This is a genomic window from Streptomyces sp. 3330 (assembly GCF_031456635.1).
Classification (GTDB): Bacteria; Actinomycetota; Actinomycetes; order Streptomycetales; family Streptomycetaceae; genus Streptomyces.
In genome coordinates this window covers 1-54995 of record NZ_JAVDVA010000040.1, presented here as the reverse complement: position 1 = coordinate 54995, position 54995 = coordinate 1, and the positions used below count along the sequence as shown (strand labels likewise).

Annotated in this window: 49 protein-coding genes and 2 pseudogenes; 28 read left to right on the top strand and 23 right to left on the bottom strand. The window is 70.0% G+C overall.

All coding sequences use genetic code 11. The features are described from left to right. Positions 1 to 486 precede the first annotated feature (486 nt). Both J2X68_RS37560 and J2X68_RS37555 read left to right on the top strand, forming a co-directional pair. Entirely contained in the window at positions 487 to 933 is a 447-nt protein-coding gene (locus tag J2X68_RS37560; protein ID WP_310437105.1) for a hypothetical protein, read from the top strand. Positions 934 to 1810: 877 nt separating this feature from the next. Then, positions 1811 to 2275 carry a hypothetical protein gene (locus J2X68_RS37555; RefSeq protein ID WP_310437104.1) on the top strand — a complete coding sequence of 155 codons (465 nt, stop codon included), beginning with the start codon at positions 1811 to 1813 and terminating at the stop codon, positions 2273 to 2275. A 236-nt stretch (positions 2276 to 2511) separates the two neighbouring features. Here the strand turns inward: J2X68_RS37555 and J2X68_RS37550 are convergent, their stop codons facing one another. Beyond that, positions 2512 to 3102, bottom strand: coding sequence for a hypothetical protein (locus tag J2X68_RS37550; protein WP_310437103.1), 591 nt, complete (start codon positions 3100 to 3102; stop codon positions 2512 to 2514). 302 nt (positions 3103 to 3404) lie between these two features. Between J2X68_RS37550 and J2X68_RS37545 the strand changes: the two genes are divergently transcribed. From J2X68_RS37545 to J2X68_RS37535, 3 genes are all read left to right on the top strand, one after another. After that, positions 3405 to 4325 carry a replication-relaxation family protein gene (locus J2X68_RS37545; protein WP_310437102.1) on the top strand — a complete coding sequence of 307 codons (921 nt, stop codon included), beginning with the start codon at positions 3405 to 3407 and terminating at the stop codon, positions 4323 to 4325. 500 nt (positions 4326 to 4825) lie between these two features. Then, positions 4826 to 5446 carry a hypothetical protein gene (locus tag J2X68_RS37540; RefSeq protein ID WP_310437101.1) on the top strand — a complete coding sequence of 207 codons (621 nt, stop codon included), beginning with the start codon at positions 4826 to 4828 and terminating at the stop codon, positions 5444 to 5446. Continuing rightward, a complete protein-coding gene (locus J2X68_RS37535) occupies positions 5440 to 6318 on the top strand; it encodes an ATP/GTP-binding protein (protein WP_310437100.1) in 879 nt (292 codons plus the stop codon). The genes J2X68_RS37540 and J2X68_RS37535 overlap by 7 nt, the downstream gene beginning before the upstream one ends. A 408-nt stretch (positions 6319 to 6726) precedes the next feature. Here the strand turns inward: J2X68_RS37535 and J2X68_RS37530 are convergent, their stop codons facing one another. The 6 genes from J2X68_RS37530 to J2X68_RS37510 all read right to left on the bottom strand — a co-directional run bounded on the left by J2X68_RS37530 (position 6727) and on the right by J2X68_RS37510 (position 9892). Next, the gene (locus J2X68_RS37530; protein ID WP_310437099.1) at positions 6727 to 7197 is read right to left on the bottom strand and encodes a hypothetical protein; all 471 of its coding nucleotides are present in this window, start codon (positions 7195 to 7197) and stop codon (positions 6727 to 6729) included. A 286-nt stretch (positions 7198 to 7483) separates the two neighbouring features. Continuing rightward, positions 7484 to 7837: a hypothetical protein gene (locus tag J2X68_RS40400; protein ID WP_399041775.1), complete on the bottom strand. Its 354-nt coding sequence runs from the start codon at positions 7835 to 7837 to the stop codon at positions 7484 to 7486. A 100-nt stretch (positions 7838 to 7937) separates the two neighbouring features. Next, complete coding sequence (locus J2X68_RS37525; RefSeq protein WP_310437098.1) at positions 7938 to 8117, bottom strand: DUF397 domain-containing protein; 180 nt, start codon at positions 8115 to 8117, stop codon at positions 7938 to 7940. A gap of 10 nt (positions 8118 to 8127) precedes the next feature. Then, entirely contained in the window at positions 8128 to 8982 is an 855-nt protein-coding gene (locus J2X68_RS37520; protein ID WP_310437097.1) for a helix-turn-helix transcriptional regulator, read from the bottom strand. Between the two features lie 6 nt (positions 8983 to 8988). After that, positions 8989 to 9513, bottom strand: coding sequence for a DUF6879 family protein (locus J2X68_RS37515; RefSeq protein ID WP_310437096.1), 525 nt, complete (start codon positions 9511 to 9513; stop codon positions 8989 to 8991). After that, positions 9491 to 9892, bottom strand: a complete 402-nt coding sequence (locus tag J2X68_RS37510) for a hypothetical protein (protein WP_310437095.1) — start codon at positions 9890 to 9892, stop codon at positions 9491 to 9493. The genes J2X68_RS37515 and J2X68_RS37510 overlap by 23 nt, the downstream gene beginning before the upstream one ends. A 406-nt stretch (positions 9893 to 10298) precedes the next feature. Between J2X68_RS37510 and J2X68_RS37505 the strand changes: the two genes are divergently transcribed. The 6 genes from J2X68_RS37505 (at position 10299) to murF (ending at position 15579) form a co-directional block, all read left to right on the top strand. Beyond that, positions 10299 to 10766: a hypothetical protein gene (locus J2X68_RS37505; RefSeq protein WP_310437094.1), complete on the top strand. Its 468-nt coding sequence runs from the start codon at positions 10299 to 10301 to the stop codon at positions 10764 to 10766. Positions 10767 to 10807: 41 nt separating this feature from the next. Then, a complete protein-coding gene (locus J2X68_RS37500) occupies positions 10808 to 11353 on the top strand; it encodes a hypothetical protein (RefSeq protein WP_310437093.1) in 546 nt (181 codons plus the stop codon). Between the two features lie 132 nt (positions 11354 to 11485). Next, positions 11486 to 12472 carry a D-alanine--D-alanine ligase gene (locus J2X68_RS37495; RefSeq protein WP_310437092.1) on the top strand — a complete coding sequence of 329 codons (987 nt, stop codon included), beginning with the start codon at positions 11486 to 11488 and terminating at the stop codon, positions 12470 to 12472. Continuing rightward, entirely contained in the window at positions 12469 to 13497 is a 1029-nt protein-coding gene (locus tag J2X68_RS37490) for a threonine/serine dehydratase (protein ID WP_310437091.1), read from the top strand. Before J2X68_RS37495 ends, J2X68_RS37490 begins: the two co-directional genes overlap by 4 nt. Continuing rightward, positions 13475 to 14146 (top strand): peptidase, encoded by a 672-nt coding sequence (locus J2X68_RS37485; RefSeq protein WP_310437090.1) that lies wholly within the window; start codon positions 13475 to 13477, stop codon positions 14144 to 14146. The genes J2X68_RS37490 and J2X68_RS37485 overlap by 23 nt, the downstream gene beginning before the upstream one ends. Positions 14147 to 14181: 35 nt before the next feature. Next, positions 14182 to 15579, top strand: coding sequence for a UDP-N-acetylmuramoyl-tripeptide--D-alanyl-D-alanine ligase (gene murF / locus J2X68_RS37480; protein WP_310437089.1), 1398 nt, complete (start codon positions 14182 to 14184; stop codon positions 15577 to 15579). Here murF and murC read toward each other — a convergent pair. After that, a complete protein-coding gene (gene murC, locus J2X68_RS37475; protein WP_310437088.1) occupies positions 15576 to 17045 on the bottom strand; it encodes a Mur ligase domain-containing protein in 1470 nt (489 codons plus the stop codon). The genes murF and murC overlap by 4 nt on opposite strands. Before the next feature lie 182 nt (positions 17046 to 17227). Between murC and J2X68_RS37470 the strand changes: the two genes are divergently transcribed. Continuing rightward, positions 17228 to 17623 carry a hypothetical protein gene (locus tag J2X68_RS37470; RefSeq protein ID WP_310437087.1) on the top strand — a complete coding sequence of 132 codons (396 nt, stop codon included), beginning with the start codon at positions 17228 to 17230 and terminating at the stop codon, positions 17621 to 17623. Positions 17624 to 17744: 121 nt separating this feature from the next. Here J2X68_RS37470 and J2X68_RS37465 read toward each other — a convergent pair whose 3' ends face one another. Next, positions 17745 to 19073: a hypothetical protein gene (locus J2X68_RS37465; protein ID WP_310437086.1), complete on the bottom strand. Its 1329-nt coding sequence runs from the start codon at positions 19071 to 19073 to the stop codon at positions 17745 to 17747. A 1035-nt stretch (positions 19074 to 20108) separates the two neighbouring features. Beyond that, on the bottom strand, positions 20109 to 20282 hold the full coding sequence (locus J2X68_RS37460; RefSeq protein WP_310437085.1) for a hypothetical protein: 174 nt from the start codon (positions 20280 to 20282) through the stop codon (positions 20109 to 20111). 573 nt (positions 20283 to 20855) lie between these two features. Between J2X68_RS37460 and J2X68_RS37455 the strand changes: the two genes are divergently transcribed. From J2X68_RS37455 to J2X68_RS37430, 5 genes are all read left to right on the top strand, one after another. Continuing rightward, positions 20856 to 23006, top strand: a complete 2151-nt coding sequence (locus J2X68_RS37455) for a PQQ-binding-like beta-propeller repeat protein (RefSeq protein ID WP_310437084.1) — start codon at positions 20856 to 20858, stop codon at positions 23004 to 23006. Between the two features lie 63 nt (positions 23007 to 23069). After that, complete coding sequence (locus tag J2X68_RS37450; protein WP_310437083.1) at positions 23070 to 23348, top strand: hypothetical protein; 279 nt, start codon at positions 23070 to 23072, stop codon at positions 23346 to 23348. Between the two features lie 885 nt (positions 23349 to 24233). Further along, entirely contained in the window at positions 24234 to 26627 is a 2394-nt protein-coding gene (locus tag J2X68_RS37440) for a Helicase associated domain protein (RefSeq protein WP_310437082.1), read from the top strand. A gap of 605 nt (positions 26628 to 27232) precedes the next feature. Beyond that, positions 27233 to 27829 (top strand): SRPBCC family protein, encoded by a 597-nt coding sequence (locus tag J2X68_RS37435; RefSeq protein ID WP_310437081.1) that lies wholly within the window; start codon positions 27233 to 27235, stop codon positions 27827 to 27829. A gap of 37 nt (positions 27830 to 27866) precedes the next feature. Further along, positions 27867 to 30185: an FdhF/YdeP family oxidoreductase gene (locus tag J2X68_RS37430; RefSeq protein ID WP_310437080.1), complete on the top strand. Its 2319-nt coding sequence runs from the start codon at positions 27867 to 27869 to the stop codon at positions 30183 to 30185. 55 nt (positions 30186 to 30240) lie between these two features. Here the strand turns inward: J2X68_RS37430 and J2X68_RS37425 are convergent, their stop codons facing one another. Together J2X68_RS37425 and J2X68_RS37420 are read right to left on the bottom strand one after the other, a co-directional pair. Beyond that, positions 30241 to 30651 carry a hypothetical protein gene (locus tag J2X68_RS37425; protein WP_310437079.1) on the bottom strand — a complete coding sequence of 137 codons (411 nt, stop codon included), beginning with the start codon at positions 30649 to 30651 and terminating at the stop codon, positions 30241 to 30243. A gap of 191 nt (positions 30652 to 30842) precedes the next feature. After that, the gene (locus J2X68_RS37420; protein ID WP_310437078.1) at positions 30843 to 31910 is read right to left on the bottom strand and encodes a S8 family peptidase; all 1068 of its coding nucleotides are present in this window, start codon (positions 31908 to 31910) and stop codon (positions 30843 to 30845) included. A gap of 505 nt (positions 31911 to 32415) precedes the next feature. On the opposite strand from J2X68_RS37420, the gene tap reads away from it, so the two are divergent. Then, complete coding sequence (tap, locus tag J2X68_RS37415) at positions 32416 to 34536, top strand: telomere-associated protein Tap (RefSeq protein WP_310437077.1); 2121 nt, start codon at positions 32416 to 32418, stop codon at positions 34534 to 34536. Between the two features lie 5 nt (positions 34537 to 34541). Then, entirely contained in the window at positions 34542 to 35099 is a 558-nt protein-coding gene (gene tpg / locus J2X68_RS37410; protein WP_310437076.1) for a telomere-protecting terminal protein Tpg, read from the top strand. Positions 35100 to 35156: 57 nt separating this feature from the next. On the opposite strand, the gene J2X68_RS37405 is transcribed toward tpg, so the two are convergent. Further along, a complete protein-coding gene (locus J2X68_RS37405; protein ID WP_310437075.1) occupies positions 35157 to 35360 on the bottom strand; it encodes a hypothetical protein in 204 nt (67 codons plus the stop codon). A 105-nt stretch (positions 35361 to 35465) separates the two neighbouring features. On the opposite strand from J2X68_RS37405, the gene J2X68_RS37400 reads away from it, so the two are divergent. From J2X68_RS37400 to J2X68_RS37390, 3 genes are all read left to right on the top strand, one after another. Further along, positions 35466 to 36005 (top strand): hypothetical protein, encoded by a 540-nt coding sequence (locus J2X68_RS37400; RefSeq protein ID WP_310437074.1) that lies wholly within the window; start codon positions 35466 to 35468, stop codon positions 36003 to 36005. Positions 36006 to 36027: 22 nt separating this feature from the next. Next, positions 36028 to 36324 (top strand): hypothetical protein, encoded by a 297-nt coding sequence (locus tag J2X68_RS37395; RefSeq protein ID WP_310437073.1) that lies wholly within the window; start codon positions 36028 to 36030, stop codon positions 36322 to 36324. A gap of 197 nt (positions 36325 to 36521) precedes the next feature. After that, entirely contained in the window at positions 36522 to 36887 is a 366-nt protein-coding gene (locus tag J2X68_RS37390) for a hypothetical protein (protein ID WP_310437072.1), read from the top strand. Positions 36888 to 37456: 569 nt separating this feature from the next. Here the strand turns inward: J2X68_RS37390 and J2X68_RS37385 are convergent. From J2X68_RS37385 to J2X68_RS37360, 6 genes are all read right to left on the bottom strand, one after another. Beyond that, the gene (locus J2X68_RS37385; RefSeq protein WP_310437071.1) at positions 37457 to 38602 is read right to left on the bottom strand and encodes a serine hydrolase domain-containing protein; all 1146 of its coding nucleotides are present in this window, start codon (positions 38600 to 38602) and stop codon (positions 37457 to 37459) included. A gap of 46 nt (positions 38603 to 38648) precedes the next feature. Further along, entirely contained in the window at positions 38649 to 39122 is a 474-nt protein-coding gene (locus J2X68_RS37380) for a DNA starvation/stationary phase protection protein (RefSeq protein WP_310437070.1), read from the bottom strand. 34 nt (positions 39123 to 39156) lie between these two features. Continuing rightward, complete coding sequence (locus J2X68_RS37375) at positions 39157 to 39990, bottom strand: alpha/beta hydrolase (RefSeq protein ID WP_310437069.1); 834 nt, start codon at positions 39988 to 39990, stop codon at positions 39157 to 39159. Positions 39991 to 40119: 129 nt separating this feature from the next. Next, complete coding sequence (locus J2X68_RS37370) at positions 40120 to 42870, bottom strand: AAA family ATPase (protein WP_310437068.1); 2751 nt, start codon at positions 42868 to 42870, stop codon at positions 40120 to 40122. A 215-nt stretch (positions 42871 to 43085) separates the two neighbouring features. Next, positions 43086 to 44021 (bottom strand): Hsp70 family protein, encoded by a 936-nt coding sequence (locus J2X68_RS37365; protein ID WP_310437067.1) that lies wholly within the window; start codon positions 44019 to 44021, stop codon positions 43086 to 43088. A 188-nt stretch (positions 44022 to 44209) separates the two neighbouring features. Beyond that, a complete protein-coding gene (locus tag J2X68_RS37360) occupies positions 44210 to 45460 on the bottom strand; it encodes an FAD-dependent monooxygenase (RefSeq protein WP_310437066.1) in 1251 nt (416 codons plus the stop codon). Positions 45461 to 45532: 72 nt separating this feature from the next. Here J2X68_RS37360 and J2X68_RS37355 point away from each other — a divergent pair, with 72 nt between their 5' ends. Genes J2X68_RS37355 through J2X68_RS37345 form a run of 3 tightly spaced genes read left to right on the top strand, consistent with a single transcriptional unit; the run spans position 45533 to position 46771 of the window. Continuing rightward, entirely contained in the window at positions 45533 to 46123 is a 591-nt protein-coding gene (locus J2X68_RS37355; protein WP_310437065.1) for a TetR/AcrR family transcriptional regulator C-terminal domain-containing protein, read from the top strand. A 32-nt stretch (positions 46124 to 46155) separates the two neighbouring features. After that, the gene (locus J2X68_RS37350) at positions 46156 to 46611 is read left to right on the top strand and encodes an aldo/keto reductase (RefSeq protein WP_310437064.1); all 456 of its coding nucleotides are present in this window, start codon (positions 46156 to 46158) and stop codon (positions 46609 to 46611) included. Continuing rightward, positions 46604 to 46771 carry a hypothetical protein gene (locus tag J2X68_RS37345; protein WP_310437063.1) on the top strand — a complete coding sequence of 56 codons (168 nt, stop codon included), beginning with the start codon at positions 46604 to 46606 and terminating at the stop codon, positions 46769 to 46771. The genes J2X68_RS37350 and J2X68_RS37345 overlap by 8 nt, the downstream gene beginning before the upstream one ends. A 176-nt stretch (positions 46772 to 46947) precedes the next feature. On the opposite strand, the gene J2X68_RS37340 is transcribed toward J2X68_RS37345, so the two are convergent. After that, positions 46948 to 48147, bottom strand: a complete 1200-nt coding sequence (locus tag J2X68_RS37340) for a serine hydrolase domain-containing protein (RefSeq protein ID WP_310437062.1) — start codon at positions 48145 to 48147, stop codon at positions 46948 to 46950. A 117-nt stretch (positions 48148 to 48264) separates the two neighbouring features. Between J2X68_RS37340 and J2X68_RS37335 the strand changes: the two genes are divergently transcribed. Continuing rightward, positions 48265 to 48921, top strand: coding sequence for a response regulator transcription factor (locus tag J2X68_RS37335; protein ID WP_310437061.1), 657 nt, complete (start codon positions 48265 to 48267; stop codon positions 48919 to 48921). Between the two features lie 4 nt (positions 48922 to 48925). Further along, positions 48926 to 50170 carry a HAMP domain-containing sensor histidine kinase gene (locus tag J2X68_RS37330; protein WP_310437060.1) on the top strand — a complete coding sequence of 415 codons (1245 nt, stop codon included), beginning with the start codon at positions 48926 to 48928 and terminating at the stop codon, positions 50168 to 50170. 170 nt (positions 50171 to 50340) lie between these two features. Here J2X68_RS37330 and J2X68_RS37325 read toward each other — a convergent pair whose 3' ends face one another. The 3 genes and pseudogenes from J2X68_RS37325 to J2X68_RS37315 form a co-directional block, all read right to left on the bottom strand. Beyond that, complete coding sequence (locus J2X68_RS37325; protein ID WP_310437059.1) at positions 50341 to 51732, bottom strand: HupE/UreJ family protein; 1392 nt, start codon at positions 51730 to 51732, stop codon at positions 50341 to 50343. Then, the gene (locus J2X68_RS37320) at positions 51729 to 52967 is read right to left on the bottom strand and encodes a DUF3500 domain-containing protein (protein ID WP_310437058.1); all 1239 of its coding nucleotides are present in this window, start codon (positions 52965 to 52967) and stop codon (positions 51729 to 51731) included. Before J2X68_RS37320 ends, J2X68_RS37325 begins: the two co-directional genes overlap by 4 nt. A gap of 825 nt (positions 52968 to 53792) precedes the next feature. Beyond that, positions 53793 to 54177, bottom strand: a pseudogene (locus J2X68_RS37315) (transposase); the annotation flags it as partial. A gap of 287 nt (positions 54178 to 54464) precedes the next feature. Between J2X68_RS37315 and J2X68_RS37310 the strand changes: the two are divergent. Beyond that, a pseudogene (locus tag J2X68_RS37310) lies at positions 54465 to 54995 on the top strand (GNAT family N-acetyltransferase); the annotation flags it as partial.

Here is a 54995-nt window from a genome sequence, read left to right as displayed (position 1 = left end):
GTGGCTTCGCGGGCTGCGGTTGGCGACCTGGCCCGCGTCCCTGCCCCGGGACGGTCTCACCCAGGCTGTCCGGGGGTGCGCGGGGGGGGGGTGCCGGGATCCAACGGCCCGGTGCCCCCGCCGAAGGCGCGCAGCGCCGTGCCCCGCCGGGGTTCCCGCTTGCGGGAACCCCGCTCTTGAAAGCCCCGGCTTGCCGGGGCTTTTCTCTTGCCCGGCGCGCAGCGCCGGGCCACCCGCTCCGCGGGGGAATGAAAGAGGAAGGGGCGTTTGCTGCGCCCCGGGGTTTTTGGTTGGCGGGGAATTCTGTTTCCGGTAGGTCGGCAAACCTGGTCCGGGAATTCCCCGCCGGTGTGCTTCTCTCAGCGAAGCTCTTCTATCCTAGGGGATGTTGTCTTGTGCCGGATGGGTGCGCCTGGTGCGCGGGGGTGGGAGGGGGCGGTCGTGTCGGAGAGGGTGCCGTCGCGTCGGGTGCATGAGGGTCGGTGGGTGGTCAGCCGGGTGTGGATCGGGGAGTTGACGGGGGCGTCTCCTGCGACGCTGGCCCGGTGGTACGCGCAGCGGCACACGCAGCCGGTGGAGCGCCGGCATCCGGAGATCGTGGTCACGGTCGGCACGACGCATTACTTCGATCAGCAGGCGGTGGAATCGTTCTGGGCTGCCTGGCAGCAGGACGTCGGCACGGGCCGGCTGGGTGCGGCCGGACGCAAGCCCGGTGACGGGCAGGGCAGTTACAGCGCTGATCGGAGTGCGCGGGATCAGGCGGTGGGCGTGGCGCTGGCCGCGCTGCGTGAGGAAGGCGGTCCCCGTCGGGGGCTGGCTGCGCGTCTGGCGCGGGAGCACGGGGGCGTGGCGCGCAGCTGGCAGCGGGCCGTGGCCGAAGCCCGCGCGCTGTATGAAGCGGAGACCTCAGGCGCGGTTGGAGAGGGCTTGTAGGCCCTGCTGCGCCCTCTCCGGCCTGTCCGTCCGGTGCCCGGGACTCTCCGGGCCGTGCTCGGAGGCGCGGAGGCCCCGCCGACGCGCAACTAGCCTCCGGCCGCCCCGATCCCCCGGCCGCGCGCCCACCCACCCGTCCCTTCCCGCTTCCTTCTTTTGTGTTCCTGGACCGGGTGTGGGGTGTGCTGAGGGGGATGTCAGAGTCCCGACCACGCGGAAAATGTTGTGGTGACCTGCGGTGATCAGGCGGGAGGTCGCAGGACGCGTACCGCTGTGGGTGGGGTTGTCGGCGGGGTTATCGGCCCGGTCGGGGGCGGTGTTGTCGCACCGTGGCTGATGGGCTTGCAGGGTTTCGGTAAGCGGTCATCTGGCCGGCGGTCGGCGGTCGTTGCGGGCTGTGCCTCCTGGAGCGTGCGACGCGCCTCGCTGCCGGTGCAGTATGCATGCCGTCTCATGAGACTGGTTCCAGGGAGCCGTTACTGGCGTAATGACGGCCCTCTTCGGGACGGACGATGAAGATCCCGGATCCAGGAGGTTCCTCCACGGATGCACGGCGCATGCGAGCCGCCCACTCAGGCGAGGGCCACCGAGTGTAGCTGTCCCAATGGATCCCTATAAGGGGGACTTCACCAGGCCGCAAAGTGGTGAGATCGGCGCCAACGAAGCTATTCGCTGCCTCGATCAGGGTGCCATGGGCTTCGCTGAGGTCGCGGATGACATCTAGGACGTCGTCGAGGGGGCAGGCGTCGGGGCCATCGATGAAAAGGGCGTGGTCGAAGGCGCGAGTGAGGTCGAGGGCGTGGGCGAGGCCGAAAGCGTGGGTGCCATCGAGGGCTCGGGCGTTGGCGATGGCGCGGGATAGGTCGCGGGCGATGGGGTGGGCGCTGGGGAGGTTGAGTACGAGTTCGCGGGCACGGTGGTGGGCGCGGGGGAGGTCGAATGCGAGGACGCGGGCTCGGTCGCCGGTGCGAGCGAGCTCAAGGTCGCGGGAGAGATCGAGGATGAGGTCGTAGGAGAGATCGAGGGCGAGGTCGCGGGAGAGATCGAGGGTGTGGGCGAGATTGAGGTCGCGGGCGAGGCTGGGATTGAGGGTGTGAGCGAGGGTGGTATCGAGGGTGTAAACAACGCGGGCGAGATCGAGGGTGCGGGTAAGGTCGCGAGTGAAGACGAGGGCGCGGTCGAGGTCGAAGCCGACGTCGAAGCCGGGGTCGATGACGAGTGCGTGGATGAGAGTGCTGGCTACATGGCGGGCGCGCTCCAGGGCGAGGGCCGTGGCGGACTGTTGAAGGGTGCCCGCGACCATCAGGAGATCGCCGCGATGCTGGAGCCGATGCCGTGGTGAAGCGGACTTCCAGCGAGCCGCGATGTCAGCCAGATGCGGTCTCGCCAGGGCAGTGGCGGCAGCGCCAGCCGATGGAGCATCAGGAAGGCTGGGAACTACTGGCATGGAAGCGGGAAGGGGCGCAGCGGGGTTGTGCGTTCCCCGCTGACCGGGCCTCTTGGGTGGAGGCCGGAAGCCGGGCGAACGGCGGGAGAACACGGCCAGGACGCGGCCAGTGAAGGACTCCGCAGCAATCGTCACGCTGTACCTCCTCCGCCTGCCAGATCCTGCTGCGCAGCGGCACCCATGTCCGGCTGGGGATTGCCTGCTGAAGGACTGCCCGCATAGGTTCCCGGTGGAGCACCATTCGACTGCGCGAGGCTGGCCGGTTGCCCGTTTTGAAGGCCGGGCGGTTGTCCGTTTTGCTGGAGGGCCTGTGCCTGTTGCTGCGCTTCGTCGACCAGGCCGCCGAAAGCAGCCCTGCCCGCGCTCTTGACCATCAGCGGCACCAGCGTGGTGCCTTGCTGGACAGCCGACAGCGCGCCCAGGCCGATGAGGAATGCCACCAGTGGATTGGTGCTCTGCGGATAGGTAGCCGCTACGACACCGGTCAGGGCGCCGCCCACGAGCAGGCGTAACGTCCCGGCGACGCAATAGGCCCGCCAGCCGGGTGCCGGGAGGTTTTCCTCGCCGGGCCGCAGGTCAGCTCTGCGGTGGGGCGGATCGATGGTGTCCGACTGGACATTCCAGGGCATCCGGCGGTGCCATTTGATGGCCTTGATGATGTCCACGGCCTCCATACAGGCGCCCCCGGCCGCTCCCACTGCTGCCGCCATCAACCAGTCCATGGTCCGAGGCTAGAGGCAACCGGACAGGGGGGAGGGAGTTGTACGTAAACCGGCGAACCCGCCCACAGGTCTGGTCGCGTCGGTGACTTGAGACTCCAGCGACAGGGGCACGAGTCCCGTGGCCTGGTGCGGTTGTCGGTGGGGATAGCGGGCCGGTCGGGGGCGGTGTTGTCGCACCGTGACTGTGGTCGGGCCTGGGTGGTCGGTGGTGTGGTCGGGGCCGGCTGGTGCCCTCAGTCGTACGCGCGGTGCCGCATCAGGGCGGCACCGTACCGTGTGCGTGGGGGTTGGCGACGATGGCGATGACGAGGACGCCGGCGTATGTGGATGCCGGGGCCGGGGACCGGCTGGCGTTGGCGGTGCTGGTGCAGTACCGGATGGCGACGACCGAGCAGATGCATCTGATCACCGCTCCGCAGGTGCGGATCGAGCAGACCAGACGGCGGCTGGCCAAGCTCCGTACCGAGGGCCTGGTCGACCGCATCACCTTGCCGCAGGCGGGGCGGACCCGGGTGTGGTTCCCGAGCCAGTACGGGGTACAGGTCGCGTCGGAGTGGCCAGAGCTGCGGGGTCGGCGCCCGCCACGGCTGGTGTCGGACCCGACCGCAGTGCGGTTGCGGGTCGGGCACACGGTGACGGTGACGGAGACGGGGCTGCAGTTCCTGCTGGACGCGCGCCGCCGGGGGGAAGTGTGCCGGCCGCTGGACTTCCTCCCGGAAGTCCACCACCCCATCGGAGGCGGCGAGGCGGTCATCCCGGACGCACTGCTGTACTACCAACGCGGGAGCCGAGACGGGGGCGGGGGCGGGGGATCGATGCTGCGGGCGTTCCTCGAGGTCGACCGGGCGACCATGGGCCCCGAACGCCTCGCATCGAAGCTCCGCGGCTACGCCCGTCTCCACCGGTACGCCCCCGTGCCGGTCGGCAGGCGCCGCACGGTGGAGACGGTCCAGGAGCTTGCGGAGGAGTGGCGGCGGCACTACCCGCTCTTCCCGCGGCTGCTGTTCGTCCTGGACGGCATCGGCACTGCCGGCATCGACAACCGGGTGCGCGCGCTGCACGCGGCCGACGTCGACACCGCGGTCGCCTCGTTTCTGCGCGAGGTGACCGTGCTCGCCGCGCCGATGACCGACCTCCTCCACCACGGCCCCGCCGCGGCTGTCTGGCGCCCCGTGCGGGACCCGGAACGCCGGGTCGGCTGGATGGATCCCCAGGCGCCGTAGCTGTTGCGCAGCAGGCGACTGCGCGGCGCTTCGTGGTCTGCGCAATCGCTCCCGAGGCCTACGCAATGCCCCCGACCACAGGCCCAACCACGAGGGTCCGGGACCCCGACCACAAGCCCGACCACCGCAGGTCAGCGCATTGCGCAGACACTGCGCAGACCTCGGCCCCAGGTGCCCTGCCACCCCCTCGCCGACTGTGCAGGAGAGCCGGCTGAGCACGGCCGCCGCCCACCGCCCCGGTCCTGCGCAATCAGCGACCAGGCTTGTTGCGCAGCCACCCGGCTGCAAACGCGCTGCCGGCTGCGCAGGCAGTCGCTCGGCTGCGCAGGACGGAGACGGCTGCGCACCGCCCACCACCCAGGTGCCCTGTCCTGCGCCCGGCCGGGCGGTACGGATGGGCATGGAATGAACTCCCGGAGCTGCTTGGGAAGTTGGCGGGCATATGCGTAGCCTTGCGGTTGCACACGTGCACCACACCCGTGTCCTGACGGAGAGGGAACGTGACCAGACAATCCACCACCGGACCGTTAGCCACCGGAGCGCTTCGCATCCGCACCCGCATCGCCGCCCTGACGGCCGTCCTCTGCGCGAGTGCGGCCCTGGCCGGGTGCAGCAGCGGAGACGACACCACCGCCGCGGAGTCCACCGCCCCCACACTCACGGCGTCAGCCGCGCCCCTGTCGTCCCCGCCGGCGGACCCGGAAGCCGCGGTGAAGAAGACCGCGCTCGAGGTCTACCAGGGCTACTGGCAGGAGATGCAGGCCTACTACGCCGACCGCGACGGCACCACCACGGGCCTGAAACAGTACGCCGCCTCCGAAGCCCTGGAAGTCGCGGAGAACGACGCACAGCGGGCACACGCCCGGAACCGGATTTACACCGGCAAGGTCACTGTCTCGCAGTCCGCGGTCACCGGCACCGATCTGGACCGCCAGGTGCCCAACGTGACGCTGTCCAGCTGCCTGGACGTCTCCCAGTGGCTGCCCGTCGTCGCCGACACCCGCAAGCCCGTCGACCTCCCCACCGGCCGGCTCACGAAATACCTGATCGCCACCACACTCGAGAAGTGGCCCGAAGGCTGGCGCGTCGTACGGGACGAACCGCAGGGCAAGAAATGCTGACCCTCCCGCGCCGCACCGCGGCCGGCACCTGCGTCCTCGCCATTCTCGCCGTCCTGGGCACGGCGCCCACCGCCCTCGCAGACGGGCCCGGCGGCGGCGTGAACTGCGGCCACTTCATCTGCCAGGTCGAAGCCGACGACCCCGGCCAGACCGGCACCGGCGGCAACACCGGAAGCGAACCCCAACCCGGCGGCAACGGCAGCGGCAGTCCCTGGACATGCGTGTACGAGTTGCTGTCGCCCCAGCCCGCGCCAGGCTCCCTGGACTGGGAAGGACACACACCCGGCGACGGCGCCGTCTACAAGCAGACCTGCCACTACCTCGACAGCCTCAACACGATCGTCCGCAACCAGTGGCTCGCCGACCCGCCGCCCGCGGCGGCCGCCGTCGACCCGGCCGTCCTCGCCCAGCGGGCCGTGGACTCCATGAAACTCGCCGGACCCGACATCGCCAGCCCGCGAGCAGCCGGGCGGTACCTGATGGGAATGCCGATGTGGATGTGGGTCCACCAGAGCCCGACCAAGTACGGGCCGAATACCGCGAGCGCATCGGCAGGCGGCGTGACGGTCACCGCGACCGCGAAGGTCTCCAAGATCGTGTGGACGATGGGCGACGGTGCCATCGTGACGTGCGCTGGGCCGGGCACGCCGTACACGGCGGCCGCAGGAAAATCGGATTCCCCCACCTGCGGGCACACCTACAGCCGGACGTCCGCCGACCAGGCAAGGGGCCGCTACCGGGTCACCGCGACCTCCGCCTGGACCATCGACTGGCAAGTCACCACGGGTGGCGGTGGACAGGCCGGCCAGCTCACCGAAACCCGACAGACCCAGATCCTGGTCCCCCTCGCGGAACTCCAAGTTCTTAACTGACTCCCGGGGGTGAAGTCCCAGTCTTCGGTGCTCGTCGTCAGGCTGCACGCTGGATCCGTCAGAGGGAATCGAGTTCGACGAAACTCCGCAGCACAGCCTCGTTTCCCCCCTGCGCGGTGTCCTAGGTTCGAGGCCGGTGAGTGCCGTCATCGCCCTCACCGGCCTCCACTTGGTCCGGGAAGGGTGACGGCTCCACGGACCGCTCGCGTCCCGGAGCTGATGCCCGAGAACCAAGCACATCCCACAACGGGGTTCCGGCTCATTCGGGCCGGCACGACAGGACTGCGCCGCTGACGCGGCCCCCACAACCCCGCCGTACTCACACCAGACCACCCCGTCCTCGCTGAAGGTGAAGACAGGCCGTTGTCCTGGAAGGACAGGCCTTCCAGGACAACGGCGCATGGGGGGTCAGCCGAAGTTGTAGACGGTGACGGTCACGGATCCGCCTTCGGCGCTGATGGTGTACGCGCCGGGGCCGGTGTAGGGCACGCAGCCGTCGGCGAGGATGTCGTCGTCGTTGATACCGGTGTCATCCTCTCCCACGAAGGCGCACACCTCAGTGACGGGGTGGGGGACGTAGCGGTGCTCTGCGCCGCCGAACAGCGGATAGCGCGGCAGGGTGGGGGTGTTGATGTCGCGGTCCGGGTGCTCCCACAAGGCGGTCTGCTGGCCCCACGGCGCCCTCACGACGACTTCACCGTAGGGCTCGGGCAGGTCGTTGTCGTCGCTCTCCCGCGGGTTGGAGAACTCGATCGAGTACGTGATGGGCCCTACATCCGCCCGGGCCTGAGCCTGGGCCGCGCCGACACTCGCTCCGCCGGCCAGCAGCAGGACCGTTGAGGCAACGACCGCCAGGCGCCCCGCACATTTGGGAAGCATCCCAATCCCCTCTCACTTTAAGTAGCCGAATGACTACGACGAGTACGCTAAGGGTTGGGTCAGGCCACATTGCCAGACCAACTGGGCAAACCCCCCGGAGGGATGGGACAGCAGCCAACCCCGATGGCCGTTCACGCGGGCGCACACGCGCGTGAACCCCCACCCCGCCCCACTCCACGCACTCCAAGATTCACAAACAGCCACGACACCAAGGTCCGACGGCTGTCAGTCGCGCGCGCCCGGGCATCGGCACAGCGGGTACCGCGGCACCCGCGCGCCGGTCCCCTCAACCGGTCAGGCGGCAGCTCTGCCAGCTGCGCCCGTCACGGACCAACGCCCCGCGCTCCTCCAGGTTCGCCAGGTGATAGACCACCGACGCCGGGCTGCGCAGCCCGAGCTCCCGCGCCAGCTCCCGCACCGACAGTCCTCGCCGCGGTCCCGGATGGACTGGCGGATCACGCGGAGGATCTCCTCTTCCCGCACGGTCAGATGCTGCGGCCGCCGGTTCACCACTGCCGCTCCAGCACGCGGCCCCGACTCCGCAGCTCCACGCGCACCGCCGCCACCGCCACCGCCCGCTGCGACCAGAACGGATGCCACCACAACCTGGCCGACGGCACGTAAACCGCCGGCGCAGCATGGTCATGTGCGCGGGACGGGGCGCGGCAAGAGCGTCGTAGACGCGGTACCGGGCTGCTTGCAGCCGTACCAGGCCTTTCCCACCTGCGTAGGGGTCGCTTTCATTGGCCCTTGGCATGCTCTACAAAGGCGCGCCAGGCGACAGGTGTGAGGGAGAGGATCGCGCGGTTGCGATCTTTGGTGTCTCGGACCATGACCGCGTGCGGACCGTTGTCCGCGACTTCTACACAAGAGTCCTGCGTGGTGTAGGTGCTGGTGCGCCAGTTGGGCCGTTCGGACAAGTGTGCTCTCCTACTGGGGTGGAATGCGGTCGAAGTGCTGGATTGCGGTGAAAATGAGGTCCCGGACGGCCGTGCCGTAGACGGCCGCCTGCTGCAGCAGGTTGAAGGCCTTGGCGTAGAGCTCGATTTCGCGGGGCTGGGAAACTGACAGTTCTGCGGAGTAGGTCTCTACTAGGGCAAGTTTGTCGTCGAACAGAGAGAAGGAGTTCCCGGGCCAGATTGAGGCAGGGGCGGAGCGAGGCACGATGCCGAGGCTGAGTCGGGGCAGGCGCATGACGGCCAGGAGGCGGTCGAGTTGTCCTTTCATTACGTCGGGGCCGCCGAAGTTGGTGTAGAGGGCTTGTTCGCCGAGCAGGACGTTGAAGATGCGGTCGCCTTGGTAGAGGTAGTGCTGACGTTCCAGGCGTTTGGCGACGGCCGCTTCGCTATCGTCCGGGATCTCGTAGTAGTTGACGACCTGTTCGAAGACTTTGGCGGCGTATTCGGTGGTCTGAAGGGTTCCCCAGACGACGGTGGGGTGCCAGATACGGAAGATCTTGGTTCGGGCGTAGACGGGGATGGCTTGGTGCTGTCGCTTTTCTGCACCGGTGTGGAGTTGGCGCCGCCATTCGAGCCAGAGTTCGTCGACGTGGCGGACGATAGCGATCAGGTCGCCGATCTGCTCCGCCTGGCCGGTGATCTGGCACCAGGTACGGATGTCGTCCTCGCTGGGCCTCTGCTTGCCGTGCTCAATGCGGGAGACCTTGGACTCGTGCCATGCGGTGGCATGAGCGAAGGCCCGGCCGCTGGTATATCCGGCGTCCTTGCGGAAGCCGCGCAGCCGGGCGCCGAGCGCTTGCAGTGTCTCTTGTGCCTGGGTGGTCATGGTGTTTCAGGGCGCGTATTCCGTGTGGGGGACGGCCAACGTCCACAGCCGGTCGCGTAGGCGGGCGCACTGGGTGACGGTATCGGTGTCCTCGATGATCTGTGATCCGAGGACGCGGCCTGCCTGGTCGAAGTGGCCGACTGCGAGGATGCGATCGTCGAACAGCCACCAGTCTTGGCCGTCGAAGGGGAACACGGCATCGGCCGGCAGGAGACGGCGGGGCAGCCAGCGGATGTCTTCGCCAGCTCCTTCGTTGGCTGCGGTGACGGTGTGCTCCCACTGGATGTAGGGCGTCAGGGGTTCAGAGACGACCCGCACCCGGCGTACCGTCATGCCGCGCGCGGTGCTCTGGCGCACAAGGCTGAGCCATGGGGCGAGGTAGGAGTGCTCGGTTTCCTCGCCTGCCAGCCATCTCTGGAAGGGGTCGTCCTCGTCGGGTACGGAGTAGTCGTCTCTCAGTTCCAGGTGGAAGGCGTCGTGGTGGAAGCGCTCGAAGAGCCGGTTGCGCTCAGCGCTCGAGATCAGCTCCACGCGGTCCCTCCAGCAGGGCGGCGAGGTCGGCTTTCGCCACCTCAACGCACGTCTCGTAGTGCGGTATCGACATCTCGGACAAGGCCTGCGCGTCGGTCACAGCTTTGCCCTGGACGACGCAGGTTCCCTGTTCGGTCAGGATCATGACCGGGTCTTGCACCCGGTCGACGCCGGCAGCCGGCAGCCCGTCCTTGCGCAGGTGCTCGAACAGCTCGGTAGGCACCTCCACCGCCGTCTCCCCCTCGCCGATGTCGAGTTGCATCAGCAGCTCGTTCGCGAACAGCTGCCAGCCCTGAACGATGTAGCTCTCCCGGTCGGTGGCATACAGCGTCGGGCAGTCCCCGCCGGTGGAGTTGGTTCCCAGCAACCGTAACTTCATTGCCTGTCTCCTGTCGTAGGTCTTGCTTGAGTTTGCGTGACAGATCGATGGTCTGGGGGTCATATGGGCTCGTCAAGTCTTGTGCTGCAAACTCGCGCAAGCTGCTTGGGAGTTGCGGGGCAGCCGCCTTACCTTCGTTGCCAGACCGCCGATGCGGTCGCCCCCCTTGAACGCGTTGAGTGAGGCGGTCTGCAGGAGAACCCGGCTCTGCGTCCCCATCGGGGCCGGACCGCCCCACTCCGGAGGGACAACCATGACCAGCACCCCTTTACCGCAAAGCGATATGCCAGCTGATCGGCATGCCAGCCGATGCAATGCGGCAGCTGCAGGGGCAGCCCCGTCGGCGCCTGCGCCGACTCTTCCAGCCCGCGAGCATCTCCCGGAAAGCCACCCAGTTATCGCCACCGTGACCTTGCTGCCTTTGGCACCTGAGGAGGAACCACCCTTCACGTTTAGCGTGCGATTGCAGGCGGACGAGATGGCTGGCCCCAACGCCCGGCTGCGTGCCCGAACGCAGCTCACCATCGCTCACTGGGCGGGGAACGTTGATGCGGCGTCCCGCGTCTGCGACAAGCTCGTGGACAACGCCTTCCGGCATGGGAAGGCCTTCAAGGACGGCCGCGTTCCGGTTCGACTGACCGTCTATCCGGAGACGGCTGAACTTCTCGTCGAGGTGAACGACGCCAACCCCGAGTTCCCGGGATTCACCGAGGTCACGGCGATGGAGCTCAATGGGAGGCCCCCCTCGGGACTGTGGTGGGTGAGCCATTACTGCGGCCGCCTGTCCTGGGACGTCCTCAAGGATGACGACGGCCAGGTCGTGGGAAAGACCGTGCAGGCCGTCCTCCCGCCGAGCTGGGAAGCGTCCGCGTGAGTACCGTCCCGCCCCCTCGCCGCCCCCTAGATCCGAACCGGGTGCTCCCTCCGACTCAGCCCGCCAAGTTCTCCCAGTCCGGCTACAAGGTGCCGGAGGGAAGTGTCCAGAGCAACATGGGCGACCTGGCGGGCCGGATCAGGAACCTGATGGCCTTGCAGCAGGGGCAGGCCACTCGGATTCCGCTCGGCGGCGCCCTGTTCGACATCGTCGTCACGGCGAACGGGATCGACGCCTACACGGCAGTGACGCGCATGGACGAGGTGCAGAGAGAACAGGGTGGCCCTGTCATCGCCTGCAGCCCCGTCATCGAAGCCCGCGACCAGGGGTGCCTGTTCTGGCTCGTCCCGCCCGGCACCAGCCAGACGGGGGAACCACACCTGTACGGCGTGTGCCTGGGCAGGCCTCATCAGATGCCGCTGCCGGCGATGGCCTGCACGCAGCCGCCTGAGCCGTACTGGCTGCGCCCGCTGCGCGGCGACCGGCTGGTGCCCCCGGGGCCGCTGCGGGACCTGCTGGCCCGGCACCGGCCCGGCCTGGTGCCCCACGAAGCGCTTCCGGACCTGCTTTCAGCAGCGTCCTTCTGACACCCGCGCGCGACGGTTGTTCGTCCATGCCCACCGTCGCGCGCGGGGTTCCACCCCTCTGCCGCCGAGTCCGATGCCGGGCTCCCCGCTCGGCGGCAGAGGGCCTGACCCAGAGTCCAGATGGAGACCTCCATGCGCATCGTTCCCCTCGACCCCGCCGAAAGAAGCGCACCCGTGGCGGTAGTCACCGGCGGGTGGTCCCGTGAGCGGGATCGTTCCTGGTTATCGGGCAGGACCGTGGCCAAGGCACTGGATGACATGGGGGTCAAGGCCCACGTCGTGGACCTCGCCGGCTCACGCGACACGCTCCTCGAAGGGCTCGCCAAAGCCTCCAAGGCGTTCCTCGCTATCGCTGGCCGGGGCGCGGAGGACGGCCGCCTTCAGGGGGCGTTGGAGACTCTCGGTGTCCCCTACACAGGATCGGGGGTGCTCGCGTCTGCCGTCGGGATGCACAAGCTCCACGCGAAGACGCTGGTCGCTGCCACCGGGGTTCGCGTCCCCGACGCAGTCAAGCTGGAGCCGGATGTCACCGTGGAAACCCTGGAAGAAGAGGCCACCCGCATCAAGGCGGCTCTCGGAATCCCGGTGATGGTGAAACCTGTCAGCGAGGGCGGGTCCATCGGACTGCATGTCGCATCGACCGACGACTTCGCTGTGTCGTCCGCCATCTCGTGCGCCAAGGACGGAGAGTGGATGGCCGAGGCCTTCCACACGGGACGCTCCGTGAGCGCCAGCGTCCTGGAGGACGCTCAGGGCAACGTGCACGTCCTGCCGCCGCTGGAAGCCCAGACACCCAACGGCGTCTACTCCTACGCCGCCAAGCGCGGCACCGCCGACTGCGACTACCACTGTCCGGCCCGGGTCGGCGCCGCAACCATGGAAGACCTCGAGCGTCAGGCGGTGGCCGCGCACCGGGCGTTGTACTGCCACTCGTACTCGCGGCACGACTTCGTCGTCGGCGAAGACGGCCGCGCCTGGTGGCTGGAGGTCAACACGCTGCCCGGCTTGTCGAAGACCGGGAACCTGGCCCGCATGGCACGCGCCGACGGCATCTCCTACGAACTGCTGCTGACCCACATCCTGCGCGGAGCGGACGTCGACCGCCGCGCACGCCCGTGAAGACCCGAGAGGTACCTGACGTGTCACTGACAGTTCAGCACGTTCTGCACGCCGCGGAAGCCCTGCGCGGTGTCGCCGTACGCACCCCGATACTCACGTCGGCCGCCCTCAACGAGGAACTCGGCCGCGAGGTCTGGGTGAAGGCAGAGAGCCAGCAGCTCACGGGCAGCTTCAAGCTACGTGGCGCGTACAACGCCTTAGCAGCGCTCAGCCCCGCAGACCGGAAGCGCGGAGTCATCTGCGCTTCCTCCGGGAACCACGCCCTCGCCCTCACCGTGGCCGCGCGCCGGTTCGATGTGCCGGCTGCTGTGGTCGTCCCCGAAGACCTGCCCGCGGTGAAGCGGCGGGCGATCTTAAGCCATGGCGCGCGCATCGTGCCCTACGCGCGGCTCACCGGCCGGCGTGACGCCTTGGTCCACCAGCTCGCCCACCAGCACGGCCTGACGATCATCCCGTCCGCAAATGACGAACGGGTCATCGCCGGAGCGGGCACCGTCGCCTGGGAGATGCTTCAGGAAGTCTGCGGCCTGGCCACGCTGCTGGCATCGGTAGGCGGCGGTGGACTCGCAGCCGGTACTGCTCTCGCAGCCAGCGGACATGATCCGGCGCTTCGCGTGTTCGGGGTCGAGCCGGCAGCCGCCGACGACACACACCGCTCCCTGCGTGTGGGGCGCCGCATCTCGATCCCGCCGCCGTTCACAGTCGCTGACGGCCTCGGGCACTCGGAGCCCGCCCGGATCCCCTTCGAGATCAACCAGCGGCTCCTGGCTGGTGTCCTCACCGTTTCCGAACCGGCGATATCCGAGGCGATGGCGTACCTCTTCCGCCACTTCGGCCTGGTCGTCGAGCCCTCCGGGGCCGTCGCCTTCGCCGGGCTGATCCAGGCTCTCGACGATCTGCCGGACGGCCCGGTCGGCGTGATCGTTTCCGGCGGGAACGTCGACTGGAACACCTATAAGGCCCTGCTGGACATCGCGATGGCACGAATGGAGGCCTCTCACCATGCCGCCGCCGTGCTGCACTGACCCGTTCGCGTCTGGAGTCGTCCACGACCCGGTAGGGCTGGTCACCCAGTACGCCACGTGGGACCTGATCGGCCCCATCGCCTATGAGGGGTACGACCCGGTCAACGATCCTGGATGGGAGAAGACGGGAGCTCCGTCGCCTGCGTTCTACGCACGATGGTGCAGGCACCTGTGCGGCATCGCCTGCCTGCGCATGGTGCTGCTGCACCGCGACGGCCGTGCCCCGGACATGTTCACGCTCCTGACCGGCGCCCGCAACGCCGGCGCTTACGTCCGCGAGGCCGACGGCACCGTCAAGGGCCTGATCTACGCCCCGTTCGTCGAGTACACGGCGCACACGCACCGCCTTCCCGCAGCGGTGCACGGCGACCTCGACCTGGACGGCCTGGTCGCGCTCCTGGACGCCGGCCACATGGTGATGGCCTCCGTCTCCAAGGAGATCCGCCGCCCCGAGCACAAGCCGGAGCGGCGCGGCGCGGCGGGCACCTGGTACTGGCCATCGGCCGCCGGGGCGGGCAGATCTTCTTCCGTAAGCCCTCCATGCCCCTGGACCGCTTCGGCGCCTTCTTCGGCGGCCGGGGCCTCTCGCTGGATACACGCCGCACCGTACGGCGCACGCCTGACCAGAGCGCCGGGCGCCGCCCGGTAGCGTCTCGACCGACCACCTGAGCAGGGAGAACCACGTTGCATGCCATGTCCTTGACCGCGATCGCCGACATCGTCGGCGGCCGTCTCGCCGACGTCCTCGACCCCGACGCACTGGTCACCCAGCCTGCCGTCTTCGACTCCCGCGAGGCCGTCGAGGGATCGCTGTTCATCGCCCTTAAGGGCCAGCACACCGACGGTCACACCTACGCCCGGGCGGCCGTCGACAAGGGTGCTGCGGCAGCCCTGGTCACCCGGCCGGTCGGCGTCCCCGCGATCGTGGTCGACGACGTCCTCGCCGCATTCGGGCAGCTCGGTCACACGCTTTTGCACGGCGTGTTCGGCGGGGCGCAGGTCGTGGCCGTCACCGGCTCGGCCGGCAAGACGAGCACGAAGGACTTCATCGCCCAGGTGCTGCCCGGCCCGGTGGTGGCCACGCCGCAGTCCTTCAACAACGAGATCGGTCTCCCGCTGACCATCACCCTGGCCAGCGACACGACTCGCTTCCTGGTCCTGGAGATGGGCGCCCGCCACATCGGCGACATCCGGGCCCTCACCCGGATCGCCCAGCCGGACATCAGCGTCGTCACCAACGTGGGTACCGCGCACGTCGGCGAGTTCGGCAGCCGCGAGAACATCGCCACGGCCAAGGGCGAGATCGTCGAAGCCCTTCCCCAGGGCGGGCTCGCCGTCCTCAATGCCGACGACGACTTCGTGCAGGAGATGCAGAACCGCACCCAGGGCCGCGTCGTCACCTACGGTCTCAGCGAGGCCGCCCTCATCCGCGCCGTCGACGTCAAGGTCGACGACCGGGGCCGCGCCTCCTACGTCCTGGTCACCCCCGAGGGCTACGCCGACGTCCGGCTTCAGTTCGTCGGCGACGTGCAGGTCCACAACAGCCTGGCCGCGGCCGCCGTCGGTCGTGAAGCGGGCCTCAGCGTCGAGGAGATCGCCGCCCGCCTGTCCGAGGCCATGCCCCGCTCCAGGTGGCGGATGGAGACCCACGTCCGCGCGGACGGCGTCACGATCGTCAACGACGCCTACAACGCCAACCCCCACTCGATGCGCCACTCCCTTGACGCCCTGGCGTCCATGACTGGGGGCCGCGACCAGCGTTCCGTTGCCGTTGTCGGCCGCATGAACGAACTCGGCGAGTCCTCACGCACCGCGCACGAGGAGATCGGCCAGTACGCCGCCGGACTCGGCTTGGACCAGATCATCCTGGTGGGAGAGGAAGAAGCCGGATGGATGCAGCAGGGCGTGAGCAAGGCCGGCGGGAAGGCGGTCCACCTGCCCGACCAGGACACCGCACTGGACCTGCTCCACACGATCCTGCGGCCCGGCGACGTCGTCCTGGTCAAGGGCAGCCGAGGGGTCCAGTTGCAAGAGCTCGCCGACCGGCTCCTGCAACTGGACCCCGGCTCCGCGGACGCTTAGGCGGCTGCCGAGTCCAGCTCCCCGAGCGTGGCCCGCAGGACGTGGCCCGACGCAACGATGTCGCCCGGCCCCATCAGCACGACCACGTCACCGGGGCGCGCCAACTGGGCCGCCCGCTCCGCGGCCTCGGCCCGGTCCAGCACCACGTGCCGGGAACTGCCGCCAGCCTCGACGGTCCGGGCGGACAGCACTTCCAGCAGCACCCGGCTGACGCCATCGGTGCTGTCCGTCAGCACCACCTCGTCGCAGCCGGCCAGCGCCCTCGCGAAGTCGATGTCGAACCAGTTGAGCCGCGACTTGCAGGACGGCTGGAACACCGTGATCACCCGGCCGCCCTGACCGACGAGGGAGCGCGCGGCTGCGAGGTCCGCGCTCACCTCGTCGGGGTGGTGGGCGTAGGAATCGTAGGCCAGCACCCCGGCCATCTCGCCGACCATCTCTGCGGCCGGGGTCATGCGGCGCTGCACACCGTCGAAGTACAGCAGCTGCTGCACGCCCTGAGCACAGTCCTGGCCCAGGGTGTCCAGCGTGGCGATGACGGCAGCGGCGTTGTGGAGCTGGTGGGTGCCCGCAACCAGCAGCGCGAGGTCGAACTCCCGGCCGCCCGGCCCGCGCAGCACCGCCGTGCTGCGCCCACCTTCGCTGGCCATGTCGACCAGCTGCCAGTCAGCGGACGCCGACCTGCCGAAGGTGACCACCCGCGGACCGTCGCCGGCCAACGCCAGCCGAGCGGCGAGCTCGCGGGCGCCGGACGAGTCGGCGTCCAGCACCAGCGTGCCGGCCTCGTGCAACCCGGACCGCAGGCACTCCTCGTAGGCGTTGACGTGGTCGTCTTCCTCGGAGTAGTTCTCGGGGTGGTCGAATCCGATGTTCGTGATCACCGCCACCCGCATGGACATACCGATGTGGGTGTGGTCCGACTCGTCGACCTCGGCCACGAAGACACCGTTCGCTTCGCCGGCGTGCCCACCGCTGCACGGGGCTCTGAGATCGGCGCCGATGACGTACGACGGGCTCTGGCCCATGCGGGCGAGCGCCAACGCCAGCATGCCCGACGTACTCGACTTGCCGTGCGTGCCCATCACCGCCACCGGTGCGCTGTGGGTCGCCATCAGCGAGTCCAGTGCCGTCGACCGGTGCATCACAGGGATGCCGAGTCGCCGCGCACGGAGGATCTCCGGGTTGTCCTCACCGACGGCATGGGTGAACACGACCGCGGTCGCATCCGCAGGCACATGCTCGGCGGCATGCCCGGTGTACACACACGCATCCAGGCGAGCCAGTTCCTTCAGCCCTGCCGACGTCCGGTTGTCGCTGCCGGACACAGCAAATCCCCGCTCGGCACACACGCGGGCCACCGGCAGCATCCCGTTGCCGCCGACGCCGATGAAGTGCACACGGCTCAGGTCGACCAGCCTGTTGGCCGGGCTGTCCTCAGCAATGCGCGGGACTGCGGTTTCCACCATGAAACTGCCTCCTCAAAAGCGGCCCCAGCCGCCTCAACTGGCAACGATCGCGGCCCCGTTGGGCGCCGCATCGCAACCGTCCCGCGCAGCCCCGCACACCGTCTACGACCTGCGGTGTTGCGGAAGCTTCCGCAACACGAACACACGCGACACCCCAACCCCGCGGACCCGGACGGCACCCCATGAGGGCCCCGAACTACCCGCTCGCGTGCGCACTCGCCGAAGCCGGCTGGAACAACAGCGAAACGGCCCGGCAAATCAACACCCTGGCCAAGCAACGCGGCCATTGCGGCGTCGCCATTGACCGCTCCCGGGTCAGCCGCTGGATCCGCCACGGCGAGAAACCACGCGCACCCGTTCCCGAACTCCTCACCGACCTCCTGAAAAGACAACTACACCGGCCGATCACACCGGACCACCTCGGCATCGGCCCATCCCGGAACGTACTCATCGTCTTGGAACCCCACGAGCATCACGCCCTGGCAGCGAACGCCGCAGCCGCGAACATGCCCGTCGAGCACTACGCACAAGCACTCCTGCGGCTCGCCCTCACGAACACCACGACGCCCCGTTCCTGAGTTCTTAGGGTGCCTGGCCGACTCCCGGGAGGCGGCGTCCCAGTCTTGTGAGTTTGACCAGTGCTCGGCTCCTGTCACCCGATCTCGGCCAGCGGCCAGCGCTCGGTGAGGGACGGTGGGATCAGCAGTTGCGGAATGGTTCCCAGGGGTCGGGTAGGGGAGCGCTGGGGTCCTCGCCTTCGGTGGACAGGCCGACGTAGGCGCGCTGGGAGGGGCGGGTGCCGGGGAGGCCATACTGGATGAACTGCTCGTGGAGGGCTGAGCCGAACGGCACGGGCTGGAAGTCTTCGGCGGTCAGCAGCTCGGCCAGGACCTTCAGCAGCTTCTGGCGTCCAGGGGAGAGCTCGGTGAACACCGGTGTGGTGTGCGTGGGTTCGAACAGGGCTTCCAGCAGGTTCTCGGCGAGGACTGCCAACGGGCGGGGCACGACTCCGGTCTTCTCGATACGGGGCAGGGCGCGGACGATCTCCAGGAGGACCCCGTCCGGGTCCTCGGTGGCGCCCATCAGGTGCAGCAGGCTTCGGACGGTGTAGCTGTGCAGGTCGCCAGCATGGTGGGCGGTGGCGGACTCGGGAGCCGGCCCGGCGCCGAAGGCGGCCAGCTCGGTGGCGATGCGCTCCGCCGGCGGCAGGCCGGGCGCGGCAGCCGGGTGCGCGACCAGCAAGCGGGTCAGGGCGGTGGCGGCGGCCCAGCGCGGCAAGGGGTGTTCGTGGTCGAGGTGGTGCCGGAGTCGGCGGTCCGGGTCGTGGTCGGCGAGCAGCCCGATGGCGACGAGGACCGTGGCGACGCAGACCGGGTCCCGCTCGCCGTCGAGGCGGGCCAGCAACGGGAGCAGGGTGGCGTCGGCCTCCTCGGGGAACCAGCCCAGGAGGTACGCGGTCTTGGTGCGGGTCTCCGGGTCCCGGTCGCAGAGCAGTTCGAGCAGGACGGGAAGCTGGGCGCGGACCGCGTCATAGGAGCGCAGTGCGCCCTCGCGGGCATCGACGGGGTGCCCGGCCGCACAGTACGCCCGTGCCTCGCGCAAGTTCTTCAGCCGCTCCTCGTCGGTCTCGGCGGCGATCTGCTCGTCGTACCAGCGCAGATTTTCTTCGGGGCTGATGGCTGCGGCGCGCCACGCGGCGGTGTCGATGCCGAGCGGGAGGTTGTACTCGTCATGCCAATCTATGGCCAGACGGGTCAGCAGCAGCAGCGCGTCGGCCCGGGCGCCGGCCGGGCCTGCGACAGCGATTCGGGCGAGGAACGGCACAGCGTACGGAGAGGCCGAGTACCGCGTCCCCTGGTGGAAGATGTTGCTGAACAGGCTGCGGAAGGCGCTCTCCCGGGCCTCCTCGTCCGGCCCGCACACCGTCCGGAGCTGGCCGGGCACGTCCTCGGCGCTGCCGTAGGCGTGCCCCAGGGCTGCCCAGTCGATGTCGTCCAGCCCTGCCAAGAGATCGTCGGATCGTTTCATGATCCGTATGCTCGCAGGGACCGCTGACACCGCCTCGCCGTACACCTCACCCCCGCCAGGGGAGCTCACCCCTGGAACGGCTGGATGTTCTCCGAAAAGCTGGAGCAGCCAGGAGACGCTGAGCGTCACGCTCGTGGAGCCCGGGCCGGTGGTGGAAGTCAGCGCTGACGTCGCCAGAGACGGGTCCGGCCGCTTCCGCCACCCCGTGCGGCTGCAGCGCGTACGCGACGACGCGACACCCGGCCACAACTGATGGAACGGCTGAACCATGGCGGTGTCATACACGGCGCGCGCAAGCCAACCGGCGATGCACAGGACGCTGACTGTCACGGAGACGGGGCTGCAGTTCCTGCTGGACGCGTGCCGTCGCGGGGAGCTGTGCCGGCCGCTGGACTTCCTCCCGGAAGTCCACCACCCCATCGGAGGCGGCGAGGCGGTCATCCCCGACGCGCTGCTGTACTACCAGCGCGGGGGTAGGGGCGGTGGGGGTTCGATACTGCGGGCGTTCCTCGAGGTCGACCGGGCGACCATGGACCCGAGCGCCTCGCATCAAAACTCCGCGCCTACGCCCGCCTCCACCAGTACTCCCCCACGCCGGTCGGCCGGCGCCGCATGGTGGAGGCGGTCCAGGAGGAATGGGGGCGGCACTATCCGCTTTTCCCGCGGCTGCTGTTCGTCCTGGACGGCATCGGCCCCGCCGGCATCGACAACCGCCTCCGCGCCCTGCACGCAGCCGACGTCGACCCTGCGGTCCCCTGCTCCTGCGCCAGGTCAGCGTGCTCACCACACCCATGACCGACCTGCTCCAGCACGGACCCGCCGCGGCCGTCTGCCACCCCGTACAAGACCTCGAACGCCGGGTCGGCTGGATGGAATAGCTGGTGCCGTAGACGGTGCGCAGCAGGCGATTGCGCAGCGCTTGGTGGTCTGCGCAATTGCTCCCGACCACATGCCCGACCACGGGAGGCCGGGACTCCTACCACAGGCCCGACCCGCGCAGGCCACAGCATTGCGCACACCCATGGAGACAAGGCCTCAGCGCGCGACAACCGGGGTGATCAGCGCGGCCAGGGCCGTCACTCCCGCGAGCCCGACAAGGAGCGGCTGCACCCAGGCCGGGTGTCGATGGGCGAGATAGATAAGGGCGCCCACGACGAGGAGGGCGACAAGGACGAGCAGCAGGACGACGAGCAGCGCCAGCGTGGACATGGAAGTAGATCCCCCTGTGTTGGTCGGTGAGAGCAAAAAATGCCTGGCAGGCCCCAGGTGCTACGCGCTGACGGGCCGCCGGTGGGCGAACGGCGACCGGGTGGCCGCGGGCGGCGGATAGCGCAGTCTGCCGTTCGAAGGTCTTCAGGTGACGGTGGGGTATCTGAGGGAGCGGTGGTGACCCAAAGCCGGACTGTTGATCCCGGTCAGGTTGATCGATAGCGGGCGGCAAGTGGTCGGGATCAGGCGGTTGTGTTGCGATGCGTGCATGGGGGACTGCCTCGGTGCGTGGCGTGTGAGGGTGGAGTACCAGCCTGGGGGCAAGGATCGTTGTCCACGACGGGGTTGGGGCGCCTGGGCAGGTGGGCGGGCGTTTAGGAGGTGGACGCGCCTGGACGAGGAACGGGAGGGCGTGGGGGATGCCCGACGGTCAGCAGCCGAAGCCGCGGGTCGGGCGGCGAGAGGGGCCGCTCGCCGGAGTCAGTCCGCAGGGAGATGCCCTGGCGGCCTGGCTGCGACAGATCACCGCGGGCAGGACCCTGCGCCGTCGCCTCTGGCGGGGCGGGTCTGTCGGTGCGGGAGCTGCAGATCCGCCTGGACGATGCACGGCGCGGCCACATCGAGGTCCAGCAAGCGCTGCTGGACAACCAGAACACCATCCGCGTACTCGAAGCCACGATCACCTCGCTCGAGGAGCGCTGCGCACGGCTGGAGGCGGAGCGGGACCAGGCGCTGGGGCAGGCCCGGTCGGTCGTGGCGGTGCAGCGGGACCTGGAGGCGTTCACCGGGACGCTCGCGCAAGCCGAGAAGCGGCTGGAACTGGCGTTCCACGACCGTGTGTCCGCCGAGGTACTCCTCGCTGACGTCCGCCGCCAGGCCCAGAGCTACCGGCGCGCTCTTCACGCCCTTGACCAGAAGGCCCCGTCCGTCGCCGACCAGCACGACACCGCTGGCGATAACGCGTCGGGCGACGATCCGCGCACCATCGCGGATCATCAGCAGCCTCAGCAGTGGGAGTACGAAGCGCTCCTGGAAGCGGTCGACAACTGGCGGACGGCACGCCACAAGCAGCTCGTGGGCGTACGCCGACGTCTGGGGATTCAAGCCCCGAAGGCTCCGGACGACGCGTCCGCGACCGTGATCGAAGGCCCGGTCCGGGTTGTCCAAGTCCCGGGTCTGGACAACCCGGACAATGCCCCGACCAGCTATAAGTCCAAGCTGGAGGCGCCGGAAGACGACACTCATGCGCATGGGCGGGCAGCTGCCGAATCCGCGACGGCAACCGCCGTGCTCCCCTCTCAGGTGTCGGCTTCCCCGAAGAGGTGGCTGCCCGGGGCACGAGCGCGACGCACCCCCGGCAGGCCGGCCGGCGCTCCTGGGGCATTGCCGGGCAGCAGGGATGACGCCGCAGCGCACGACGTGGAGCGCGGGCGTATGCCTTGGACGCAGCGGGGTGTCCGTGCTCCGCGAAACCGCCGGCTGCGCGCCGCGGCCACTGTCCTGCTGCTCGCCCTGACCGCCACGACCGCAGCACCCCCGCCTCGCACACCGCCTGCCTCACACAGCCGGCATGCGGCAAGACATGCCGTCACAGCTGCCGAGCAGGTCCCGCCCGTCCGGTGGACAGCAACCTTCCCCTACGGCAACCACCTTGACGCGGTCACCCGTGACTCCTGGTTCCTCCAGGACTCCGACACGATCCGGGCGGTGGACATCGCCACCGGCACCACGCGATGGCGGGAACCGTCCCCGGTCGTCGACATGGCAACGCCGGGGCCAATGGCCGCAGACGATCACGCCATCTACGCCGCTCGAGACGCCGTCGTCCAGGCCCGCGACAGCAGCACCGGATCCTTCCGATGGGAACGGAACCTGTCGAACCTGCGGCCCACAAGCGCCGACCCCGACCTTTTCAATGTAGTCAGCGCCACGCTGAGCAGGACATCCGATGTCCTGTACGTCGTCATCTGGGCGGGGTCGACGGAGCGGGTGACAGCCGCGCTCAGCACGCGTACCGGCGCCGTGCTCTGGCACACCGAAAGTGAATTCCTCACGGAAATCGGTGCCACCTGCCTGACCATCAGCGACAAGGAAACGCAAGGCATCGAATGCCGCAGCGGTGTCCCGCGGTGGAAGGTAGACCTGAAGTTCGAAACAGCAGTGACAACCGGCATCGCAACCATTGCAGTCTGGGACAGCGAGTACCGCATCCGCAGCTTCAACGCCGTCACCGGCCGCCAGTTGTGGCAGACCGCCAACAAGTACCCGATGTGGGCACCGACCATGCAGGCAGCGAACGGGTTGATCTACTTCACCGACCACTTCGGACCTCTCTACGCACTGGACACCGCCACCGGCACCGCCCGCTGGTCGGCACCCGCAGAATTCACCCGGAAGACACCCGCCATCGACCGCGATCACGTCTACGTGACGGGCAGCGACGGGCACCTTTACGCCTTCAACGCCACAACCGGCGTCCGCGTCTGGGCCGCGTCCACAGGCGGCGACATCACCGCGGATCCCCTAGTCGTGGGAAACACCGTCTACGTCGGCGAACAGGACGGATGGCTCCAAGCCATCAACCGCACCAACGGCACCCACCGATGGAGCACACCCACCAGCAGCGCAGCCATCACCTACCTCCATGCCACCCCCGACCACATCACCACCCTCACCGATCCCAATGGTCGAGACCAAGCTGACCCCATCGCTCAACAGCGCTGACACCGCCCACCAGCCCACCGCCCTCGCCCCGCCCTCACCTGCTGGACAACCAGACGGCTTTCGATGCTGCCGTTCCTCGAGGTCGACCGATCGACCATGGGCCCCGAATGCCTCGCATCGAAACTCCGCGCCTACGCCCGCCTCCACCAGTACGCCTCCACGCCGGTCGGCCGATGCCGCACGATGGAGCCGGTCCAGGGAAACGAGGAGGGATGGCGGCCGCACTGTCCGCTCTTCCCGCGGCTGCTGTTCATCCTGGACGCCACCGGCATCGCCGGCATCGCCGTGCCCTGCAGGCAGCTGACGTCGACCCCGCGATCGCCCGCTTCCTGCGCGAGGTGACCTGCTCGCCGCACCCGACCTCCTCCACCACGGCCCCGCCGAGGCCGTGTGGCGCCCCGTACGAGACCCCGAACGCCGGGTCGGCTGGATGGAGCAGTTGGAGTTGCAGACAGTGCGCAGCAGGCAACTGCGCGGGTCGTTCGTGGGCTGCGCAACGCCTCGTGGGTCTGCGCATTTGTTCCCGAGGTCTGCGCAATGCCCCCGACCATGGTGGGCCGGAACCCCGACCACAAGCCCGACCACCGCAGGTCATCGCATTGCGCAGACATTGCGCAGACACCCGGACCCGGGCGCCCCGGCCACCGCCCTGCCGACTGCGCAAGAGAGCCGGCTGAGCATGGTCGGCGCCCACCGCCCTGGTCCTGCGCAATCGGCGACGGGGCCGCTTGCGCAGTCCCCCGGGCTGCCATCGCGCTGTCGACTGTGCAGGTGGTCAGTTCGGCGGCATAGCGGTGATCTTGCTGCTCGGTACCGCCTTTTCTCATTGGTTCTGACTGCCCGCCCGATTAGGCAGGCCTCGGCCCCCGGTGGTGCGGTCTCCTCGACCTCGCGCGTCCGCGCTCCACCCGAGCTGAAGGCATTCCACGCCTTCCTCGACCCCGGCGCCACCCTCGTCGTCCCCTCGCTCGACCGCGGCCTCCAGGACCTCATCAACAGGGTCGCCGAGCTCCGCACACGCGGGATCGGTTTCACTTCACGGCACGAGCACCCGGACAACACCGAGCAGCTGACGTGCCCGGCCTGCCCGCCGGCTTCGCCCTGTGCGAGAGGATCGACCGCAACCGCAAGCCGGTGCGGCTGGACGGGGTCCGGGACCAGGAGGGTCACGTAGGCACGGCACCGGAGCGGCTGAACGACGTACGACACGCGAGATGAGGACGAGCGGTGACCGGGATCAAGCTGCGCGACCACCAGGTCGAGGCCGTGGCCGCCATCGTGCGGGGCCTGGACATCCCGCCCGGAGGGATCCCGGCGAACGGCCTGCGCGGGCAGGTGCACGCCGCGTGCGGGACGGGGAAGACCGTCATCGCCGCGGCGGCGGCCAAGCGGATCGCGCCCAGGGGACGCGTCCTGGTGCTGGTGCCGACGCTGGACCTGCTGACCCAGACCGTGCGCGCGTGGCGTGCGGCCGGCCATCACGGCCCGGCGGTGGCGGTGTGCTCGCTCCATGACGACCCGGAACTGTGGACCCTGAAGGTCCGGTGCACCACCAACCCCATCCAGCTGGCACTGTGGCACGGCGCCGGACCGGTCACCGTCTACGCCACGTACGCCTCGCTCGGCGTCCTCGAGGAGTCCTTCGCCGGCGCGTACGGCCAGCAGCTCTCCCCCATGGACCTGGTGTGCGTGGACGAAGCTCACAGGACCAGCGGATCGATGGGGAAGGCGTGGGCCGCCGTCCACGACCAGGACACCGTCCCGGCGGCGCGGCGGCTGTACCTGACGGCGACGCCGCGGATCTGGCAGGAGCGTCCTGCGCACTGGGAGGTCGCCGAAGGGGTGCGGGACGCGCTGCCGGAGGAGCTGGCGGCCTCCATGGACGACGAGGACGTCTTCGGGCCCGTGCTGTACAAGCTGTCTCTGGCGTCGGCGGTCTCCCGTGGCCTGCTCGCCCGCTACCAGATCATCGTCATGGAGCTGAGGGATCCGGTCGTCACCCCGCAGCGGCTGATGGGTGAGGAACGGGGCGGCGAGGAGGTGCGTGGGCAGCGTCTCGGGGCACTCCATGCGGGGCTGCTGCGGACCATGGCCGAGCACGGCCTCAGCACATGCATCACCTTCCACCACCGGACGATAGAGGCGCAGGCCTACGCGGAGGGCCTTCAGGGCGTCGCGGCGAAGCTGCACGCCGATCAGCCGGAGAAGTACCCGGCGAGGACCTGGGCCGAGTGGCTGTGCGGGGAGCACGGCCCGGAGCACCGGCGCACGGTCCTCGCAGAGTTCGCCACCACTGTGCGGCGGGCGGTCCTGTCGAACTGCCGTGTCCTGGGCGAGGGCGTCGATATCCGGGAGGTGGACAGTGTCGCCCTCCTGGACCCCAAAGGGGCGCCCCACGACATCGTCCAGGCCATCGGCCGGGCCCTGCGGCAGCAGCCGGGGCAGAGGAAGCTGGCCTCGCTGATCGTGCCTGTCTTCCTCCAGCCGGGCGAGGCGCCCGAGGACATGTTCACCTCCGGCTCGTACCGGCCTCTGGTACAGGTGCTCCAAGGGCTGCGGGCTCACGACGAAGAGGCAGTGGAACTCCTCGCCATTCCCCAGGAGCCGCAGAAGGCCTCCGTACAGCCGTCCATGAGCATCGGCACGGCCCCGATCGACGGCGAGGACGAATCCCGTCTGCTGCTGCGCTTCGCGGCTCCGCGTGATCCGAGCACCGTCGCCGACTGGGTGTCCTTCAACGTCATCGACACCGAACGGCAGGACTGGGCGCGCGGCTGGGCGGCGCTCAAGAAGTTCACCGATCGCGAGGGGCACGCCAGGGTCCCGTACGGGCACAAAGAAGGCGCCTACCCGCTCGGGCAGTGGGTCGCGGAGCAGCGGCGGGCATACGGGGCGGGGCAGATGACCGGCCAGCGCGCGAGGCGACTCGAGCAGTTGGGCATGGTGTGGTCGCCGGCCGATGAACGGTTCCAGGAGAACCTGGCGGCCGCGCGGGTCTACTACGAGCAGGCGTTCAGTCTCTGTGCTCCGCGGACGGCCGCGGTGCTGGACCGGCCGTTGGGGATGTGGCTGGCGAATCTTCGACGGCCCGGTGCGCTGGACGGGCACCCGGAGTGGGCGGCCGCGCTGGAGGCGGTCGACCCGGACTGGAATCCCGCCTGGCCGGCCGACTGGCAGCGCCACTACGCGGCCGTGCGCGAGTTGCTGCGCGATGAGGAGGGAACGGAGCTCCTGCCGGGCGTGACCGTGGGAGGCCAGGACGTCGGACGGTGGCTGCTGCGGCAGCGGCAACCGGGCGTGTGGGCAGGTCTTATGGACGGCCAGCGCGAGCGGCTCGAGGCTCTCGGCATCACGCCGCTGGCCCCTGAGCCGGAGGCGCCCGGCAAGGGTCGCGGTTCTGACGCGTTCGAGCGGGGGGTTGCGGCCCTCGCGCAATACAAGGACCGTACGGGCTCTGTGACGGTCCCCAGAGGCCACGTGGAAACGGTGGTGGTCGACGGTGTCGAGCATCTGGTGAAGCTGGGTGTGTTTCTGTCCAACAGCCGTTCCCGGCGGGGGAAGCTCACCGCTGAACGGCTCGCCGCTCTCGCGGCCCTCGGACTCGAGTGGGCGGCGGCCTGACGCTGCCGGACGGGACCCTGGGCGCGCTGCGCGGCCTGGGGTCCTCTGCTGTGCCGGGTGCGCTCTTGAGCGCAGAACACGGGCGAGCTCACGGCGGGGGCGATCCCGCCCTTGTCGGGCGAGAGGGGGTGAGGTGTGCGCTCGGTGCTCGGTCTTCATCGTCTCCAGGTGGGCCATGACGTCGCCGTGCTGGGAGTGGGGGGATGTCAGCGCCACAAGGCGGCGGGCTCGGGTGATGGCGTGTTGTCGGAGTGGCGCTTCACGCCCGACAGCCACGAAGCCTTCAGCCGGTGTCTCGACGGTCCGGGCCGCGCAGTCCTGATCTTTGTGGAGCCGCAGCTGCCGCGGCGCGAGGTCCACACAATCCCGTCGGCCGCCTGCCGGGGTGCGGTGAGTGGCGGGTGGCCGGGACCAGGGGTGAAGCTGGAGGTGGCCGCCGGGCGCCGGGAGAAGCCCGGCGGACGTGCCCTCGGGCCCGTGCGCAGGGGGCCGCGGGTGCGGCCGGGTGACTCGAGGCCCGAGATCGGGGAACCGGACGTGGTGCCCTGACCCACCAGGGGAGGCCGGGCGTCCGGATGCCCGGCTTCCTCACCGGAAGAAGGATCATGATGGCGCACGAAGAGGACGACGGGCGCACCGGCGGCGACGGTGTCACGCGCCGCCGTCCGCTGCGCGAGCGGCACGTCGAGGAGACGGTCGAGGTCGCGGTGCCGGTCCGTACGGCCTACAACCAGTGGACACAGTTCAGGGCGTTCCCGCGTTTCTCGGCCGTGGTGCTCGACGTCGAGCAGGTCAGGCCCACCGTCACCGCGTGGACCATCGGCTACGGCCCTGTGCGCCGCCGTTTCCCGGTCGAGATCGTGGAGCAGGACCCCGACGCCTATCTGGCCTGGCGGGGCTTGGAGCAGCGTCCCACCCATGAGGGCGAGGTCGAGTTCCGGCCCACGGAGTCCGGGGGCACCGCGATCACCGTCCGGATGTTCCTGCGGCCGCACGGCGCCGTGAAGGTCCTCATCCGCTCCTCCAGGGTCACGGAGCTGGCCGCCCGGCTGGTGCGCGGAGAACTCGTCAGCTTCAAGCACTTCATCGAAGGGTTCGGCCAGGAGGGCGGCGCCTGGCGCGGCACCATCCGCAACGGCCGTGTCCAGCACGACACCCCGGAACCGCCCAGGAGCCGTGTCGCCCAGTGGCCCGTCGGCTGACCTGCCCCGTCCGACACGGCAAGAGAAAGGCCAAGCGATGCAGAACCCGCCCGGTGAGGAGCCGGAGACCTCCCTCTCCGTGACACCGCCGAAGAAGTGGGCGGCCGGGGTCCCCGCCGTCGTGCACGCGCTGGAGTACTCCCTGGAGCAGACCTCCCCGCGCAAGACCGGGGTCGACCTGCTCACCATGAACCAGGTGGGCGGGATCGACTGCCCCGGCTGCGCGTGGGCGGACCCCGCCCCGGGCCGGCGCCACCGCAACGAGTACTGCGAGAACGGCGCCAAGCACATCAACGACGAGGCCACCACGCGCCGGATCGGCGCCGGCTTCTTCCGCGAGCACAGCGTGTCCGACCTGGCCGCCCGTTCCGACATGTGGCTCAACCAGCAGGGCCGGCTCACCGAGCCGATGATCAAACGGCCTGGATCGGACCACTACGAGCCCATCGGCTGGAAGGACGCCCTGGGCGTCCTCGCGCGGGAACTCAAAGGGCTGGACTCGCCCGACGAGGCGGTCTTCTACACCTCCGGCCGGGCCAGCAACGAAGCCGCCTTCGTGTTCCAGCTCTTCGCCCGCGCCCTGGGCACCAACAATCTGCCCGACTGCAGCAACATGTGCCACGAGTCCAGCGGTTTCGCCCTGAACGAGACGCTCGGCGTCGGCAAGGGCACCGTGAGCCTGGACGACCTCCACCACGCGGGCCTGATCTTCCTGGTGGGGCAGAACCCCGGCAGCAACCACCCGCGCCAGCTCTCCGCCCTGGAGGAGGCCAAGCGCAACGGCGGCCGCATCGTGGCGGTCAACCCGCTGCCGGAGGCGGGGCTGCGGCGCTTCAAGAACCCGCAGAAGCCGCGCGGGGTCGTGGGGCGGGGCACCCAGATCGCCGACCGTTTCCTGCACATCAAGCCCGGCGGGGACCTCGCCCTGTTCCAGGCGCTGAACCGGCTGCTGCTGGAGGCGGAGAACGCGCGCCCCGGCACCGTCCTGGACCACGACTTCATCGACGCCCACACCTCCGGCTTCGAGGAGTTCGCCCGGCATGCCCGCACCGTCGGCTGGGACGACGTGCGCGCGGCGACGGGACTGACCCGCGAGGAGATCGAGAAGGTCCGCGACGAGGTCCTCGCCAGCGAACGCGTCGTCGTGTGCTGGGCGATGGGCATCACCCAGCACAAGCACGGGGTGCCCACCATCCGGGAGATCGTCAACTTCCTGATGCTGCGCGGCAACCTGGGACGTGCCGGCACGGGCGTCTGCCCGGTGCGCGGCCACAGCAACGTCCAGGGCGACCGCACCATGGGCATCTGGGAGCAGATGCCGGACAGCTTCCTGGACGCCCTGCGAGAGGAGTTCGGTTTCGACCCGCCGCGCCCGCACGGCCTGGACTCGGTGAACTCGATCAAGGCGATGCTGGAGGGCCGCGTCAAGGTCTTCCTCGCCCTGGCCGGGAACTTCGTGCGCGCAGCGCCCGACAGCGAGGTCACCGAGAAGGCGATGCGTACGTGCCGGCTGACCGCCCACATCTCCACCAAGCTCAACCGCTCGCACACCGTCTGCGGCGACACCGCCCTGATCCTGCCGACGCTGGGGCGCACCGAGCGTGACGTCCAGGCCGACGGCGAGCAGTTCGTCACCGTCGAGAACTCCATGAGCGAGGTGCACACCTCCCGGGGACGGATCGAACCGGCCTCGCGCATGCTGCTCAGCGAGGTCGCCATCCTGTGCCGGCTCGCCCGGCTCAGCGTCGACGGCACGGGGGACATCCCCTGGGCGGAGTTCGAGGGCGACTACAACACCATCCGCGACAGCATCTCCCGGATCGTGCCGGGCTTCCACGACTTCAACGCCCGGGTGGCCCGCCCGGGAGGCTTCCAGCTGCCCAACCCGGTCAACGAGGGCGTGTTCCGGACCGAGACCGGCAAGGCCCGCTTCACCTGCAACGAGCCGGTGGTCCCCCTGGCCCCCGAGGGACACCTGCTGCTGCAGACACTGCGCTCGCACGACCAGTGGAACACCGTCCCGTACACCAACAACGACCGCTACCGGGGCATTCATGGCAGCCGCCACGTCGTCCTGGTCAACCCGGCCGACCTGTCCGCGCTCGGCCTCGCCCAGGGCGACCGGGTGGACCTGGTGAGCGTCTGGCAGGACGGCACCGAGCGCCGGGCCGAGAACTTCGAGGTCGTGTCCTACCCGGCGGCCAAGGGGTCGGCCGCCGCCTACTACCCGGAGACGAACGTCCTGGTGCCGCTCGACAGCGTCGCCGACATGAGCAACCAGCCCACCTCCAAGGGCATCGTCGTCCGTCTGGAACCCACGGGCGACCGGTCCCGGTCCCGGCCGGCACCCGTCTGACCGGGACCGGGACCGGCGATGTCGTGGTCCTCGCAGAGCATTCCGTCAGGATTTCTCAGAGGGTCTCTCCGGCGCGACGGTCGGTCCGAGAAAGGACTCCGGTAACAGACGCTGAGAACGGCTCTCGTTCGGTGCGCGGCAGCGGTACTTCAACCAGATTGCCGTCATAGATCATCCACAAGCCGAAGCAGTCGTCGTCCTCGTCACGAACGAGCACTTGAACAGAGTGCGGATCCGGCCATGCCAGAGACTCCAGGTGGCTCAGCAACCCACGCCAGTTGTGGCGGATGAACTGAACAACCCACGCATAACACTCTTCGGATGACGTGCGCAGTCCGGCGAACACATGGTCATCCACTCGCGTGAAGCACTGGTGCCAATCCCGGCTATCACTGGGGCGAGTGAGGGGTTCCATAACTTCTTCGGCCCCTCGCGCCAGGACGATGACCTCTGCGTATCTGCTCATCAGCCCATGATGACCATGCCCCATCAGAACGGGCCGAGAGACGATCACACTTTGACGACAGGTCCTGGCGGCGTACGGCCCGCCAGGGCAGCGTACGGCGCGGTGGCTGCGCGGCTTGCACCCGCCGTGCCGGTGAGGCACGGCGAGGCACGGCGCTCGGGTGACCGTGCGGCCGGGGCGGCTGGCGCAGGTCAGAGGCCGCCGGTGTTGAGCAGCCGGTTGGGAGTGTCGGAGCGGACACCGCGCAGGACACCGCGGGTGGCCGTGTGGTCGAGCCAGACGTGGACTTGGTCGGCCGTGGCGTGCGGGTGTGCCGACAGGTACAGCGCGATCACGCCGGTCGCGTGCGGTGCGGCCCAGGACGTCGCGCCGCCGGTCTCCGTGACCGTACCGCCGCCGGCGAGGGCCGAGGTCACCTTCTGGCCGGGGGCGTACAGGTCCACGCACCGTCCGTAACCCGAGCCGTAGGAGCCGCCGTCGTTCCACGCCCGATCGTTCGAGGTGGAGGCCGCCACGACGATCGTGCCGGGGACGCCGGCCGGGGAGTGCTTGCAGGCGTCGTCATGGAAATTGCCGGCCGACACCACCGTCGGGATCCCCGCATCGACCATCTTCTTCACGGCGGACTCCAGGGCCGCCGACCGGTGGTCGAGGTTGAGCGACATGTTCACCACCGCCGGCTTCTGCGCGTGCGCGGTGACCCACTTGACCGACTTCACGAGCGCTGCCTCGGCCGCCGCCGACGAACCGCCGCCCCCGCTCTCGCACAGGACGCCCTGGACCCGTACGAGCTCCGCCTTGGGCGCCACCCCGTACTTCGCCCCGCCGATGACGCCGGCGACGAACGTGCCGTGGCCGGTCCCCTCCTCGCTGAAGCAGTCACCGGAGTCCTTCGGGCCCACGAAGTCGGCGCCGAGGTGGGCGCGTCCGCCGAACTCCTTGTGGGCGATGTCCATCCCGGTGTCGATCACATAGACGTGCACGCCCTTGCCCGTGGCGGTGGTGGTGAGCTTCCCGTTCAGTGGACGCGACCGCTGGTCCAGGATGTCCAGGTTCCACGGCACGCTCCGGGTGACTCGCGCCGCCGCGGCCAGCTTCTCCAGGTCGGCGTCGGGCACCGCCGCCGAGCCTGACGGCGCCCCGCCCCCGGAGGCCGCCGCGCCGGCTTCCCCGCCGCAGGCCGAGGCCCCGAGCACCGTCACCATGGCCACCGCGATGAGACCGGCCTTCGTCAGATTCCGCGTCACGACGTCCCCCACTTGCCCGTTTCGTACACAGTCAGCGCACAAGACGAGCACAGGGGGCGAGCGGTTCCGGCGAGGCGTGCGGGTGGGGCGGTGCACGCGCTCGACGGACCCGTGCTCCGCGCACGGCCACGGTGCTGGACCGGCCGTTGGAGATGTGCGCTGGACGGGCACCCGGAACGGGCAGCCGCGCTCGAGGCGATCGACCCGGACCGGAACCCCGCCTGGCCGGCCGACTGGCCGACTGGCAATGCCACTACGCCGCCGTGGGCGAGTTGCTGCACGACGAGACCGGAACGGAGCTCCTGCCGGGGCGTCACCGTAGGAGAACCCCTGAGGTGGAGGGACGATCGGGAGCGGCGAAAGCGAACAGCACGCGAGGATCCGTGGTCCGTGAAGGTCCACGGGGTGACATCCGACGGCTGGAAGACGGCAGGAATGGTCATAGCAGGGCTAAATGATGGGGTAAGTTTGCGGTTAAGTTGGATTTGGATTTTGTTGCCTGAACGAGGGTGCAGTCATGGCATCTGAGGAAGAGCTGTTCGCGTCCGTCGATGCTCTGCTGAACGAGGAGCCGCATCTGCCGCCGCCGGCGGAGCGTGCCCGGCTGCGTGAGGCGGCCGGCATCACCCAGGCGCGCCTGGCGGCCGCGCTGAAGACGACGACCCAGTCGGTGAAGAACTGGGAGAACGGCCGCAGCGAGCCGAAGTCGCCGCGTCTGGATGCCTACCAGCGGCTGCTCAACGGATGGGCGGCGAAGTACCCCGCCCCCGGTACAGCCCCGGCAGCCCCGGTGGTCTCGGTTGCCGCAACGGCGCCGGCGCCGGTTGAACCGGCCGCGTCCGGAGTGGGCCCGGCAAACGCCCCGCAGGCACCCGCCGTTCCAGCCGCGGCGACGGCGCGCCCCACCACCACCCCCCGGGCGGCCGCGGCATCGCGGCGGCCGGCGGCGAAGAAGGCGGCGCAGCCCGCAGCCGACCCGCGCTTCCCGCACGGCCCCCTCGCGGTCCTGGACGGTGACGGCAGCGCGTACGGCACGGGCGGCATCGTGCTCGACTGCCCCGCGACCACCGTGGTGGAGCTGGTGGAGTGGACGCTGCACGAGTCCGGCCTCGGCGCGCCGCGTCTGCACCGCAACGGCAAGGACTCCGACCCGCTGATCGTTCTCACCGCCGCGGCCGCCGTGAAACTCGGCCTCCCCGAGCGCCTGGAGGGCCACGAGCAGCGCCGTTCTCTGCGCCTGCCGGAGGATCATCCGGTGGTCAAACAGGTGGTGAAGGCGAAGTGGCGGCTCACCCAGCGCGGATTCGGACCGTGGGCAAGGATCTACCGCAAGGTCCAGGGGCGCGAACGGCAGTGTGTGCAGCTGGCGGTCCTGTCCTGGGACGCCCTCGACGAGCGGTCCTGGCCCGGCGTGGCGGAGATGGAGCCGGCCGACATCGCGCGCGCCCTCGGCATCTACGCCCGGCGGGTCATCACCCCGCGAGGGTCGACGGCCGTGTCCGGGCTGGAGCTGATGACGGCGCTGCGGCCGCCCACCCGCGCGATGCAGGACCCGCAGACGGGTAACTGGGTGCCCGGCCACAACCCCGGCTCGCTGGGCACGGAGCCGATGGACCCGGCGCCGCCGGAGGCCACCCCCGAACACCCCGTCGTCGTGGAGTCCGGCTGGAACGGCGGGTTCCTGAACGAGGAGGCGTACCAGTGGGTGCGTGACGTCAGCCTGCTGACGGATGAGGAGTGCACGCTGCCGTATGCGGTCGGCCTGGACCTGAACACGGCGTTCCTCGCCGCCGCGGCCCGCCTGGTCGTCGGGCTGTCCGGCCCCGACCACTTCCGCGCCCCGGCGTTCAACCCGAAGATTCCCGGTTCCTGGCTGGTCGATCTGTCGCACGTCGAGGTGGACCCGCGTCTGCCGTCGCCGTTCACGCCGGACGGTACGCGGCCGACGGGACCTGCCTGGTATCAGACGCACACCGTCGCCTACGCCCAGGAGCTCGGCTACAACGTCGCTCCGCTGGAGGGGTATCTGCGCCGGGAGACCGGGGCGTATCTGGACCCGTGGCACGACCGGCTGAAGACCGCCTACGTCGACACTCTCGCCGACCTAGGCGTCACCCGGGACCTCACGGACGCGGAGTTCCTCGCCGCGATGGAGCGGCACAAGGACGCCGACCCCGCGATGGCGGCCGTCCTCGCCGCCATCAAGGCCACCGTCAAGGGCGGCATCGGCAAACTCCGCGAGCGACCCCAGGGCAAGAAGTACAAGCAGGGCGAGCGGTGGCCGGCCCTGCAGCGCCCCACCTGGCGCCCCGACATCCGCGCCGCCGTCATCTCCAAGGCGCGGGTCAACATGCACCGCAAGCTGCGCAACATGGCCACGATGACGGGCCTGTACCCCCTCGCCGTGCTGTCCGACTGCGTCGTCTACCCCTCCCCCGGCGCCTCGCCGCTGGACTTCCTGCCGTATGCCGCGTCCGGCAAGCCCCAGCCCGGCGCCTTCCGCCTCGGGCCCACGCCGGGCCTGGCGAAGCTGGAGGGTGTCCAGTCGATGCTGTGGGCGGTCGACCTGATGGAGCAGGGCTACAACCCCGCCCGCCACATCAAGGGCGGCGACGCCGTCCTCGACGAAGGAGAATAGGCACTGTGGGGGAGATCGACGACGCCATCGAACGCGCCGACCGCGAGAGCTTCACCCGCCAGCCGCCCAAGACCCTCAAGGGCAAGGTCGGCTTTCTGCTCAGGCAACTGGGCAGCGCCCGCGCCGTCGCGCGCGAGATCGGGGTCACCGCCGACTCCGTCAACCGCTACCGCCGCGGCGCCCGCAAACACGCCCGCCCTGACGTCGCCGCGAAGATCGACGACGCAGTACAGGCCCGCTGGCAGCCACTGGTGCGCAAACGCCGCCGCCACCAGGCCGCCACCACCGGCGGCGTCACCATCGAGACCCGGGCCCGCTTCGGCTACACCGCACCCGTCGGCACCACCGACGACGGACGCTTCCGTCGCCTCACCGTCCACCTCCCCCCCGCCTACGCGCAACGCCTGTTCGACGCCCGCGACACCGGAGCCAGCGACCAGGAAATGCGCCAGATCATCGCCGAAGGCCTCAAAGACGTGTACTTCCAGGACGGCGGCAGCCGCGCCCAAGGACTCTCCGACGTCACCCTCAACGACATCGACTACCTCGACCTCGACTACTGACCCCCGGACGTCAGCCGGGTCGCGCACCCAGCGACTTGAGCCGAAGCACGATAGGTGTCACCACGGCACGCTTGTTGGCACCGTGAACCTAACAATTCCGGCGTTGTCACCCCAGGCAGCACCTGGCCGGTCGCCGCGGGTTGTCAACGGTCCCGGGCACGCCGACACCACCGCGCCGAACCCGCCGTAGAACACCACGCCGTCGACGGCGGCCTGGTCGGTGGTGAGGCCGGCGGGCGGTCCGGACTGCGTTGTCGTCACGTGTTCCTCGGCCCGCTTTCACAGGTCTCCGGCGAAGGACCAGCGGCCTCCCCTGCACGGCGATACGGTCGATGGCACGGATGTGCGAGACGGGGGAGGTAACGCATGTCGGCGGATGGTGTCGGCGCGTTAGTGGCGGCGCTCGCGTTGTGCGTCAGCGCGTGGTCCATGCTCTACCTGGCCAACCAGACGAAAGCAGCCGCGCAGCAGACCAGTGTGGCGATCGAGCAGGGCAGGATGAGCAATTCCATGGCCGCCGTCTCGGCGAACGACTCGGTGCTGCGGTCCCTGCGAGAGGTACATATCCTCCTGCTGGAACGGCCGGGCACACGGGAGTACTTCTACGGCGGCAAGCCGCTCCCTGACGCCGGCACCGAACGGGAGACCGTCCTCACCCTCGCCGAACTCCTCGCCGACGTGATGACCAGCGGGATACACGTGCACCAACGCGTCCCCGACAGCGAGAGCGCCGGTCCATGGGCGGACTACTGCCGCCACACCGTGGAGAACAGCCCCGTGCTGCGCCACCTGCTGCGCACCCATCCCACCTGGTGGCCACCCCTGCTGTTGTTGATACCCGACCACCTTCTGCAGGCCGACGACCCGCCCCACCTGCCTGCGCCACGCCGACACGACGCCCGATAGGGGTCCGCCAACCCGGGAGAGCTTGAGCAGGCAGACGCCCTGTTCACGTCAATACGACCGCATCACCGACACCGACGACGGACAGATCGAGACCCGCCTGTCCGGCCGTTCCCTGCCGGCCGTGCTGGTCACCACCCAGCACATCCTCGACCAGCCCGCCACAGACGACCTGGCCGCCTGGGCCCTGACCCACGCCATCAACCACCGCACCCGGGAAGCCGTCACCGCCGCCAGCGGCGCAGGGGGCCGATCCGGCGACACCGACACCAACGTCATCACCATCGTCCTGGACGACCGCCCCTCCCCCAGCCAGGCCTGAACACCACCGTTCCGGCGACCGGGCCAAGGGAACGGGGACCAGGGAGGGGGAACAAAGGCGTTTCCCGGCTGCCCTTTCGAATCACCGCTTCCCCGGGGCCGCTCCCGGCCGGCACCGGTGCTCGTTCGCTTTGCGGCGGCCTCAGGCACAGCCCGCCAGGACATCGGCCGCCGACCGGTGAGCGAAAGGCAGTCGGGATGGAGGCAGCCCTGCGCGTTGCCCCTGTTGCGGGTGAGACGACGTGGTCGTTCCTGCACCGGGTGGCGGCCGCCTACCGGATGCAGGCCGGCGATCTGTGCCGCACACCCGCCACCACCAGAAGCCGAGGTCGCCATGGTCCGCCCTACAGGAACGGCCAGACCGGTGCGACCGCCGACGTCGCCCGGCGGCTGCTGCGCGGGCTCGGTCACAGTGCCGGTCTGATCGAGGCAGCCTGGAAACAGACCGTGGTGGCGGCAGTGATCGGCGGGGTACCGCTTGAGGAGGTGGCCCGGTGCATGGACATGCCCGTTGAGGTGCTCAGTCAGATGCTGACAGCGGGCAGGCGGGAGAACGACGGCTGAGCGCGATGCACCGGCGAGTCGGCAGGCGGAGGGGGTCCGGGGTGGCTGGTCATGGGAGCGGCTGCCGGGCTGCGGCCCGAGGGTGGTCCTGAGGCCTCGGCCTCGCCCGTCCACCGGGCGACGAGCGCTGTCGTCCTGTCCTACGAGGGGGCGACCGGATGGGTTCATCCGCCGGCGGGCTGATCGTTCGCGGACATGGATGGCGGTGCGAGGTGCCGGGGGCAGCGGTTTCCCGACGCGATCGAGCCTATGGGCGAGGTGGTGCGGTTGCCCTCACTCTTCGCGGTGACTGCCGCGTCGCACCATGGGTGCGCAAGCTGCAACCCGGATGAGGGAGCGAGCTCCCCTCCAGCCGGATGACGGACGCTCACTCGCGTTCCTGGGCAATGTTTTCCCGGAGCGTGGTCCATGTGCGGCACCAGATCATGAGTGCTGCGAGTGTGACGGTGTCGAGGTAGATATAGAGCTGTTTCTCGGAGCGTGTGGCGACGGCGCGAAAGTTCTTGAGACGGTTGACGGCACGTTCGACGGTGTGACACAGCGCCGCGCGCGAAGCCTACGGCTACACCTCAGCCGGTACGCTCCAGGACTTCGTAGACATGCCTGAGGTAGCTGTGTGTGCGCTCCGAGCCGAGGATCCCGTCGCCCACCCGGTTCATCGTGTACGAGAACGTGACGCGCCGGTCGAGGTCCATCATGACGATCGAACCGCCCCGACCGACCCAGAAGCAGATCCTGCCGGTGGGCATGTGCGGCATCGTCCTCGGATCGGCGAGTGCGTAGCCCATGCCCCAGCGGACGGGAACGCCCAGGAACAGGTCGACTCCGTCGGCCTGTACGTCGAACACCTTGTCCACCGTCTCCTCGGAGAGAAGCCGGCGGCCGTTGACCTGGCCGCGCCGCGAGATGACGGAGAGCGCTCGGGCCAGGCCACGTGCGTTGCCGTGTCCGTTGACGGCTCCGAGTTCGGCGGAGCGCCACTGCGGGGTGTCGACGTGCTCGTCACGTGCGGGGCTTCCGAGCAGCGTCCTGGTGAAGATCCCCTCGGGATCAAGACCGGTGGGTATACCGCCTAGCGGCGAGGGGACCACCAGATCGGCGATACGCGGCCAGTCGGCCCGTCGTGCGCCGATCTGGACATCAGCTTGCGTCGGTTCGGCGATCTCGGTGGCGACGAACTCCGTCAGGGTACGACCACTGGCCCGCCGGACAAGCTCTCCCACCAGTTGCCCTTGGGTCTGTACGTGGTAGCCCGAAGCGGAGCCTGGCTCCCACCAGGGTGCCTGCGCGGCCAGCCGGGCACTCGCGGTAGGCCGGTCGTAGAGATCCTCCATGCAGAAGGGCTGCTCCCAGCCGGAGAGTCCCGAGGTGTGAGCCAGGACGTGACGCACCTCGATGTGCTCCTTTCCCTGGGCGGCGAACTCGGGCCAGTAGTGTGCGACCGGGCGGTACAGATCCAGCGCGCCCCGGTCGACGAGGATGAGAGCCGCGAGATTGGTGAGGGTTTTCGTGGTTGACCACATACTCACCAGCGTGTCCCGGTGCCACGGAACGGTCCGTGCTTCGTCCGCGTGGCCACCCCACAGATCGACTTCCATGACCCCGTCCACATCGACGGCGATCGACGCCCCCAACTCCTCGCCGGCTTCGAGGTGCGCCCCCAGCACCGCTCGTAGCGGTTCGAATCGGTCTGTGCTCGTTCCCTCGACACTCATGCTCTTCTCCCCTTCGGACGACAACTGTGAGGCTCTGGCCCCCTGATCAGGCCCGGTTCTCCGCCTGGAACATCCAGCTCTGCTTCTCCAGGTCGGCCGTCAGTCCGACGAGGAGATCCTCGGTGACGACATCCACCGGGCCCATCGCGACGATGCGCTCACGCAGCCTTTCGGTTACGGCAGAGAGCGCGTACACCAAGGCCTCGACGGCGTCACTGTCTTTGGTCCAGCCCGGCGGAAGGGCGGGCACGCCACTGGCTCCCGCGATGGTCCCGGCCCGTCCGTCCGGACTGACGCCCAGGGCGGCCGCGCGCTCGGCCACCGTGTCGGCGTGGTTCCGGGCGACGGTGGCGGCCTCGTCGAGCTGGACGTGGACCGAGCGGAAGCGCGGGCCGTACACATTCCAGTGGGCCTGCTCGGCCACCAGGGACAGGTCGAGAAGGTCGGCCAGGGTCGCCTGCAGTGCCGCACCCGCGGTCTCGCGGTCGCGCTCGGGCAGAGGGTTGTTGACAACCGGCACAGGAGTGCGGTCCTTTCGTGACAGGCGCCGGCTCTCAGGCGGCGAGGAAGTCGAGCAGGGCGGCGTTGACCTCGGCCGCGTGGGTGAGCAGCAGCCCGTGCGGAGCGCCGTCGATCTCGACGTACCGCGCGTCGGGCAGGCGGCGGCGGAATTCGCGGGCCGTGGCGTCGATGGGCAGGATGCGGTCGGCGGTCCCGTGCAGGATCAGCGACGGCACGTCGATGCGCTCCACGTCGGCCCGGAAGTCCGTCAGCCACGCCGGGACGCACGCGTACGCCGCCGTGGGCGCCGAGTCGACGGCGGTGGCCCAGTTCGCCCGCAGCGCGGCCTCGCTGAGCCGCGACCCGAGCGTCTCGTCGGTGTTGAAGAAGTCGACGAAGAAGCTCTCGTACCAGGCGTAGCGGTCGGCCTCCGCCTGCTCCGCGATGCCGTCGAAGACGCTCTGCGGCACACCGGTGGGGTTGTCCGGCGTCTGCAACAGGAACGGCTGGAGCGAACCGAGGAACGCCGCCTTCGCCACCCGCTGCGAGCCGTGGACGCCGAGGTAGCGGGCGACCTCGCCCGAGCCCATCGAGAACCCGACGAGAACCACGTCACGCAGGTCCAGCTGCGTCAGTACGGTGTCCAGGTCGGCGGCGAAGGTGTCGTAGTCGTAGCCCGTCATGGTCTTGCTCGACCGGCCGAAGCCACGGCGGTCGTAGGTGATGACGCGGTAGCCGGCCTTGACCAGCGCATCGGTCTGCTTCTCCCACGACTGCCCGTCCAGCGGGTATCCGTGGATCAGGACGACCGGCTGCCCCGACCCGTGGTCCTCGTAGTAGAGGTCGATGCCGGTCGAGCCCTCGGTGCCGACGGTGATGGTTCCCATGGTGTGCCTTCCCGCCCGTCCGCCGTGTGCGCACCGGGCATGGCACAAACCTAGGGATCAAGCAGGTCGGACCGCGTCCGTCGGTCTACGGCTTCGACGTACGTCATGGTGCTGCGTCTTCCGCGTACGTCATGACGCTGCGCCTTCGGGGTACGTCGTCGTGCCGCCGAGCACCGCGGCGAGTTCGCCGCGGGATGTGACCGCCAGTTTGGGGAACATCCGCTGGAGATGGGTGCTCACCGTCCGGGGCGAGACGTACAGCCGCTCGCCGATCTCCCGGTTCGTCAGACCTCGTGCGGCGAGCTGGGCGACATGCAGCTCAGTCGAGGTCAGCCGGTCGACCGCGGCCGGATCCTGGCGCGGGGACGACGCGCCCGCGGCGCGCAGCTCCTGCCGTGCCCGCTCCGCCCATGCCGACGCGCCGAGGGCGTCGAAGATTTCGCGTGCGGCCTGCAGGGCGACGCGGGACTCCGCGGGCCGCCGGTGACGCCGCAGCCACTCGCCCAGGGCGAGGCGCGCCCGCGCCCCCTCGAACGGCCAGTCCGTGGGGACGGCGTCGAGGGCCGCCCTGTACAGCGGCTCGGCGGCATCCTGCGGGCTCAGCAGGGCCCGGCCCAGTCGCAACCCGCAGAGCAGGGCGGGCGAAGACGTCGATTCCCCGAGCGGGGTCAGCTCCCGCACGATGTCGCGTGCCACCGCCGCGGATTCGCTGCGCACCGCCGCCTCGACCAGCTCCCCGACCGCGTAGAAGCGCAGCCAGGAGTGGAAGGCGGGGTCGGCCGGGTCGAAGACGCGGTGCAGGTGGCCGAACGCGTCGCCGTAGCGGCCCTGGCAGAGTGCCGCCTGCCCGCGGGCCATCTGCATGATGGCCAGCACCGGGCGCCCTCCACTGGGAAGGGCCTCGCGTTCGGCTTCCGCCGCCCATGCCTCTGCCGCCGGGTCACCGCTGACGGCGGCCAGCTGCGCGCGGATGGCATTCACCATCGCGTGCACAAGAGGCTGACCGGTCTCGCGGGCAAGCGACGCGGCCTCCTCCGCGGCGAGGGAACCAGCGCGCACGTCACCCAGCCGTGCGGCGCTCCCCGCCTGGACGCAGAGGGCGCGGGCCAGCATCGACAGCCTGCCCTGCGCTCGCAGGGCGTCCAGCGATCTCGCCGTCAACCGGCTCGCCAGGGCGGGAGCGCCCACCGTCACGGCGGCGGCCCCCAGGAGCTGGTCCCCCTCCGCGTTCTCCGACGAGCGCTCCAGCTGACCCGCCAGGCCCTCCATGACCCCTTCCCCACGCTCGACCGGCGCCGAGTACGCCCGCAGAGCGACCAGGTCGGCGTTGTCGGCAGGCACGGGCATCCGGTCGGCAGCGGCGGCGACCCGCTCGCGGGCGGCCGGGCCCGGCTCTCCCCAGAAGCACTGCAGGACCGCGCTCCACAGCATGCGCAGCCCCAGTGTCGACTCGCCGCCGGCGGCGATCTCGCCCGCCAGCTCGGCCAGCTCGGCGGTCGCGGCGCCCTCGCCCCGTGTCCCCTCGGCCAAAGCGATGCTGACCCAGGCCGCGCGGCCTTGGTCCCGGACCGAAAGGTCCAGTGAGCGCGCCTGAGTCAGCAGATGCGTCGCGACGTCTCCTTGGCCCGACTCCAGTGCGAGCTCCGCCGCCCGGAGCAGCCGGTCCGCCCGCGCGGAGGGGTCCTTCGTCAGCTCCGCCGCCCGCCTCAGCGCAGCAAGAGCTGCGGCGACACCGCCTCGCCGCAGAGCTCTGCCGGCAGTGGAATCCAGATCCCGTGCCACTTGTTCGTCGAGACCGGCGGTGGCGGCGGCACGGTGCCATGCCTGCCGATCGGGCTGCCCCTGGAGCGCGGCGGCCAGCGCGGCGTGCGCAGCCTGGCGTTCCGCGGCGGTGGCGGCGTGGTGCATCGCGGAGCGGATGAGGGGGTGCCTGAAGGCCGGCCCCTGGGCCTCCACCAGGCCTGCGTCGATCGCTGCCTCGAAAGCACCGACGTCGACCCCCGTCCCGAGCATCCGGGTCGCCGCGGTGAGGCATTCGTCCAGCGTCCCGTCACCGTTGAGGGCCCAGAGGAGCAGGACCGCACGGGTGTCGGCCGGCAGGCGGGAGACCCGTGCCGTGAACGTCCGCTCCAGCCGCGCGGTCAGCGGCAGCGGACCCGGGTTGAGCGCGTACGCCCCGCCGACCGACTGCAGCGCGACCGGCAGCTCGGTCAGCGCCAGCGGGTTCCCGGCGGCCTCCTCCAACAGCCGCCGTCTGACCTGCTGTCCCAGTGCGGGGGCCACCGCGTCCAGCACCTCACCCGACACCTCGTCCGTCAGCGGGCCCAGGTGCAGCACAGGCAGGCCGGCACTGCTGAGGCGGTCGTCGAGGCGCCGGGTGACGGCGATCAGAACGAGGGGGTCGGACTCGATCCGCCGCGCCACGAACCCGAGCACATCGAGGCTGGCACGGTCCATCCAGTGGGCGTCCTCGACGACCACCAGCAGTGGCGCCTTCGCCGCGGCGTCCGTCAGCAGGGTCAGCGCGGCCAAGCCGACGAGGTACAGATCGGGTACGGCCTCGTCGACGAGCCCGACGGCCGCGAGCAGCGCGGTGCGCTGACGTCCCGGCAAGTCGTCGATTCCGTCCCGCAGTTGGTGAACGAGCTGGTGCAGGCCGGCACAGGGTAGGTCTTCCTCCGACTGGACCCCCACAGCGGTGATCACACGGGTCCCGCCGCGCGCTGCCACGCCCGCGACCTCCGCGACCAGCGCCGACTTGCCGATCCCCGGAGCGCCGGTGATCACCGTCGCGCCGCCCGAACCGGCGGCCCCCTGCTCCACCAGGGCAGCCAGCGTGCGACGCTCCGTAGCGCGACCCAGTAGCGCCCGCCGATGCATGCCGCACCCCCGTTTCTGTGTGCCTCCCCAGCACCCGACGGCTCCGCATCCTCGCGGAACCAGGCGACCGGGCGGCATCTCCACTGGCGGGCGACCTGGAAGCCTGGCCTGGATGCCGTTCATGCAATGGTATGCACGCTGCCGAGCGGGAACGACCGCTGTCCGCATCCGCGGAACCGAGCCGCCGCCGGGATCACGGCGGGGCCGATCGGCTTTCAGGCCACGTCCCATGACCCGGGACCAGGATCGACTTCTGGGGCGTGGCCCGTGCCTCGCTCGCGGCGGGCCTCATCACCTGCTTCATGCCCCACCACGAGACCCGACGCCCTCGACGCCATGAGGAATTGCGACGTTCGCCGCGCCTGTGGGTCCTGGCGCAGGTCGATGCCGTTGTCCTTCTGGAAGCCGTCGGCGGGCCGGCGGTCGAAGTCGTCGCCGCCCAGGTGGCTGTCACCGGCGGTGGAGCGCACCTCCACCACGCCGTCGCCGACGTCGAGGATGCTCACGTCGAAGGTGCCGCCGCCCAGGTCGAAGACGAGTACGGTCTCGTGCTCCTTCTTGTCCATGCCGTACGCGAGGGCGGCCGCCGTCGGCTCGTTGATGATCCGCAGCACCTCCAGTCCCGCGATGCGTCCGGCGTCCTTGGTGGCGGTGCGTTGAGCGTCGTTGAAGTAGGCGGGCACCGTGATGACCGCCTCGGTGACCCGCTCCCCCAGCTGCTTGGAGGCGTCGTCGGCGAGCTTGCGCAGCACCTGCGCGCTGATCTCCTCAGGCGCGTAGAGCTTGTCGCGCACCTTGAAGCGGGCGGCCCCGCCGTCGCCCTCGACGACGTCGTACGCCACCGCCCTGGCCTCGTCGGAGATCTCGTCGAAGTGCCGGCCGATGAACCGCTTGGCCGAGTAGATCGTGCCCTTGGGGTTGAGGATCGCCTGCCGGCGGGCCAACTGGCCCACCAAGCGTTCGCCGGTGTCGGTGAAGGCCACCACGGACGGTGTCGCGGCCAGCAGCCGCACCGCCTCGTCAGCGACCGCGTCGTACCGGCTGGGCTGCATGAAGCTCACCGAGGCGAAGTCCCGGCGACAACGCTGGGCGGCGCGCACCAGCAAGCCCAGCAACGCGCCGACGAGTGCTCCGAAAACCAGCCCGTACAAGGCGAGGAGCGGTCCCGACACGACCGGGTCAGCCAGTTCAGCAGCCCGAAGATCCATCCGACTAGCGGGCAGGAGTGAGCGTCAAGAGCTGGCAGGGCGCTGATCCCTCTGCGGGCCAGCGCCTTCCTGCGCCTTCCTTCTTGCTGTGCTGCTGGCAACGGCCGTCGGCCCCCGATGTCCGGCCGCTTTCAGACGGCGCTGATCGGCGCCGGGTTCTCGGGGAGCTGCCAGCTGCCGCCGCGGTCCCCCTTCGAAAAGCGCGCGGCGAGATCGGGAACGTGCAGGAAGCAGGCCAGCGCGGTGGCGGCCTGGAAGGCGTCGATCGCACGCTGGGTCATCGGCATGCCCAGGCGCAGGAGACGCGGATTCACTTCGCCCTGGATCTCGTCGACGAAGGGCCGCAGCACGCTGTCGTAGCTCGCCAGTGCGGTCGGCACGTCGCCCGGGTGCCGGTTGATCTCGCCGGCCAGGACGTAGGCGCCCACCAGGCCGCCGGAGATGCCCATGCCGCTGTAGGGGGAAGCGCAGTGGGCGGCGTCGCCGACAAGGACCACGCGGCCCCTGGACCAGGTGTCGGTTCGGACCTGGACGATCTCCTGGGAGTAGAAGAAAGGGCTCGTCTGCATGCCGTCGATGAAGCGCGCGGTCTGCCAGCCCGCGTCGCGGAACCTGCTCGCCCAGAACTCCCGCTGGCGCGCGACGGGTTCCCGGTGGATCGCCGAGGCCTCCTCGGACTCCTCCCGCATGACGAAGTACACCTGGGTCTCGGTCGGGTTGTGGCTGCGGCGCATGATCTGACGGCCGCCCGGGACCATGTAGGTGTCCCGGACGTTGGTGTCGGACGCGATGCGCGGGATGAACCAGTAGGCCATGTGGATGCCGACCCGCCAGTACGGATCGAAGCCCTCCGGGAGGATCGCCTGCCGGATGCGCGATCCCTGCCCGTCCGCGCCGACCAGGAGATCGAACTCGCCGGAGGACCCGTCGGAGAAGTGCGCGACGACCTTCTGTTCGTCCTGCTCGAAGCCGTCCACGCTCACGCCGAAGAGGTACTCGGTGTCGTCCTTCGACGCGTCGTGCAGGATGCGTACCAGGTCACCGCGCATGATCTCGTACTCGGAGGTGAGGGTCTGCCGGCCCTGGCCGGAGGTATTGGCCATGATCGTCGCCCTGGCCCTGCCGCGAGCGTCGACGAACGCGACTCCCGTTTCGTCCACCAGCTTGCCGCGCACGGCGTCAAGAAGCCCCATCCGCTCCACGGCCTCGATGCCCTGCCCCCGGAGGTCGACCTGCGCCCCGGTGGCCCGCAGCACAGGAAAGCGTTCGACGACCGTCACCCTGTGTCCGCCGCGCGTGAGCCAGAAAGCCAGCGCCTGGCCCGCTATCCCGCCGCCGGCAACAAGGACCCTCAGGGGGCGCGCTCCCGATCCGTTGACCATGCCCATCACTCCCAAAATCTATCAGTGAATGATTCTTCTCCAGAGTCATCTATCGGTGATAGATTTGTCAACGTGACCAAGGTGAACCGCGAGATCGTCGTCTCCGAAGCGCTCGACCTGCTCGACGAGGTCGGGCTGGACACGGTCAGTACGCGGCGGCTGGCGAAGCGGCTGGGTGTCGAACAGCCCTCGCTCTACTGGTACTTCCGCACCAAGAAGGACCTCCTCGCCGCCATGGCGGAGGCAGCCATGGCACCGCATGCGGCCGCCCCGCTGCCGACGCCGGACGACGACTGGCGCGACTGGTTCCTGGACAACACGCGAAGCTTCCGGCGCACCCTGCTGATGCGCCGGGACGGCGCACGCCTCCACGCGGGCAGCACCCCCGCCGGCGACCTCGACCGGATCCGTCACAAGATGGATTTCCTGGTCGCCTCCGGAGTGCCTGAGCGGGATGCACAGATGGCGATGCTGGCCGCCGGCCGTTTCACGGTGGGCAGCGTCCTGGAAGAACAGGCGGACGCCGGACCCGGCGACGGCTCGGATCCACCGGCGGACATGCCTGCGATCGACCACGAGTCGGCATTCGAGGCCGGCCTGACCCTCATACTGGACGGCCTGGTGCACCGCACCGCGGCACGGACCGCCTCCCCCCTCAAGTGATCCATGCACCACCCACGGATGATCATGTGATCGTGGAGGCACAGGTGCGTGACTACGGGCCGAAGACCCCGCTCGCCGACGCCCTGGGAGCCCTCTCCGAACTGGTCGCCGCCGAGCGCGTCGCCGTCGTCGGCGCGAGCAACCCGGACGCCGACCGGCTGCGGGAGGCGGCCCGCCCGGCGTCCTCGGACGTCGCGACCGCGCTGCCCCGCATCGTCCAGGTACGGCCCTCCTACCTGTGGCCGGACCCGGGTCACGACATCCGCCCGCAACTGCCGCTGGACCACGCCCTGGCCGCGTACGCCGCCGAGCACGGCGCCGTGCTCCAGGGCTACTCGCCGCTGCTCCAGGGCGCGTTGACCCGCGCCGACCGGGAGCCGGGCCCCGCGTACCGGTCCCCGGAGAACGAGCGGCGGGTGGCGCGCTGCCGCGGGAGCTCACCATCCGGCTCGGGGTCACCGCCAAACAGCTCGCGCTCGCGTGGATAACGGGCGGACCGGTGCCGGTCGTGCCGGTGCCGGGCGTGAGCAGCGTGGCCCAGCGGACGGGGCACTGGACGGAATCGCCCTGGAGCTGCCGGAGGAGATCCGGGCCGAACTCGACGCGCACGCCCCGCTGGAGCGCTTCACACCGGCCGCCGGGCACTGACCGGATCCGGGGACCGGGCAGCGGACCACGTCCGCGCCGGCCGCACGGTCCCGCGCGGCGGCGCTCTCTTCGAGGGACACCGCCGTGCGGGGGCCGGGCGCGCGGGGCGTGCGTCCCCGGACCCAGGGGCGGGCAGGCCGTGGCGCCCCGGGTCCCGGGTGCGCGCGTCGCCGCGGTCACTCGCCGGCGGTGATCAGCTTGCGCGCGAGGGCCGAGATCAACTGGGCGGTGCGGCCCTCGTAGTTGGAGAGCACCACCACGCCCCAGTCGGTTTCCGGATACACGTCGATCGAGGTCGAGACGCCGATGGTGCTGCCTCCGCCGTGGCCGAACACCCACTGGCCGGCGACGAGCGCCCCCATGGGGCCGTAGCACTGGAACATCGCCTGCGCGGGGACGCTGGTGCCGTCGGCCGGGGTTGTTCCGGCGCCGGGCAACGGCACCTTCCCGCTCAGGGTCAGGGCCGTGTGGCCGGGGTCGAGGAGTTTCCGCCGCCACAGCAGACGGCCGAAGCGGTCGAGATCGGCGCAGGAGGTGAACGCGTCGCCGGCCGGATCGCCGACGATGTGCCGGGCCTCGCTGATCCCGTCGGTCCACTGCCCCTGCGCGGCACGGTGGTAGGGATGTGCGATGTTCCGGCCCGCCTGCCACTCGGCTTGGGTGAGGAAGCGTGTGTCGGTCATCCCGGCCGCGTCGAACACGTACCGCTGCACGTAGTCGTAGTACGACATGCCGGTCACCTTCTCCACGATCGCGCCGAGCAGGAAGTAGCCGGAGTTGCTGTAGAGCCATCCCGCGCCCGGGGCGAAGTCCGGCTCGGTCTGCCGGACGAGGTCCCTGATGCCGTTCATGGTCTGTTCCCGGGTGGTCCAGCCGGCCTGGGCGGCGTCGTAGTCGGGCAGCGCGTGGAAGTCGCCGAGCCCCGAGGTGTGGGTGAGCAGGTGGTGCACGGTCACGCTGTCCGTGACGGACGACGGGAAGCCGTCGAGGTAGCGGCCCAGCGGGGCGTCGTAGGTGACCTTGCGCTGCTGCGCCAGCTGTGCGACGGCGACCGCGGTGAACAGCTTCGTCACCGACGCCAGCGCGAACAGCGTGCCCGGTCCGTTCGCGATGGCGCGTTGCTGGTCGGCCATGCCGTACGAGCGTGCCAGCACGGTGCGGCCCCGGTGGGTCAGCAGCATCGAACCGGAGAACTCGTCCTCGTCCGCCTTGCCCGCCGCGTACTGGTCCAGTTCGCCGCCGGGCAGCAGCCCCGTCGGCACCGGGCCTGACCGGTCGTCGGCCGCGGCCGGGACGGGGACGCCGGCCAGGAGCGCGCCGGCCGGAGCCACGCCCAGCAGGCCGAGTACCGCGCGCCGTGATGCACGAGCCGCCATGGTGATTGCCTTTCGCCGTCGGGAGGTGATCACCGGCAGGTCTACCGGGCCGCGGGTAAGGGCGGCGGCTCGTCCGCCCATACAAGATCCATAGGTCCCGGTGGCGATAATCGGCCCATGCGAGTGCTCTTGGTGGAGGACGAACAGCCGCTCGCCGGATACATCGTGGCCGGGCTGCGCAAGCACGGCTTCGCTGTGGACCTCGCCCTGGACGGCGGTGCGGCGCTGGAGAAGTGCGAGCTGAACGCGTACGACGTCGTGGTGCTGGACCGGAGTCTGCCGGTGGTGCACGGCGACACGGTGTGCCGGCGGCTGGCGGTCCGGGGAGCCGCGCGCATCCTGATGCTGACCGCCTTCAGCGCGGTCGAGGACAGGGTCGACGGGCTCGTCCTCGGCGCCGACGACTACCTCGGCAAACCGTTCGCGTTCTCCGAACTGGTGGCCCGGGTGCACGCGCTGGCCCGGCGCAGCGCCCCCGCCCGGCCGCCGGTGCTGCGCGCCGCCGACGTGACCCTCGACCCGGCACGGCGTACCGCGGAACGCGCGGGCCGGCTGCTCGCCCTGGCGCCCAAGGAGTTCGGCGTGCTCACCCAGCTGCTGTCCGCCGACGGTGCCGTGGTCAGCGCGGAGACGCTGTTGGAGAAGGTGTGGGACGAGCACGCGGATCCGTTCACCAACGCGGTCCGGATCACCGTCGGCACGCTGCGCCGCAAGCTCGGCGGCCCACCGCTGATCGAGACCGTGACCGGCGCCGGCTACCGGCTGCGGACGTGATGCGGTGAGGTCCGTCCACCTGACCGCCCGGAGCCGGCTCACCCTCCTGCACACCGCGCTGGCGCTGACCACGGGAACGCTGCTCAGCGTGTTCACCTACCTGCTGATGCGCCGGAACCTGACCGAGCGCAAGGTCGTCCTGCGGTACGGCGGACCGGGCATCACCGGCCCTCTCCCGCCGCCGGACACGTCGGAGCTGGCGCGGCAGGTGCGCGACGACGCCCTGGCCGCGTTGGTGCGCCAGGGGTGGATCGCGCTGGCCGCGGTCACGCTGCTGGCCACGCTGCTCGGCTGGCTGGTGGCCGGCCGGGTGCTGCGGCCGATCCGCACGATCTCCGCCACCGCCCGGCGGCTGTCCGCGGAGAACCTCTCCGACCGGATGCCGGTCGGTCCGGCACGGGACGAGCTCGCGGCACTGGCCGGGACCGTCAACGGGATGCTGGACCGCATTCAGCGCGGCATCGCCGAACGCGACCGGGCGCTGGAGAGCCAGCGGCTGTTCACCGCCAGCGCCGCGCATGAGCTGCGCACCCCGCTCGCCACCATGCGGACCGCGATCGACGTGACCCTCGACGGCGAACCCAGCCGGGCGGAACTGCTGGCCATGGCCGAGGACGTCCGGACGGCGGCGGACCGCAACCGGCGCACCCTGGACGGCCTGCTCGCACTGGCCCACAGTCAGGCGGGCACGGGCGAGTCCTGCACGGTGGACCTCGCCACGGTCACCGCCGGCGCGCTGGCGGGCGCCGCCGCCGGGCTGAGCGCGCGAGGCCTCACGGCGCACCGGGCGCTGCGCCCCGCGCCGATGCGCGGCGATCCGGTGCTGCTGGAACGGATGACGGCCAACCTGATCGACAACGCCCTCCGGTACAACCGTCCGGCGGGCCGGATCAGCGTCGCCACGGGCCGCACGGCGGACGGCGGGTTCCTGCGGGTGGTCAACACCGGCCGGATCGTTCCCGCGGAACAGGTGGAGGGGCTGCTGCACCCCTTCGTGCGCGGCCCGTCGAGCCCGTCGAACCCGTCGGCCCCCGACGGCGGCGCCGGACTCGGTCTGTCCATCGTCCGGGCCGTGGCGTTCGCCCACCAGGGCGGGGTCACCGCGACCGCCAACCCTGACGGCGGACTGGACATCACGGTCCGTTTCCCGGCCGAGGGCGACACCGCCGGCATGGTGGTCCCCCGCACTGTCGCCGGAGCCTGCGAGTCCGGTTCCTGCCGCCCACGGGATACGGCTACGGGCTCTTGAGCGCGTGCCCGCGTGCCCGCGTGCCCGCGCGGCGGGTGGCGGGCCGCGGACCGAATACGACCTCGACCCGTCCGTCCGCGCCGTGACCAGAACACCAACTACCCAGATCAGATGCCCTCTCAGCGGGAGGCAGGCTGTCCGTTCCTGCGGGAATGTCGGCGGTGATGCGCCTAGTCATATGAGTGATCGCGGCCCAGGTGATGAGCGCTTCCGAGTACCGCCAGGACGGGTTCCACGGGGTTCTGACGGCGAGTGAAGAGCGCCCAGGCCGTGGTCGCCACCGCTGTCGCTGCGAGGCCGGCCAGCAGCACTGTCGTATGGGATCCGGCACTGTCGGCGGCCCGGGCCACGGGGTTGGACAGACCGAAGCGGTCGGCGAGCCAACCGAGAGCTGCCGTGCCGGTGAGTGTCGCTCCGGTCAACCGCAGTGCGGGCTGGATTCTGAGTCGGGCAAGAACCAGCAGGGACGGCAGGGTGAGGCACACCAGCAGGAGCTGGACCAGTTCGATGCCCAGGTTGAAGCCGAGGAGGCTGGTCACCAACTGGCCCGTCGACAGGTGCATCTCCGCCAGGACGAAGGAGAACGCCATGCCGTGGCCGAGCCCGAAGACCCCGGCCACGAGTGCCTCCTGGCCCGGGAACAGGGGGCGCACGGCGTGGACCGCGCCCACGAGGATGCTGGCCGCGATGAACGCCTCCACCGGCCGGGCGGGCAGGTCGAGACGGCCGAGCGCGGTGGCGGCCAGTGCGGCGGAATGGCCGGCTGTGAAAGCGAGGGTGATCCGGCCGATGCGGGCCAGGGATTTCCGGGGACCCACCGAACCGTTCCAGCGCCAGCGCCCGCCGGCAGCCGCGAGGGGGGCGGGCAGCAGCAGGATGAGCAGGAACAGCAGATGGTCGGTGCCGGTGAGGATGTGGTCGCCGCCGAGCCTGAGCATGGCGACGAAGCCCCGCCAGGCGCTGCCCGCGCCGAGGTGGACCTTCAGTGCCGGGATCTTCATGGTCCGGGTGTCGACACGGATCGTGCCGACCTGCGTGCTGCCCTCGCCGTCGACCTGTCCGGCGGCCCAGTCCTGGCGAACCGCCACCAGAACGGTGTGCGTGACGACTTGGTGAACGATGACGTCGTAGCCGAAGGTGAAGTGGCGTACGTCGGCGCCCGCGGGTGGGGTGAGCACGGCCTGCGCGACCAGCTCGCGGTACTCGCCGGTATCTGTCTGGGCGGCCCGGCTCAGGGTGAGGCGGCCGACGGCGACCTGCCAGGTCCGGCCGTCGGTGGCGGTCGGGTGGATGTGCGCGACCAGGTAGGTCCGGATGGCGTCGGTCCGGGCGGCCAGCGTCTTCTCGGACACGGCGATCCCGGCGGCCCGGGTGAACTCGTCGACGGGCAGTTCCAGGCGGGCGGAGACCGAGTGCTCGTACACGTCGAGCTGCACCACCGAGTGCGGCATCGGATGCGCGGCGGCCGGCGACGCCCCGACAAGGAGCGCCGCCGGTACCGCGATCGCGATCCCGGCAACCCAGCGCAGCGCTGTGGTCAGCCAGTTTCGCGATCGGGTCATGAGAAGGAGAACTCGCTGCCGTAGTCGCGGGTGTGGTCGCGGTACACCGTGTGGTAGTGGATCTTGTCGCGGTATACCACACCGGTCTGGCAGATGAACTCGACCCACACGCTGGGACCGTCGATACGGACGTAGTCGCCGTTGGTGTCCAGCCCGGTGCCGCCGGAGTAGCTGATGTAGGTGTCCTTCAGCTCCTTGGCGTACGTCTTCATCAGCTGCTTCGCCGTGGCGTCGTCCACGTCCGCGACCCAGGGGTGGACGGCGGCGAGGACGAGCTTTTGCTGCTTCGGGGACAGCTCGCTGACCTTGAGGCCCTGCTTGGTCGCCGGGAACTCGCCGTCGGAACCCGGGCCGAGGAGCACGTCACCGAAGGACTCGGACAGCTTCGCCGCGGCCAGCTGCTCGGTCGTCAGGCTGCCGGTGAGGGCGAGCATGCCGTCACGGAACTCGGCCATCGGCTCGTACGTCGTGCCGTCGTCCGCGGTCCAGCTGGTGGGCTCGATGCCGCTGAAGAACGGGCTGGCACCTGCGACCTTGCCGTTCTTGAAGGTGATGTTGACGGCGAGGTGGTGGCCGCCGAAGTGCAGTTGCCAGGTGCCGGTCTTCGACGGGGTGCCGAGGAACGCCAGGTAGTAGTAGCCGCTGCCGTACGCGAAGCCGCCGCCTCCGCCGCCGGTTCCGCCGGAGGGCGGGGCGCCCGTCGGGACGTCCGTGGGAGCGGCCGAGCTCGACACGGTGGCCGTCGCGCTCGGCGCCGGGGCGGCCGAGCCGGTGGACTCCGCCGATGCGAGCACGTCGTCGGCGAGGATGGTCTGCATGACGTGGTCGTAGCCGGTGTCCTTGCCGGACCCCAGGGCCACCTTCAGCACGCTCTCGGCGGCGGCGAGCTGCTCGTCGCTCAGCGAGCCGAAGTCGATGCCGGGGCGGCAGGTGCCGGCACACGGCAGGTTCGACCAGGCGGTCGCGTTGGCCTGGCTGAACTCAAGGACTGTCTCCGACTGCTGGTCGGAGTCCAGGGTGTTGAGGAAGGCGTTGGCCGCGCTGACAACGGCCGCGGTGCCGGAGGCCTGCTTGTCGACCGGGAAGTGCACGCCGGCCTTCTTGGCATCGTCCGTGCTCGTCGCGGCGTTGGCTGCCACGAAACCGCCCCCGACGAGGACGACACCGGCAGCTGCGCCGGCGATACCCCGCCAGGTCCGCCGCTTACGCACCTGACTGGTTCTTTCCCTGCTCACGAACACTCCTGGGGGACTGGGACTGGGATGGAAGCGCGCGCCGGCCATGAGAACTATCAGCAAAATCGTTAACAATTCAATGCGCCCGCCGTCCGAGCCCATCCCTTTTGGAAGGTTTGCAACACATATTCAAGAAATAAGCATGGCCTGTTGACAGGCTCCCCTTATCCCGACCTCAGGTGAAATCCGGCGTCACAGCCGCCAGTTGGGGACCGCGCGATCCATCGCGTACTCATCAACCGCATCGCCGAAGCATGTGCGCTGGAAGCCGAGCAGGTCAGCCGGATCGCCCGCGGCACCACAGCTGTCAGGCCCGTACGACTGTCGGGAAAAGCACCGGCGGACCGCGCATTCCCGACAGCGCCCCGCAGCGCACCTTCGCCGGCCTCGCCCAGCACCTGATCGCGCTGCGACGGGCCGCCCGGCTGCCCCAGCGTGTACTGGCCGCAGCCGGCAGCGTCTCCCGCGGCACCGTCCGACGCGCCGGGTCCGGCTACCGCCGCGCCCACCCCGGGCGCCCTCGACACCTACCTGCGCACCTTGCCAGCAGTACATCGTCACGATGAGCACCGACAGGCTCGGCGTGGCCGCGCGACGTGGCGTCAACCTCGAGCCCTACATCCGCAGTCCCCGCCCCACCGACAAACAACGCAGCCTGCGGGCGGTGCCGTACGGTCGCTTTGCCCGGCTCTACAGGGCGGGCGCGGCCTGCGGTCCCGCGTTTCCTTCGCACGTTAGGCGGGACCGCACGCATCGTGCGACTGTGCACCCGCAAGCCTTGCCCAGCCGCCCCACCACGGCGCCCACGCGGCGCCGGGCTCTGCACTCCGATCCCGGCTTGCCGCGGTCGGTCTGATTCGGTCCGCCAGCGGCCCCCTTCTGTCGCCCGCAGGCTGACCGATTCGATCGCGCACCGAAACCAGTCCAACTCGCCCCGGGCACCAAGTTCGTCGAGGATCACGCGGTGGAGCCGGGCCCCAACCCGGTCCCGGCTGCAGTGAGCGAACCGCCGGCAGACCGTGGGCCAGCCCGGACCGAATAGCGGCGGCAGTTGCCGCCACGTGCAGCCTCGACGTCGCCACGAAGATGATCGCCGCCAGGGGCCTCGCGGTCCCCCGCCCTGCGGACGTATCACCACCGTCGGTGGCACCGCCCGCAGGAACAACGGCCACAACTCGTCCGGCACCAATCGCTCAACGAGATCCGTCATGCACGGATCAACGACGATCACGCCATAGGAACGACGTTTCAGTAGGGCGCCGGGGCCTATGAGGGAGCTCTGCGTCGTCCCGCGAACCCCTCCTTCACAGGGCGCGGAAATCCGTGGACGGACCCACAGAAGATCACGTACGGTGTGGTTTCACGCCCTGAGACGGACGAAAGGAGGCGAGTGCCGTGCAGTTCACACCTTTCCAGCGCTCCCTCTTCCGCTGTCCCGGCGTGGTTCGTCAGTTCTGACCGGGAGCGCTCCAAGCAGCCTGTATCCCGGAGGAATCCATGACCGATCCGGTCATCCGCACGCTCTCCGCGAGCGACGCCCATCTCTTCGACGCACTCCCCGACCCCCTGGGCGCCCGTGAAGGCCACCGGCGTACCCGGTTCCGCCCCGACTGGAAGCGCGTCGCCCTGCGCGACGGCGAGGTCGTCGCACGCGGCGCGTGGTGGGGCGGCCCCGACGACCCGGAGCCCGTCAACATCAACTGGTTCGACGTGGCCGAGGGCGAGGAGGAGGCCGGGGCCGAACTCCTGCGCTCCGCTCCCTGGCAGGTCGAACTCGAGATCAACCTGCCCGGCGACTGGCGGGAGAAGACCGGCCTGCGCGCCGGCGCCGAGGCGCGCTTCGCCGCCGCACGAGCCGCAGATTACGAACTCCTGGTGGAACGCTTCCTGTACCGCTGGACCCCGGAGCGAGGTCTGCCCGAGCGGCCCGGACGCCTGCGCTTCAGCGCCGAACCCGACGACACCGTGTTCTTCGACGCGTTGCGCCGCATCCACTCCGCCACCCTGGACGCCCACGCACTCAGGGCC

What these genes read in the sequence shown, in the direction of transcription:
- J2X68_RS37520 (WP_310437097.1), bottom strand. Translation starts at nt 8,982, where the DNA reads ATGACCACCCAGGCACAAGAGACACTGCAAGCGCTCGGCGCCCGGCTG.
- J2X68_RS37430 (WP_310437080.1), top strand. Translation starts at nt 27,867, where the DNA reads ATGCAGAACCCGCCCGGTGAGGAGCCGGAGACCTCCCTCTCCGTGACA.
- tap (WP_310437077.1), top strand. Translation starts at nt 32,416, where the DNA reads ATGGCATCTGAGGAAGAGCTGTTCGCGTCCGTCGATGCTCTGCTGAAC.
- J2X68_RS37470 (WP_310437087.1), top strand. Translation starts at nt 17,228, where the DNA reads ATGAGGGCCCCGAACTACCCGCTCGCGTGCGCACTCGCCGAAGCCGGC.
- J2X68_RS37535 (WP_310437100.1), top strand. Translation starts at nt 5,440, where the DNA reads ATGCTGACCCTCCCGCGCCGCACCGCGGCCGGCACCTGCGTCCTCGCC.
- J2X68_RS37530 (WP_310437099.1), bottom strand. Translation starts at nt 7,197, where the DNA reads ATGCTTCCCAAATGTGCGGGGCGCCTGGCGGTCGTTGCCTCAACGGTC.
- J2X68_RS37510 (WP_310437095.1), bottom strand. Translation starts at nt 9,892, where the DNA reads ATGAAGTTACGGTTGCTGGGAACCAACTCCACCGGCGGGGACTGCCCG.
- J2X68_RS37435 (WP_310437081.1), top strand. Translation starts at nt 27,233, where the DNA reads ATGATGGCGCACGAAGAGGACGACGGGCGCACCGGCGGCGACGGTGTC.
- J2X68_RS37465 (WP_310437086.1), bottom strand. Translation starts at nt 19,073, where the DNA reads ATGAAACGATCCGACGATCTCTTGGCAGGGCTGGACGACATCGACTGG.
- J2X68_RS37400 (WP_310437074.1), top strand. Translation starts at nt 35,466, where the DNA reads ATGTCGGCGGATGGTGTCGGCGCGTTAGTGGCGGCGCTCGCGTTGTGC.
- J2X68_RS37340 (WP_310437062.1), bottom strand. Translation starts at nt 48,147, where the DNA reads ATGGCGGCTCGTGCATCACGGCGCGCGGTACTCGGCCTGCTGGGCGTG.
- J2X68_RS37550 (WP_310437103.1), bottom strand. Translation starts at nt 3,102, where the DNA reads ATGGACTGGTTGATGGCGGCAGCAGTGGGAGCGGCCGGGGGCGCCTGT.
- J2X68_RS37335 (WP_310437061.1), top strand. Translation starts at nt 48,265, where the DNA reads ATGCGAGTGCTCTTGGTGGAGGACGAACAGCCGCTCGCCGGATACATC.
- J2X68_RS37370 (WP_310437068.1), bottom strand. Translation starts at nt 42,870, where the DNA reads ATGCATCGGCGGGCGCTACTGGGTCGCGCTACGGAGCGTCGCACGCTG.
- J2X68_RS37375 (WP_310437069.1), bottom strand. Translation starts at nt 39,990, where the DNA reads ATGGGAACCATCACCGTCGGCACCGAGGGCTCGACCGGCATCGACCTC.
- murC (WP_310437088.1), bottom strand. Translation starts at nt 17,045, where the DNA reads ATGGTGGAAACCGCAGTCCCGCGCATTGCTGAGGACAGCCCGGCCAAC.
- J2X68_RS37460 (WP_310437085.1), bottom strand. Translation starts at nt 20,282, where the DNA reads ATGTCCACGCTGGCGCTGCTCGTCGTCCTGCTGCTCGTCCTTGTCGCC.
- J2X68_RS37485 (WP_310437090.1), top strand. Translation starts at nt 13,475, where the DNA reads ATGCCGCCGCCGTGCTGCACTGACCCGTTCGCGTCTGGAGTCGTCCAC.
- J2X68_RS37390 (WP_310437072.1), top strand. Translation starts at nt 36,522, where the DNA reads ATGGAGGCAGCCCTGCGCGTTGCCCCTGTTGCGGGTGAGACGACGTGG.
- J2X68_RS40400 (WP_399041775.1), bottom strand. Translation starts at nt 7,837, where the DNA reads ATGCTGCGCCGGCGGTTTACGTGCCGTCGGCCAGGTTGTGGTGGCATC.
- J2X68_RS37425 (WP_310437079.1), bottom strand. Translation starts at nt 30,651, where the DNA reads ATGAGCAGATACGCAGAGGTCATCGTCCTGGCGCGAGGGGCCGAAGAA.
- J2X68_RS37325 (WP_310437059.1), bottom strand. Translation starts at nt 51,732, where the DNA reads ATGACCCGATCGCGAAACTGGCTGACCACAGCGCTGCGCTGGGTTGCC.
- J2X68_RS37495 (WP_310437092.1), top strand. Translation starts at nt 11,486, where the DNA reads ATGCGCATCGTTCCCCTCGACCCCGCCGAAAGAAGCGCACCCGTGGCG.
- J2X68_RS37450 (WP_310437083.1), top strand. Translation starts at nt 23,070, where the DNA reads ATGCTGCCGTTCCTCGAGGTCGACCGATCGACCATGGGCCCCGAATGC.
- J2X68_RS37360 (WP_310437066.1), bottom strand. Translation starts at nt 45,460, where the DNA reads ATGGTCAACGGATCGGGAGCGCGCCCCCTGAGGGTCCTTGTTGCCGGC.
- J2X68_RS37545 (WP_310437102.1), top strand. Translation starts at nt 3,405, where the DNA reads ATGACGAGGACGCCGGCGTATGTGGATGCCGGGGCCGGGGACCGGCTG.
- J2X68_RS37385 (WP_310437071.1), bottom strand. Translation starts at nt 38,602, where the DNA reads ATGAGTGTCGAGGGAACGAGCACAGACCGATTCGAACCGCTACGAGCG.